Here is a 52457-nt window from a genome sequence, read left to right as displayed (position 1 = left end):
CGGGGCATGCCCCGCCCGGCCTCGCTGCGTCGGTGCTAGAGCTGCCAGCGCGGCGCGTCGGCGCTCGGGCGGTAGGCGCAGCTGGAGCCGGTGGCGACGGTCTCGCGCAGGTGCCCGGCGAGCGCCGGGTGGCTCGATTCGAGCTTCTTGAGGGTGTTCCGGATCCGGTTGGTGACGCTCTTGCGGGCGCGTTCGGCGTTGTCGCCGAGGCGCCTGGACCGGCCGCCGAGCCCTGTGGCGGCCTTGAGCTGCTCGATGAGGGCCTGGCGTTCGGCGTCGAGCTTCGCCGCCCGGAGGTCGTCGCCGAGGGCGGCGGCGGTGTCGATCTGCTCGTCGAGCGACTCGAGGTGGTCGCGGTAGCGGGCGCGGGCCTCGGCGTCGAGGAGGTCGTCGCCGCCCATGCGCGCGTCGCTCGCGACCTCGGCGCCGGCCTCGGGGTCGAGCAGTTCGACGGCGGTGACCTCGGTGTGGGGCCGTTCGAGGAGCCGGTGAAGGTCGGCGAGGCCCTTGGTGTGGGGCAGGTGGACGGTCAGGCCGTCGTATCGCAGGGTCCACGTGGAGCCGTCGCGGCGGAACACCTCGCCGGTCTCGCGGGCCGTCGCCGGTGCGGCGGGCACGACGAGCTCGGCGGCGGCGCGGCGCGCCAGTTCGGCCCATGGTTTCGCGTCGAGCCGGTAGGCCTGTTCGACGGCCGCCGCGAAGTGCTCGGCGGCCCGCGCGGGTTCGCCCGCTGCGGCGGCGAGGGTGCCGAGCCAGTGGCTGATGGGACCGTTGACGCTGATCCCCCACAGTGCCACGAGCCATTCGCCCTCGTGCGGTTCGAGCCGCCGGCGCAGCCGCGCGATCATCTCGGTGTCGCCGTCGGCGGTGGCGAGTTCGACCTCGAAGCGCAGCCACAGCGACGCCCATGCGTCGTACTGGTCGGCGTCCTCGCCGATGCGGGAGTGGACCCCGCGGGCCTCGGCGACGTCGCCGCGCCGCAGTGCCGAGATGCCGCTGAGGAGGTCGGCGTGCCAGCCGCCGAAGGCGGGCCGCCACACCTCCGGCATCGTCTGGGGGACCTCTCCGCGTGCGAGCTCCAGCTCCCATTGCAGGTGGCGCAGCATATGGCGCAGCATAGGATCGTCGCCGGTCAGCTCCATCGCGTCGGCGAGGAGCTGCTCGGCGGCGGCGAAGCGCCCCTGGAACATCTCGATGACGGCGCGGTCGACGTAGACGGCGCTGCGCCACCGCTCGGCTTCGCTGTGCTCTGCCAGCGCGCGGAACTGTGCCAGCTGTTCGCGAAAGGCCGGCTCGCCCTGTTCGAGCAGCGCGACCCAGCGCAGGGAGGCGGCGAGCAGGCGCATCTCGGTCTCGCCGGTGCGCCGGGTGACCTCGTCGAGCTCTTCGACGATGAGCTGGCGTCCGGCGGCGGTGCCGGGGCCCCAGTTGACCGAGTGCGTGGCCCACAGCCCGAAGGCGAGGTCCTCGTCGGAGCCGCTCTCCCGGGCGGCGAGCATGTAGCGGTAGGCCAGCCGCCGTGTCAGCTCGTCGTGCCCGAGCGCCGGGTCGGGGGCCTCGCCGGCGAGTCCTTCGTACGCGGCGGCCTTGAGGCGCATCAGCTTCTCGATCCGCTGAGTTTGCGGCAGTTCCATGGCGGCTCGGGCGAGCAGCATCGCGTCGCCGGATTCCTCGGCTTCGAGGACGGCTTGGTCCCAGATGCGGGCGGCCTCGTCCTCTCGGCCGCTCCAGTTGATCGCGCCGGCCAGGTCGAGTCGCGCCAGGACGCGCCTGCGCACCATCTGGGGGGCGCACCGTTCGACGGCGCGTCGGAAGTACTTCTCGGCGCCGCCCATGCTGGTGCAGCCGTTGGCCTCGGCGCCGGCCCGGGTGAGGAAGTCGACGGCGATCTCGGGGTCGAGGGTGTCGCCGGCGAGCCACGCGTGGTGGGCGATCTCGGTGGTGAGCATGAGCTTCTGGAGCGATTCGTCCGCGACGAGCGCGCGGACGATGCAGCCGTGGTGCTTCGCGATCTCGGCCTCACTCATGCTGTTGTAGAGCGATTCGCGCACGAGGTCGTGGACGAAGACGTACCGGTCCGGTTCGCGCCGGACGAGCCGGGTCTGGCAGGCGAGGTCGAGTGCGTCCTCGATCCGGTGGACGTCGATGCCGGAGGCCTGGGCCATGACGGCGGGGTGGAATTCCCGGCCGCCGACGGAGGCGAGGGTGAGCATCCTGGTGAGGCGTTCGTCGAGCTGTTCGAGGCGCCGGTGGAGGGCGTCGCGCATCCCCGCGGTGGTGGCGTCGACGCGCTGCCCGGTGGCCCACAGCTGGGCGGTCTGCTCGACGAAGAACGGGTTGCCGCCGGTGCGGCGGGTGATCTCGGCGATGACGTCGTCGCCGGGGACGGCGCCGACGGTGGTGCGGACGAGTTCGGCCACGCCGGCCTCGTCGAGCCCGTCGAGGGCGACCATGGTGGCCTTGGCGACCAGGGGCAGCATGCGGGCGCGCAGCCGGTGCCCCGGGTCGATCTCCGAGTCGCGGTAGGTGGCGACGAACAGGACCCGCTCGAACCAGGTGTGCTGGGAGGCGAACTTGAGCAGTTCGACGCTGCCGGCGTCGGCGAAGTGCAGGTCGTCGAGGACGACTACGAGCGGCTTGCGGTGGGAGACGGCGATGAGCAGCCGCGTGACGGCGTCGAACCGTTCGAATTCGGCGGCCGGGGTGCCTTCGCCCTCGCCGAGGAGCCCGCTCAAGGCCGGCGACGCGGTCGGCAGCTCGGCCCAGGCGTCGCCGAGCTGGCCGCGCAGGGATCGCAGCACCTGGGTCCACAGCCAGTACTCGGGCACGGCCTCGGACTCCCACGAGGTGGCGAAGGCGACGAGGAGCTCGTCGCGAAAGCCGGAGGCGACACCGGTGACGAGCGTGGTCTTGCCGATGCCGGCCTCGCCGGTGACCAGCGCGAGCCCGCCGTGGCTGGCGACGGTCCGCTCGACCGCCGCGCACAGGGTCGAGGCCGGATGGTCCCGGCCGATGAGGAGCGAATCTGTCACTTGACCAGTGTGACCCCGTCCTCCGACAGCCGCCAGTGGCTTGCGCTCGTTCGGTGCGATCGCGGTGTCGGCGGTGTAACCCTTACGAGCGATACAGGAGGGCGTTCGTGAGGTCTATTTCCCTGAATCTCCACATCGGGTTCCGACCCTGCATATAGTCCAGTCGGAGTAGACACCTTGGCGTTCGTCGAGCGGCCGTGCCGCTTCCTGGTGGCGCACACACACGCGTCCGACCTGCGCCAAGACGCCGAACACACGGGGAGACATCCGAATGGCTGAGTCCACACCGAACACATCACGCAAGCTATGGCGCACCGTTCTCGCGGGCGCGGCCGTCGTTCCGATGGCGGTTCTCGCAGCGGCTCCGGCCGTGGGGGCGGCCGAGACCGCTCCGAGCGAGACCGTGGCCGCGGAGCAGCTTCCGCCGGCGCCGGACCCGGCCCCGCTGCTCGAGCTCCAAGCGTGCCTGACGGAGCTCGAGCAGCTCCTCGTCGGAACGCCGCCGCCCGCGCCCGCACCGCCGGCGGGGGAGGCGGAGGCCGATGAGCAGCAGCCTCCCGTGACGCCGCCTGCCCCGGCGCCGCCCGATCCCGCCGCGCTCACCGAGACCTGCAAGAAGGTGCTGCAGATGGTGCAGGGCAGCCCGCCCGCTCCCGCACCGGCGCCCGCTCCCGCGGCCGAGGAGCCGGCGATCGTCGACTGACGTCGGCGCGATAAGCGTGAGGGGCCCGCGGCATCCGGCCGCGGGCCCCTCATTTCGTCGTGGTCGGTTCTCAGCCGAGCCGCTTGGCCGCCGAGGCGACCGCGTCGTCGGTGGCGGTCAGCGCCACCCGCACGTGCTCGGCGCCCTTCGCGCCATAGAACTCGCCGGGGGCGGCGAGGATGCCGCGCCCGGCCAGCCAGTCGAGACTCGCCCAGCAGTCTTCACCGCGCGTCGCCCACAGGTACAGGCCCGCGTGGGAGGCGTCGATGCGGAATCCGGCGGTCTCCAGACCCGTGCGCAGGACCGCGCGCCGGGATTCGTACCGGACGCGCTGCTCGATGGCGTGTTCCTCGTCGTGGAGCGCCGCGATGGTGGCCCGCTGGACCGCCCAGGGCACCATGAACCCGCCGTGGCGGCGGATCTCCAGCAGATCGGCGATGATCGCCGGGTCGCCGGCGAGGAACGCCGAGCGGTATCCGGCGAGGTTCGACCGCTTCGACAGCGAGTGCGCGGCGAGCAGTCCGGTGAGGTCACCGTCGTTCACGGCCGGGTCGAGGATCGACACGGGCGGTCGGTCCGGTTCCCAGCCGAGGGTCAGGTAGCACTCGTCGGAGGCGAGCACGACGCCGTTCTCGCGGGTCCAGCGCACCAGGCCCCGCAGGTACTCGACCGTGGCGACCTCACCGGTGGGATTGGTCGGGTAGTTGATCCACGCCAGGCGCAGCCGAGCACCGGCGGCATCGCGCGGGTCGGCGACGGGCACCGCGTCGGCCTTCGCCAGCCGCGCCCCGATCTCGTAGGTGGGGTAGGCGATCTCGGGGTAGGCGACCGTGTCGCCGGTCCCGATGCCGAGCTGGGCGGGCAGGTTCGCGACCAGCTCCTTGGAGCCGACGGTGGGCAGCACCGCCACCTCCCGGTCCACGCCGGTGTGGCGGTGCAGCCACGACCGGATCGCGGCGCCGAGGTCGCTCGGGCCCGCAACGGTCGGATAACCCGGGCGGGCGGCCGCCTCGCACAGCGCGTCCCGGATCACCGGGGCGACCTCGTCGACGGGCGCGCCGACCGACAGGTCGACGATGCCCTCGGCATGGGCGGACGCGCGCTCCTTGTACGGGGCCAAGCGGTCCCACGGGAACTCGGGCAGCCGCCGGGCCGGCGAGGCGCTGTGGAGACGGCGGTACGCCACTGCGGCTAGGCTTCTTCCCGCTTCGGCTGTGCGGCGACGAACGGGTCGTCGCGTTCGATCTTGCCGACCTTGGAGGCGCCGCCGGGGCTGCCGAGCTCGTCGAAGAAGTCGTAGTTGGCCTTGGTGTAGCCGCTCCACTCGTCGGGGACGTCGTCCTCGTAGAAGATCGCCTCGACCGGGCACACCGGCTCGCACGCCCCGCAGTCGACGCACTCGTCGGGGTGGATGTAGAGCATCCGGTTGCCTTCGTAGATGCAGTCGACGGGGCATTCCTCGATGCAAGCCTTGTCGAGCAGATCCACGCACGGCTCAGCGATGATGTAAGTCACTCGTCGTCCTTCCTACGGCGCGCAATCGGGCGGACTGCGCTGCGATGAGCGTAAAGCGTATTCGTTGTAATAGACCCGAAGGTAAGGGGTGCGCCAGATGCTGAGACCGGAACACGTGGGTCGACGGGTGGTGGTCAGGATGCGTCTGGCCGACGCTTCCCCGGGCCACCGGTTCCGCGACGTCACAGGCGAGCTTATCGAGCTCGGAGCGGACCACTTGCGGGTACTGGCGCCTTCGGGGACAGCCGTCACCGTTGACGCCGCCGACGTGGTGGCCGCCAAGACCATCCCGCCCAAGCCCACACGGTTCTCGGAGATCCTCCGACTGGAGCGCCTGCTCGCCGCGAGTTGGCCCGCCCTCGAATCGTTCGAATCGGGCGGTTGGCTTCTACGGTACTCCGACGGCTTCACCAGGCGCGCGAACTCGGTGCTGGCGCTGGTCGTGCCCGACGCGGGCCTCGAATCGGCCCTCGCCGAGGTCGAGCGCTGGTACGCCGAACGCGGCGCCAGGCCGCTGATCTCGGTGGCGATGCCGCTGTCGAAGCGGCTCGACGAGGCGCTCGCCGCCCGCGGTTGGCATGCCGAAGGCGAGACCGCGGTCCTCACCAAGGCGGCCGGAGCGCTCGGCTACTCCGGCGACGCGGTCATCGCGCACGAGCCGAGCCCGGACCTGCTGGAGCAGACGGCCCCGGGCCGGGAGGACCTCGCCGCGAGGGTGCTCGGCTCGGGCCCGAGCCGGGCGTTCGCCGAAATCCGGCGCGACGGCGTCCTGGCCGCGCGGGGCCGGGCCGCCATCGAAGGCGACACGGCGGCGATCACGGGCATCGGCACGCTACCGGAGTGCCGGCGCCAGGGATTGGGCAGCCAGATCCTCGACGTGCTCACCGACTGGGCCGCCGCGGCGGGCGCCGGCCGGATCGCCCTCCAAGTGGAGACCGACAACGAGGCCGCGCTCGCGATGTACCGGCGGCTGGGCTTCACCGAGCATCACCGGTATCACTACCGGGAGCTTGCGACTGGTAGCTGAAGCGAGGTCGGGAGCTTGCGACTGGTAGCCGAAGCGGAGCCGGGAGCTTGCGACTGGTAGCCGAAGCGGAGCCGGGAGCTCCCGAGCGGTAGCCGAGGCCCGCTCGGGAGCCCGCGACCGGTGATGGGAGCAGAGCGCCAGCGCGCAGGCGTCAGGAGCGCGCCGGGTTCGCCTTCTTCTCGAAGGCGATCTTGGTGGCCTTGAGCTCGCGGCCGTAGTGGTCGACGCCGATCGCCATGACGATCAGGTAGCCGACCCAGCCCGACAGGGCCAGCAGCGCGAAGTAGATGACCGTCTGGGAGAACACGCCGTCGAGGCTCGGGTAGTCGACCCGGGCGATGACGGGATTGACCAGCACCGAGAACAGGACCGTGACGACGAAGATCGGCAGCAGCTCGGGCACGATCTCCTGGCGCCTGCGGCGGACCCCCCACCAGATGCCCGCCACGATGGCCACGACCGCCATCGCGCCGAAGGTGTAGACGCCGATGAGCTCGCCGACCACCGTGTTCTCGTCCACGGACTTCGCCAGGATCCGGCCGCCGAGGTTCGCGGCGATGAGCGCCAGCGCGAAACCGTAGATCGAGGGCCAGTGGGGAATGAGGAGGCGCTTGAAGAGGTTCACGATCAGGTCTCCTTCGGTCGACCATCAGGGGTTGTCACGCGGGTCCGTCCCGGTCGAAAATACTGCCACAGCGAGACAGCGACTCCGGCGGTCCCCGCCAGGAGGAGCGCGTAGCCGTTCGGGCTGCCGCTGATCACGAGCGAACCGCCGTCGGTGGGCGCCGAGAACGTCAGGACGACGGCGAACCACACGAACGCGGTGAGCACCACCGCCCACCGCTGCCGCATCCACCACACCGCGAGCGCGGCCAGCGCCCAGTTCCCGGCGAAGGCGAGCGCCCCGGCCAGCGGGACGGCCGTCGCGCCGATGTGGAACGGCACCAGGAACGACTCGATGACGGCGGCGAGCACCGCGGCGGCCACGACGACGATCGCACCGCCGACCCGGATCGCCGCCTCGACTGCTCGCACGCAAGCGATCCTACGGCAGCGCCTTTCGCCTCCGGTTCGCCGTCAGCGGCAGGCATGCGCCGCATCGCCATCGGGCCGCATTGCACGTCGCCGACGGCGCGGCAGAGCGGCGTTTTCGCCGCCCGGCTTGGAACAATACGCCCATGACTGCGGTGCGAGAAACATCCACGACGAAACCACGACGTTTCAGACAGCTGTTCCCGGGCCGGGCCGATTTCGCCCCCATGCGCCGCCACTGGCACACCGACCTGCTCGCCGGAGCGACCGTCGCGGTCGTCGCACTGCCGCTCGCGCTCGGTTTCGGGATGGCCTCGGGCCTGGGCGCCACCGCCGGGCTCGTCTCGGCCATCGTCGCCGGTGCGGTGGCGGCGATGCTGGGCGGCTCGAACCTCCAGGTGACCGGCCCGACCGGGCCGATGGCGGTGGTGCTGGTGCCGCTGTTCGCCGCCCACAGCCACGAGGGCGTCCTCATCGTCGGATTCCTCGCCGGCATCGGCCTGCTGGCACTGGCGGTGACCGGCGCGGGCCGGTACGTGCGCTACGTGCCGGTGCCGGTGGTGGAGGGCTTCACCGCCGGGGTCGCGGTGGTGATGATCCTCCAGCAGATGCCCGCCGCGCTCGGCCATCAGCAGCCGGGGTCGCGGGTCATCGACGGCGCCTGGGCGGCGGCACGCGACTTCGCCGCCGATCCCGACTGGGTGTCGATCAGCGTCGCGCTCGGCGTGGCGGCGGCGATCCTGCTGGGCTGGCGGCTGCGGCCGGTCGTCCCGCTGCCGCTCATCAGTGTGGCGGTGGCGACGATTCCGACCTGGTACCTGCACACCGACGTCGACGTCATCGGCGCGCTCCCGTCGACGCTGCCCGCGCCGAGCGTGGGCTTCCTCGACCCGGCCGAGGTCCCGAGCCTCGTCGCCGCCGCGGTGGCGATCTGCGCGCTGTGCGCCCTGGAGTCGCTGCTGTCGGCGACCGTCTCGGACAACATGACCGTCGACCAGCACCACCACCCCGACCGGGAGCTCCTCGGTCAAGGGGTGGCGAACATGGTGACGCCGCTGTTCGGCGGCATGCCCGCCTCGGGCGCGCTGGCGCGCACGGCGGTGAACATCCGGGCCGGTGCGGCGAGCCGGCTGGCGGCGCTGTCACACGCGGTGTTCCTGGCGCTCATCATGCTCACGCTCGCGCCGGTGGTCGCGCACGTGCCGCTCGCGGCTCTGGCGGGGGTGCTCATCGCGACGTCGGTGCGGATGATCGAGGTGAGCTCGATGCTGGCGCTGGCGCGGTCGACGCGCGCCGACGCGGCCGTCATGACGCTCACGCTGGCGGCGACGGTGCTGTTCAACCTGGTGTGGGCCGTGGCGATCGGCATCGCATTGGCGGGGGCGCTCGCGCTGCGGCGCATCTCCCGGGCCACCAGCGTCGAACGCGAGCCGATCGAGTCGGAGGACCACCACGACGAGGAGACGGCGCTGCTGCACGAGCACATCGTGGCCTATCGCCTGGAGGGGCCGCTGTTCTTCGCGGCGGCGCACCGGTTCCTGCTCCAACTGCTGGAGGTCGCCGACGTGCGGGTGGTGGTGCTGCGCATGAGCCGGGTCTCCACGCTGGACGCCTCGGGGGCGCTGGTGCTCGCCGACGCGATCAAACGCCTGGAGCACCGCGGCATCGCCGTCTACCTCTCCGGCCTGGAGCCCGTCCACGCCAAGCCTCTGGCGGCCCTCGGGGTGCTCGAGCCGCTGTGGCGGCAGGGTCGGCTGTTCGAGCACACCAGCGAGGCGATCGCGGCCGCGCGGCGCAAGCTCAAGGCCGACGGCGTGCTAGAGCAGCTCGAAGCGGAGGCCGCCGACCAGCGGGAAGCGCAGTGCCCATAGGCGGTCGTGCCTACCGTTGTGGCTGACGGTGTCGACGTGCTCGACGGTCGCGGCCTCGGCGTCGATCCCGTGGAGGACGACGGTGCCGCGTTCACCGGTCCAGGCGGCCCGGTCGCCGTCGAGTTCGGGCTTGATGCGGCTGACGAAGGTCTCGACGATCTCGGGGCCGGCGTCGACGAGGTCGATGCCGTCGTCGGTCCAGGTGAACTTGCGGTAGAGCGCGCCGTCGCCGTAGGCGTCGATGTAGGCCTCGATGCCGTCGCCGGTGTCGACGAGCTCGGCGCGGGAGTCCTCGCCCGGCTGTTGATCGGCGCCCTCGACGGTCGGGACGGAGTGCCAGTGCGAGGAGGTGTGCGTCTGCTCGTAACGCTCGGGCCCGAAGTAGGCGGCGGTGTACTCGCCCGCGCCCGGGTCGCACAGCAGCTGCTCCCCGTCGACGGCGATGATGAACGAGCCGAGGTCGAGGTGGTTGTGCGGCTCCTCGTTGAACCCGCCTTTGACGGCGAGGGCCCACATGCGCGAGCCGATGAGGCGGCGCTCGGCGAACCAGCCGACGTCGGGCAGGAGGGTGCGGCCCGGCTCGATCTTCCCGGCGAGTTCCCGCCCCCATTCGAGGGAGCGGGTCAGGTGCGCCCAGCGGGCGGTGTGGTCGTCGGCGAAGGTCGGGGTGTACTCGATCGCGGGCAGGGGCGCGGCGAGCCGGTCGGCCAGTCGGGCCATGAGGCCGGGCGGGAGCATCGGGTCGTGGTGGGAGTCGCCGAAGGTCGCGAAGGAGCCCGGGTAGAGCTGGACGGCGGCCGGGAAGGCCGCGATCGCCTCGGTCCCCGCGAGGAGGTCCTCGCCGGTGGCGTCGCGCCAGGCCTCGGCGAAGTAGGTGAAGTAGCCGAAGCCGTAGACCCAGTAGTCGACGCCTTCGACGCAGCCGCCGTCGGGCCCGAAGGAGAACAGGTAGCTCTGGAGGGCCGGCAGGATGCGGGCGCGGACGAGATCGATGTCGACGCCGAGGGCCAGCGCGGCCATCCCGGCGGCGCCGGCGCAGACGGCGGTCCAGTTGGAGATGCGCTCCTCCCACCAGAACGGCGCCTCGGTCTCGAAGACCGGATCGAGGACGCGGTTCGCGATCTCGGATCGGACGCGTTCGGGCGCTTCGACGTCGCGGCGCAGCACGAGGATCTCGGCGAGGGTCTGGGCGGTCTCGCAGGCGAACAGGTCGACGCAGTGGCGGGGATCGTCCTCGCCCCAGTGGGCGGGGAGCGCCCATGACCGCTCATCGCAGACGGCCTGGAGGACCTCGTCGAGCGCGAGGGCGTCGCCGGCGATGGCGACGGCGGCGAGGTGGCGGCGGCGCGCGAAGTACTGGGCCTCGTACGGCAGTCGCCGGCCGGTGGCCGCGAAGTCGTCGATCAGTGCCGGGTCGAACGCCGGCATCGGCTGGACCGCTAGTTCGCGCAGTTCCGCGAGGAGTGTCATTCGGGGGTCTCCCATGGTCCTAACCGTAACGCCCGAGCACATTCCAGCCTAGACTCCGTCTTATGCGAATCGGGGAGCTGGCGGACCGGACCGGCGTTCCGGCCGCCACGATCAAGTTCTACCTGCGCGAGCGCCTGCTTCCGCCGGGTGTGCACGGCGAGCACAACACCGTCGACTACGGACAGATCCACGTCCACCGGCTGCTGCTCATCCGCGCGCTGTCCGAGACCGCGGGACTGTCGGTCGCGCAGATCGGCGAGGTCCTCACCGTGCTGTCGCGCCACCCGGAGTCGGCGTTCCAGGCGCTCGGCGCGGCCCTGGCCGCAACGCACCGCGAACCGAAGTTCTCCATGGCGAACGCTGAGGCCACCGCCGAGGCCGAACGCGCCGTGGACCGGCTGCTCGACGAGTACGGCTGGGCCGAGGTCGCCCCGCCGAACTACCGCGACGCGCTCGTGACCGCGATGACGGCCTATTTCCGGCTCGGCAATCCCGGGCCCGACGAGGTCCTGCGGCACTTCGCGGACGCGGCCGCGCAGCTGGCTTCGGCCGACATGGAGGCGATCGCCGAGGCCGCCCGCGACGGCGGCGTCGACGTCGAGCAGGCCGTGGTGACCACGATCTTCGGCGAGACGATCTTCTCGTCGCTGCGGCGCATCGCGCATGTGGCCGCCTCGGCACGACTGCAGGCGGAGCGGGGTCCCTAGTCCCCGTCCGGTGAATCCGGCCTGGGCCGAGAGGCGCGGCCCGGGCACAATTGGCGGGTGAATGAGCTCCGGTTCGACGCCGACCCCGCCCGCCCGAACCTGCTGCACCTGGTCGCCGACGAGGTCGTGCAGGCGACCGTCGACCTCGACGACCCGTCCTACCTCGACGCGGAGTACATGCAGCGGATCTCCTACCTCGTCGACGCGATCGCCCCGGCCAGGCGGCCGCTGCGGGTCCTGCACCTGGGCGCGGGCGCGCTCGCGATGGCCCGCTACGTCGCCGCCACGCGCCCCGAGTCGTACCAGCAGGCCGTCGAGACCAACGCCGAACTCGTGGCGCTGGTGCGCGCCGAGGCGCCGCTGCCGCGCCGCGTGAAGGTGAAGATCCGGCACACCGACGCGCGCGAAGCCCTGGAGGCGGCGCCCGAGGACTGCTACGACCTCATCATCACCGACGTGTACGACCGGGCCCGCGTGCCGGCGCACGTCACGACGGTCGAGTTCCTGGCGGAGGCGAAGCGGGTGCTGCGCGCCGGCGGGCACTACGCGGTGAACCTGTGCGACAGCGGCCAGATGCGGTTCCTCAAGTCGGCACTCGCGGCGATGGACGAGGTGTGGTCGCACGTCGCGGTCATGGCCGAACCGGCGATCCTGCGCGGACGGCGCTTCGGCAACGTCGTCGTCGCGGCTGCCGACACCGCGCTCCCGGTCGAGCAGCTGCGGCGACGCTGCGCCGGGGCGCCGTTCCCGTGCCGGATGGTCGCCGGGACCGAGCTCACCGAGTACATCGGCGGCGCCGCCCCGGCGACCGACGCGCGCGCGGTCGCCTCCCCGCCGCCGCCCGCATCGCTGCGGAGCTTCTGAGCTCCCGGGCATCTGGACGTCCGCGCTTCCAGGCTCCGGACTCCTGGACTGCCGGACTGCCGGACTGCCGGACTGCCGGACTGCCGGACTGCCGGACTGCCGGACTGCCAGTATCAGCGAAACCGCTGGATACCGGCTGTATCGCTCCGCCTGTCCTCACTGTCCGTTACCGATTTGTGGAACATTTCACAGACATCTTGGCGCGGGCGGCGCGGACGGATAGCGTCGGCTCCTGTTCCGGCTGGGACGTCAGGGTCTCCCCCAGAGGCCCGCCCGACCGGACCGCCGAACCGCGCCGACAGCGGAGCCGGGCCCAATCCCTCCGGGCCTGACACCGTCGACGCGCGGGCCGGGAACCCAACGCGTCGACCCCTGAGCACTCCTCGACGCACGGGGTGAATCCCGCCGAAGGCGCTCCTTGGCCGAGGCGGGTAGGGCGTTCTTCCCAGCCCGAACCCGACAGCTAACCCGGTAGGCGGCCGAGGAAGAAAGGCCACTTCGTGGTTCGAGCCTGCAACGAAACTGAACATCCGATGCGCGCAAGCGCTGTCATCCGTCGCACCGCCGCTTATGCGGGCGCCAGCATCGTCGCGGTCGGAGCCGCGACAGTCTTCGCGGCCTCCCCGGCCGAAGCGGCCGACATCGACCTCGAAGAGGCGACGTCGGCCGAGATCGAAGAGCACCTCGCCGAGCTCGAGACCGAACGGGACGAGGCCGCCGACCGGCTCGGGAGCCTGGAAGCGGGGCTCGCCGAGGCCCAGGCGCTCATCGACGAGGCCGCCTCCGTCTACGGGACGACGGACGCGCAACTCGACCGGGCGACCGTCGCCGTCGACGCCGCCGAAGAGGACCTCGGCTCGAAGATGTCGACGCTCGTGGGCTTCGCTCGGGAGCAGTCGGACAAGTACGACGAGGCCCAGGCCGCGGCGAAGGAGACCGAGACGCTCGCTGCCGACATCGAGGCGGCCGAGGCGAAGATCGAGGACCTCGACGGGCAGATCGACGAGGCCGAGACCGCCGCGAAGGAAGCCGCCGAAGCCGAGGCGGAAGCGGAGGCCGCCGCTGAGGCCGAGGCCGCCGAGGCCGCCGAAGCGGAAGCGTCGGGCTCGTCCGGCTCCGGTTCCGACTCGGGCTCCGACGGCGGCTCCTCGACCCCGTCCTACAGCTCGGACGCCGCGACCGCGGCGGTCGAGTTCGCGCGCGACCAGCTCGGCGAGCCGTACGTCTACGGCTCGGCCGGACCGGACAGCTGGGACTGCTCGGGCCTGGTCAAGGGCGCCTACGCCGTCTCCGGCGTCTCGGTCACGCACCAGACCAACGCCATCTGGTCCGAGACCTCGGCGATCGGCCGGGGCGATCTGCGGCCCGGCGACCTGGTGTTCTACAACGGCCTCGGGCACGTGGCCATCTACATCGGCGGCGGCCAGGTTCTCCACGCCCCGTCGAGCGGGGACGTCGTCAAGATCTCCGACATCGACATGATGGGCATCGACGGCTACCGCCGCGTCTGACCGACAACCACAACACATATTGGAATGAACACAACACATAAAGGAGGGCCGGGGCTTTCGCCCCGGCCCTCGTTGCTCGTGTTATCGCTTACGCAGTCAAGCCGCCTCGGCCATGACCTGGTCGTTCGCCAGTTCCTTCAGGCGTGCCAGCGCCTGGATCTCCAGCTGCCTGATGCGTTCGCGCGACAGGTGGAAGCGATGCGCGACCTCCGTGAGGGAGTGCTCGCGGCCGTCCTCGAGCCCGTAGCGGGCCTTGACGATCCCGGCCGAGCGCTCGTCCAGGTGGTTGAGCATCATCTCGATGCGCTGCCGCTCCATGCCGGCGAGCACGACGTCCTCGGGACTCGGCTCGTCGGAGTCGGCGACCAGGTCGCCGAGATTGGTGTCGCCGTCGTCGCCGATCGGCGTGTCGAGAGAGACCGTGTCCTGGCTCCAGCGGATGAGCTCGTTGACCCGCTCGACGGTGACTCCCAGGGCCTTCGCGACTTGATCGGGCTCGGGGTCGCCGCCCAGCTCACGGGTGAGCTGGCGGGTGACATTGCGCATCCGGTTGACGTCCTCGACCAGATGGACCGGAAGGCGTACCGTCCGCTCCTGCTGCGCGATGGCGCGGCTGATGGCCTGGCGAATCCACCAGGTGGCATAGGTCGAGAATTTGAAGCCGCGCTGGTAGTCGAATTTCTCCACCGCGCGGACCAGGCCGGTGTTGCCCTCCTGGATGAGGTCCAGCATGGGCATGCCTGAGCGGACGTAGCGGCGGGCGATCGACACGACCAGGCGCAGGTTCGCTTTGATGAACTGCTCCTTGGCCCGTGCGCCGTCCTCCACGAGACGCTTCAGCTCTTTCTCACTCGCTCCCGACAGAGATTCACCTTCGCTGAGCAGGTGCTTGGCGAACAGACCGGCTTCGACAGCCTTGGCCAGATCGACCTCCGCAGCTGCGTCGAGCAGCGGCGTCTTCGAGATCTCGTGCAGGTACACACCAACCAGATCTCGCTCCTCAGCGACCTCTTCGGTGGTGAGGGTGGGTGTAGTCGTAGTCTCCACGCTCAAGGTCTCCTCCAGCTTCCTCGTCCCCCGACACCGCGTGAGCGGTGTACCAGTTACAACGACCGCTTCGTTGCGTGGAATTCCGTGCCCCAGTGTTCGATGCACCACGGTTACCGAATTGATGCTCATCGGAGGCCCTTTGCGGACTCCGGCACCGACCCGGTAGCCTTGGCCCTCCTCAGAAGGCCTCGTTCACGGCTCCTGTTCCCTAGACGGGGGTTCGGACCGTTCATGATGCCTTTGAGACGCGGATCACTCTGCCTCAGGTGAGGACGAATTGGCCCTCGGCCTGGTCACGGTATTGCCCGGCGTGCTTCATCGCAAACCTTCAATCTATAGGGGTACACGCGTGATACCTGGAAATAGTTGAGAGATAATCTCAATGCGGCGCTTATCACTGCGATGCCCACCGCACAGGCGGCAACTCTCTGATGCCTGCACCATAGCGGACCGTAGCTGTGACGAGCAACACTATTTTTGGCAGGCGACAGTCGGATGCCCGGCACTCACCGTTCCCGATTCGTCGCCGCACGTGAGCGCCTCCGAGCCGGACACGCCGCCCACCCAGGGCTTCGCCGCCCGTCACGGCGAAGATCACGTTTAGTGTCGGTTGCGCGTAGAGTTGGCCGGGTGACTGGAGAACGCCTAGTGTGGGTCGACTGCGAAATGACCGGCCTCGACCCGGAGACCGAAGCCCTCATCGAGATCGCGGCACTCGTCACCGAGCCCGATCTGACCCCGCTCGACGACGGGCTCGACATCGTCATCGCCTGCGAGCCCGCCCTGCTCGACGCCATGGGCCCGGTGGTGACCGACATGCACGCCAAGTCCGGACTCACCGACGAGGTGCGCGCGGCGGAGACGAGCCTCGAACAGGCCGAGAACGCGGTGCTGGAATACGTCAAGCAGTACGTGCCCGAGGCGCGCACCGCGCCGCTGTGCGGGAACTCGATCGCGACCGACCGGACGTTCATCACCAAGTACATGCCGCGGCTCGACGATCACCTGCACTACCGGATGATCGACGTGTCCTCCATCAAGGAGCTCGCCAGGCGCTGGTACCCGCGCGTGTACTACAACCAGCCGGCGAAGGGCCTCGCGCACCGCGCGCTGGCCGACATCAAGGAGAGCATCAAAGAGCTCCAGTACTACCGCAAGACGGTGTTCGTGGAGATGCCCGGACCGACGTCGGAAGAGGCGAAGCAGGCGGCGGTCGGTCTCGGCTCTGAGACACCGAACACCTAACCCGGTTGACGGATTCGTCCGGCACCTGGCTATGATTGTCGGCGGTTGCAGGGATCCCCTGATGAACCGACAATGGTGGTCGTAGCTCAGCTGGTAGAGCGCTTGGTTGTGGTCCAGGAGGTCGCGGGTTCAAGCCCCGTCGATCACCCCATTGCGAAAGGCCCCGCGGTCGACGCGGGGCCTTTGCTCTTGCCCGCCGCCTTTTCCGGCGCCCATCGCCGAGCGGACGGGTCTGTCAGAGGCGCGCGGCCACTCCGGAAGCACGGCGCCCATCACCGACGGGCCCGGACTGTCGGAGGCGGGCGATAGCGTCAGAAGCACGAGACGCGCCATCTGAAGGAGAGCCATGCTGCGGGGATTCACCACCACCACGCTCACCGCCGCCGACGTGCCCGCCGCGAAGGCGTGGTACACCGAAGTCCTCGGCATCGAGCCGTACTTCGACCGCGACGGCGTCTACATCGAGTTCCGCTTCGGCGACTACCAGCACGAGCTCGGCATCCTCGACGCCCGTTTCGCGCCCCAGCTCGGGCTCGACCCGTCCCCGGACAACCCGCCGGCCGGCCCGGTCGTCTACTGCCACGTCGACGACGTCGAGGCCGCCTTCGAGCGGCTCCTCTCGCTCGGCGCGAAGGAACTGCACGCCCCGCGTGACTTCGGTGAGGGCTTCGTGGGCGCGGCCGTCCGCGATCCGTTCGGGAACGTGTTCGGCGTCATGCGCAATCCCCACTACGCGGAGATCCTGGCCCAGATGCGGCCCTCATGAGCTCAACTGCCCGTTGAGATCGGCGGTGGCCCGGTGCGGGATCGGGCTACCGCCGATACCTTTTGCGCTGCATGCGCTCGCGCCGCTTCTGCTCCTCGGCGGGGCGGATGATGGTGCGCTCGCCGATGGTCAGCGCGCCGGCGACCACCAGCAGCGGCACCAGGACCCAGACCGGCCAGAAGTAGATCCCGCCGACGGTGGCCTCCAGGATCAACCAGATGCCGAGGTTGATGCCGATCGGAATCGAGACCCCGAACCACACCCACTTGACCCACATCGGCGTGCTCAAGGGCTCCGGCTCGGGCTGCTGCGCCTCCAAGATCGCCTGATACGCGGGCAGGTCGCCGAGCACCAACTCGGCCTCGCCGACGGTCTTCGCCTCCATGAGAGTGCCGACGCGCTTCTCGTACTCCTCCAGGGTGAGATAACCGCGATCGACCGAGGAACGGAGCAGCTCGGACAGCGTGGTGCGTTCGGCGTCTCCGATCCGCATCTCGCGGTCACCGTAACGCTCTAGAGAGGACATTTGACTCCTTATGCGGGGCTTCTGGCGGGCAGATCAGTCGTCGCCGCCGACGCGGCCGGACAGCCATGAGGCGATGGTGATGGCGAGCAGGATGCCGATCGGGAACGCGGGCCAGAAGTTGCCCCAATCCGGGTCGCCGGAGGTCAGGTTCGAGACGAGGTAGATGGTGGTCGTGATCGTCCCGACCCAGATCAGCCAGTGAATCGTCTCGGGCGCGCCGCGCTTCGTGCCGCTCTTGCCACCGGCCGCCTCGTCGTGCGGCGAGCGACCCCGGCCGCTCTCGTCGGCGGTCCCGCCGGGACGCTCCAGTGCCCGGTCGTTCACCAGGCCGAACGGCAGATCGTCGAAAATGAGGTCGAGCTCGGCATTGGTCTTGGCTTCGTACACCGCCTGCGACCTGGTATCGAATTCGGACAGGTCGAGTCGCCCCTCGTCGAGGGCCTGTTTGAGGAGGGCAACCGCTTCGTCCCGATCGGCATTCGAGATCCGAAGCTTTCCTCGGTCTTCGCTCACCCGCTCAGTATGTCATCACTGCACACTGGAGTGCGAATAGCGCTCCCGTCCCGAGGCCCGTCAGCGGCCCCGGCCGCGTCCCATCCATTGCACGCCCACGACGATCGCGAGGCCGAATATGGGCCAGATCGGCCAGAAGTACCGCAGCTCCCCCGTCGCGATGCAGAAGACGAGCCAGATCGCGGTCGTCATGCCGCCGACCAGGAGCAGGGCCCGCAACGCCGGCATCTGGTGGAGCACTCCCTCGCCGTCGTCGCCGCCGCCCCGGACGCGCCGCTGGATCTCGGCCTCGCGCTCGGCGCGCTCCTCGGGGGTCAGATCGATGGTGTGGACGCTCTTGTCGTCGGCTCGGCTCAGCGGGAGGTCGTCGAAGATCAGCGAGAGCTCGCCGTTGGTCTTCGCCGCATAGGCGGCCTTGGTGCGCTCGTCGAATTCGCTCAGCTCGATGCGGCCCTCGTCGAGCGCCTGCTGCAGCCGCTCCACCGCTTCATCGCGTTCGGCGTTGGAAATCCGCAGCTTGCCTTGGTCGTCTGTCACCAGGACATTATGGCATCGGGGTCACTCGTCGCGAGCTGCGCTCGCGACCAGCTCGCCGAGCTCCTGGACGCCGCCGTCGGGCGCCGTCAGGACCCACACGCCGTCGTCGCACAGTGCGATGGTGTGCTCGGTGTGGGCGGCGACGGAGCCGTCGTCGGTGACGATGGTCCAGCCGTCTTCAAGCTCGGCCGTGTCCGGCGCGCCGAGCGTGATCATCGGCTCGATGGCCAGGGCCATGCCGGCGCGCAGCTTGGGGCCCTCGTTCGGCGGCCCGTAGTTGAGGATGTGGGGATCCTGGTGCATCTCGGTGCCGATGCCGTGCCCACCGAAGCCGGTGACGATCCCGTAGTCGCCCGCGGCCTCGACGGCGCGTTCGACGGCGTTGGAGATCCCGCCGAGGCGCTTGGCGGTGGCGGCGGCCCGGATGCCGGCCCACATGGCGGCCTCACAGGCCTCCCGCAGCTTCGTCAGCTCGGCGTCGACCTGGCCGATCTCGATGGTGACGGCCGCGTCGCCGTGCCAGCCGTCCACGATCGCGCCGACGTCGATCGAGATGAGGTCGCCCTCGGCCAGGACGGCCCGCTCGCTCGGGATCGCGTGAACGACCTGCTCGTTGACCGAGGAGCAGATCGACGCCGGGTAGGGGCCGAAGCCGATGTCGTAGCCCTTGAACGACGGGACCGCGCCCGAGGAGCGGATGACGTCCTCGGCGATCCGGTCGAGTTCCGCCGTCGACACGCCCGGCTTGGCGTTGTCGCGCATGGCCTGGTGCACCTCGGCGACGACCCGCCCCGCGACGCGCATCTTCGCGATCTGCTCGGGAGTCTTGTACTGGATGCTCTGGCGGCGACGGCGGAACACGGCGGCTACTTCGTGATCCGGTCGCGGATGGCGGCCATGGCGCGGCCGGTGACGTCCTCGACCTCGCCGACCGCGTCGATGCGCACCAGCTTCTCCTGCGCCTCGTAGTAGCCGATGATCGGGGCGGTCTGCTCGGCGTAGACCTTGAGGCGGTTCTTGATCGTCTCGGGCTGGTCATCCGAACGCTGGTACAGGTCCGGAGAATCGGGGTCTTCGGGCGGGTCGAACTCGAGGTGGTAGACCTTGCCGGTCGATTTGGAGACGCGCCGGCCCGACAGGCGCCGGATGACCTCGTCGTCCTCGACGGTGAGCTCCAGCGCGAGGTCGAGCGTACGGCCCTGCTCGTCCAGGAGGCGGTCGAGGACCTCGGCCTGCTCGGTGTTGCGGGGGTAGCCGTCGAGCAGGAAACCGCTCTGGGCGTCCTCCTGGGCGAGCCTGTCGGCGACCATCCTGTTGGTGACGTCGTCGGGCACGAGGTCGCCGGCATCCATGTAGCGCTTGGCCTCCAGGCCGAGCTCGGTGCCGCCCGAGACGTTCGCGCGGAAGATGTCGCCGGTGGAGATCTTGGGGACGCCGAGCTCGTCGGCGATGATCTCCGCTTGGGTGCCCTTACCGGCCCCGGGCGGGCCTACCAATACCAGTCGCAAGTGTGTTCCTCCCCTTCCCGCGTACTGCTAGCGCAGGAAGCCCTCGTAGTGGCGCTGCATCAACTGGGACTCGATCTGCTTGACCGACTCCAGGCCGACGCCGACCAGAATCAGCACGGTCGTGCCGCCCAGCGGGAACTGAGCGAACAACTGCTGGTTACCGAACGCGATGATGGCCAGGTTGGGAAGAATAGCGATCGTGGCGAGGTAGATCGAGCCCGGGAAGGTCAGGCGTGACAGGACTCGCGCCAGATAGGTCGCCGTGGGCTTGCCGGGCCGCACGCCGGGGATGAAGCCGCCGGCCTTCTTCATGTTCTCGGCGACGTCGTCGACCTTGAAGGTGATCGAGACGTAGAAGTAGGTGAAGAAGATGATCATCAGGGCGTAGACGCTGATGTAGACCCACGAGCCCTGGTCGATCAGGTACCGGTCCACGAACTGGGCCCAGCCCGAATCGGTGTTCTGGTTGAGCTGGAGGAACAGCGTCGGGATGTACAGCAGCGAAGAACCGAAGATGACCGGGATGATGCCGGCCTGGTTGACCTTGAGGGGGATGTACGTGGAGGTGCCGCCGTACATGCGCCGGCCCACCATCTTCTTCGCGTACTGGACCGGGATGCGCCGCTGCGACTGCTCGATGAAGATGACCGCGACCATGATGGCGATCGCCACCGCGAGGATGATCGCGAACATGAACCAGCCCTCGGACTCCTGCAGGCCCCAGAACTGGCCGGGCATCTGCGCGGCGATGGAGGCGAAGATCAGCAGGCTCATGCCGTTGCCGACGCCGTGCTCGGTGATCTGCTCGCCGAACCACATGATCAGGGCGGTGCCGGCGACCATGACGGCCACGACGGTGACGACCGACAGCCAGTACGGCACCCCGGCCTCGGTGGCCGACAGGTCGGGCAGGATCGGCGTCGGGCACTCCTGACCGAACAGGATGCCCGAGCGTGCCAGCGCGATGTAACCGGAGGCTTGGAGCAGGCCCAGGCCCAGTGTCAGATACCGGGTGTACTGGGTGATCTTGGTCTGGCCCGGCTGGCCCTCCTTGCGCAACTGCTCCAGGCGCGGGATCACGACCGTCAACAGCTGCATGATGATGGAGGCCGTGATGTAGGGCATCACGCCGAGAGCGAAGACCGATAGCTGTAGGAGCGCTCCACCGGAGAAGAGGTTCAACAAACCGAACGCGCCGGACTGGTCGTCCGGGGCGGCATCCAGGCAGCTCTGCACCGCGGCGAAGTCGATACCGGGGCTCGGCATCTGCGCACCAAGACGATACAGCGCGATGATCATCAAGGTGAACAGGATCTTCTTGCGCAGATCGGGAGTCCGAAACGCGCTGATGAAGGCGGAGAGCAAAGCAGTTCCTCCTGAACAAGCCCCTTGGAGGGGCCTCCCGGCAGGGCCGCTGGATACGGGACCTGACGTGGTAACCAGTGGGCGTGTTTAAGTTCCAAGCGAGGCATTCACACGCCGAGGTAGACGGTGGTCCTCGCTACGGGAGCCTAGCAGGCGACTCCAGACGCAGAGTATTCGGCATTCACCATGACGAAACGGGCCGGAGTTCCCTCCGGCCCGTTTCACCGAGCGCATGTTCGATCGACCTGCGTCGATCTACGCCTTGCGTGCTTCGGCGAGGTGGCTATTCGCCGATGGCCTCGCCGGTCTTCTTGTCCACGACCGTGGTCGAGCCGCCGGCGGCGGTGACCTTGGTGGTGGCCGAGGCGGAGAACGCGTGGGCCTTCAGGTCGAACTTGACGCCTTCGACCTCACCGGAACCGAGGACCTTGATGAGCTCCCTCTTGTTGAGCACACCCGCGTCGATCAGCTGCTCCGGCCCGATCTCGCCGCCGTCGGGGAAGAGCTCGACGAGACGGTCGAGGTTCACCACCTGGTAGACGGTCTTGTTGTGCGGCTTGAAGCCCTTGAGCTTCGGCAGACGCACCTGGAGCGGCATCTGGCCGCCCTCGAAGCCGGCCTTGACGTTCTTGCGGGCCTTGGTGCCCTTGGTGCCGCGACCGGCGGTCTTGCCCTTCGAGCCCTCACCGCGACCGACGCGGGTCCTGGCCTTCTTGGCGCCGGGAGCGGGCTGCAGGTCATGAATGCGAATCGCCATGACTATTCGACCTCCTCGACTTCGACCAGATGGCGGACACGGTGAACCATGCCGCGAAACTCCGCACGGTCGTCCTTGACGACCGACTGGCGGATCTTGCGCAGGCCCAGGGTCTGCATGGTCGCGCGGGCCTTCGGCTTCTCGCCGATGGTCGACTTGACCTGGGTGATCTTCAAACGTGTCATGAGTTCTCGATCCCCCTTACGCCTGCGCGGCCTGAGCGGCCTCGGCGCGGGCGCGCAGCAGGCCGTGAGGAGCGATGTCCTCCAGCGGCATGCCACGGCGGGCCGCGACGGCCTCCGGGCTCTCGAGCTGCTTGAGCGCGTGCACCGTCGCGTGGACGATGTTGATCGCGTTCGAGGAGCCGAGCGACTTGGACAGGACGTCGTGGACGCCGGCGCATTCGAGGACGGCGCGGACCGGGCCGCCCGCGATGACGCCGGTACCGGCGGAGGCGGGCTTGAGCAGCACCTGGCCGGCAGCGTCGGAGCCGAGGACCTCGTGCGGGATGGTCCCGCCGATGCGCGGAACCTCGAAGAAGGCCTTCTTGGCCTCTTCGACGCCCTTGGCGATCGCCGCGGGGACTTCCTTGGCCTTGCCGTAGCCGACGCCGACCTTGCCTTCACCGTCGCCGACGACGACGAGAGCGGTGAACGCGAACCGGCGGCCGCCCTTGACGACCTTGGCTACACGGTTGATGGTGACGACGCGCTCGATGTGCGGGGACTTCTCCGCGCGGTCACGGCCGCGTCCGTCACGGCCACCGCGACCGCCGCGACCGCCACGTCCGCCGCGGTCACCGCCGTCCCGGGCGCCTTGTTGCTGTTGATCAGCCACGAGACTGATTCCTTTCACTGCTAAACGCCAGCCCTTGGGGCCGACTCGCTTCAAAATATGCGGACTCGAGGTCCGGCAGAACGTCGCGCCTGAGCGCAACCTCTCGATTATGCCTGCTCAAGACAGGTGCGCCCAACACCGGGGTCGGGTTGAGGTACCCGACACATCGCGAGACACCGAGTCGCCGCCGGCCGATGCCGCGATCAAGGCTCACGCTCACTCGGTTCAGCGGAGACGAACCTCCGCCGCGACAACCGGACTCAGCGCCGTGCCTCTGAATGGGGAGCTCGTGGTCCCCCGGAGCTGCTGGCCGGGCCGAATGATACCGGTTCGGAGAGGCGTCAGGGAGGCCGGCAATGGCCACGGGGGCATTGGCGGGAACGGGCAGGTGTGATGGTCATTCTGCGCCGAGGCAGCGATGGTGAGGTGGCGGGACGGTCGGGGTCGCTGGCTGGGGTGGGCGCCGGTGTGGTCGGGCGGGGGTCCTGTTGAGGCCTGCAATGGAAGCGGGGGCGTTGGCGGGAACGGGCGGGTGTGATGGTCGTTCTGCGCTATGGCGGCGACAAAAGCTGTGGCAGGTGGACGGTGGAGGCGGTCTGCCGTCGCGGAGGTGGTCGGTGGGCTCGTGCCGGGTGGGGCTGGGGCTGGCTGGGCGGCGGATTCGAGGTGATCTGTGGTCCGGTTCGGGGTGCGGGCATGGGAATGGGCTCGAACCGGGTGTCCGGTTTCGAGCTGGCGACCTATGAGGTGCCTTCCCCGCCACGGCATCCCGCAGCGGGCAGGTTAAGAACGGCGGCGGTCCGTAGTCCGGTGCCGGTGCGGCGCTGGCGAGGTCGTGAGTCCGCATCGCCTCGGTCAGTGGTGTCGAAGTCCCGTATTCCCGCCGCTGGCCCTGCCCCGGTTCCGGTGCTGAAGCCGGTTCGGGTTCAGGACGAGGTGTCGGTGTGGTGAAGCGTGCTCGCGCTTTCGCGCGGGCGGCTTTCGCGGCGGCCATGACCTGCTCGGTCTCGGCCCGCTCGGCGGCGGCCTCCAAGTCCGGCTTCAGGGTCTCCGACCATTCCTCGGGGTACAGGCCGGTGGGGAAGGCGTTCGCGATGTCCTCGGCGAAGTCGAGGTCCAAGTCGGTGTCGGTCCGCCAGTCGGCGCACCCGCACTTGAGGTCGGGATCGGTGTCCTCGTGCCCCTCATGATGCACGATCAACGCCTTGCCCGGTCCGGTCTTGGTGATCGACCAGCCGGGGGTGTGAATGCGGCCGTGGTGGAACCGGCACAGCAGGATCAGGTTCTCCGCCACTGTCGGCCCACCATTCGCCCAGTGGCGGATGTGGTGGGCTTCGGTCCACTGCACCGGAGCGAGACAACCGCTCCAAGCGCACCCGCCCGGCTGCTCGAGTTCCAGCTTCCTGCGCAGTGCGCTGCTGGGGAGCCGGAGTGCGCGGCCGAGTTCGATCGCTTCCCCTGTCCGGTAGTTGAACACGTTGGGGATGACCAGGCCCTCACACGCAAGCAGGCGGGCCTTACCGAGGGAAATGGGGTCGCCTTCGAGGGTCGGCACCCGGCCGGTGTCGTCCCCAGCCAGGGTCTCGATGTCGACCGACAGGTGCAGGATGGCGGTGTGCCCGTGCCGCTTGGCCGCGTTCGGGTCGGCCCCGTGGGCCGCGAGCACCTGGTGGAACGCCTCGGCCCGCCGGTTCGCCGCAGGCGGCAGGCACCCGTCGGCGTCGACCTCGTCCTGCCGCGGAGGCGGCACGGCCGTTGTCAACAGCTTGGCGAACAGCTTCCCGGTGTCGGCCGACAAGAGCCCGGAGAGGACGAACATGCCGTTCTCGGTCTCCACCAAGTCGAGCCGCTGCAACGACTGCTGCCCGAGCCCGTCCAACAGCTCCTCACCGGAGTCAAGGGCGGCTTGGAGCTCGTCGAGCTGGGCGTGCACGTCCTTGACGGTGGCGTGGATGCAGTACTGCGCGATCAAGTGCTCCGGCGTCGGGCAGAACGTCTCGGCGTCGAACGGGGAGGGCACCGGCTCGCGGTAGGGAGTCCGGGCGTACACGCGCAGGGCCTTGGTCGCATCGAGCCGCCGCACGGCTGCCGCGACCCGGTCGATCCGCGCCCGAGCCGAAGTCGCCGTCTCAGTCAACACCTGGAATTTCCCGGCGGTGCGGGCGATGGCGGCGAGGTCGGCGGCAACGCGGAGGTGGAAGTCGAACGTGGCGACCAGCCACTCCCGGAGGGCCGAGAAGCCATCGCAGTCACGGTGGATATTCCACGCCTTCGCCTCGATCACATCAGCGAGCACCTTGGCGTGGACCTGGTTGATCATGGCGGCGGCACTGTCGAGGTTGGTGTGGATGGCCTGAGCCCGCTCGCTCCGCTCGGTCCTGCTGGTCTTCATGCTCGCCTTGGCCATCTGACACCTCCTTGAGGTCTCGTACGAACCTGCTGTTTCCGCCGGTTCGTGCTATACCTCTATTCTCCCAGGTCACAGCCGCTCTGTCATCACCCATTAGGGTGGGAAAACACTCACGTTTCCGGCCCCCGGGACCACGAGAAGCCCTGTCCCGCAATGCAAACCGGACACCACCCGGCCCGCCCGCGAAACGGCCAGCGCCCACACCCCATCGACACGCCCGCCGACCCGACCTCCACAAAGCACACACCTCTTCGTCGCTGACGCCTTTGGCGCAGCGCAACCATCAACCCCACACCGTTCCCGCCAGCGCCCGACCTTCCATTGCCGGGCTCCCCAGGCGCACCCGATCGCCGACCCGCTAGCCACCGTCACGCAGGAACCGCAGCCTCCCAAGCGGCGTTCGAAAGGATCGTGCTCAGTTCGAAGCCGACGTCGGTGAACTCCGTTCCTATGGCACTGAACAGGGGCGCGGGGTCGAAGTAGCTGATCACTGAGCCTTCCTCGCCGCTGAACACGTGGAGCTGGACCGGGTTCGCCACGCCGACGGCGGGCGAGGTCTCGTACAGACCCTCGTACAACGCCGAGTCCGGACCTTCGACCGCGAAGATCAAGGTCTTTCCCGCGGCTTCGAAGCCGATCTCGTCGATGAGTCGCATGCCGTTGGCCTCAGCGGTCGCCTTCAACGCCTCCGCTAGATCAATGGCTTGGAGTTGGGAGGGGATCTCGGTGTAGGTCGCGTCGTAGGGGTCGCCGAACTCCGGCGTCCCTCCGGTCGCCTCGGCGACCGCCGCGAGCAGCCCTTCCGACAGCGCCACTCCGCGCTCCTGCAACGCCGTGTCCTCGCTGTCGACCGCCACCATCAGCGGCGCGGGGTCGAAGTAGGCCACGCGCGTACCCGAATCCTCCATCCACGCGTGTACGCGCACGGGCACCGCCGCACCCTGGCCGGAGCTCGATCGATCCGACGCCTCGCTCGGTTTGGCGTCGTCGGCGAGGAAGGCGCACCATCCATTGTCGCCGCCGCCTTCGTGGATCCAGAAGCGGTCGGCCAGCGCGAGCTCCAAGTCCTCGCAGAGGCTCGGGAGGTCTTTGTCGCTCGCGGTGCTGACCAGTTGGGTCTGGTGCGTTTCGTAGTCCGGCGAGGAGCCGAACATGCCGTCGTCGGTGGCCTCGGCGACCGGCTCGTCCTCCGGTTGCGGGGAGTCGGACGTGCAGGCCGCCGCCAGCGCCGCGGTCGCCAGCAGGCCCACCAGGGCCCTCCAGGCTCTGGTCATCGGATCAGTCTCCTTGTGTCACTTGATCGCTCCGGCCGTGAGGCCGGCTTGGATCTGGCGTTGGAAGATGACGTACGCGATGAAGATCGGCACCATCGCCATCACCGTCCCGGCGAACAGGGCGCCCGGGTCGCCCTCGTAGCCCTGCCTCAGCGCCAGGTTAGCGAGGCCTTGCGAGATGACGGCGTCATCGGGGTCGCGGCTCAGCAGGACGAGCGGCAGCAGGAACTGGTTCCACTGGCCGATGATGTTGAAGATGGTGATGGCGATGAGGCCGGGTTTGGCCATGGGAAGCATGACCTGGAAGAAGAGTCGATAGTGTCCGGCGCCGTCGATCATGGCGGCTTCGGCGACGCCCGTGGGCAGGGTCCTGAAGAACGCGGTCAGGAAGAAGACCGTGAACGGCAGCGAGTAGGCGATGTAGACGAGGACCAGGCCGGGGTAGGTGTTGAGGAGTCCGACGTTCTGGAGGGTCTTGAACAGCGGGAACAGGGCCAGGAACACCGGGAACATCATGCCGCCGGCGAACATGAAGTAGACGATGCGGCTGCCGGGGAAGGCGTAGCGAGCGATGACGTACGCGGCCATCGCGCCGAGCAGCATCGTGCCGGTCACGGAGAACAGCATGACGCCGACGGTGTTGATGAAGTAGCCGCCGATGTTCCCGTTGGTCCAGGCGTTGAGGTAGTTCTCCCACTGCGGCGCGGCGGGCAGTCCGAGGGGGTCGGTGGCGATCTCGCGGGCGGTCTTGAACGAGGTCAGGACGATCCACACGACGGGCACGATGACCATGAGCGCCCACAGCCACAGGAAGGCGTGGGAGAAGGCGTTCATGACCGTGCCCTCGGCCTTGGGCGGGTCCGGCTGGCTCGCCTTGGGGGCGGCGGTGTCGGTTTCGGGTTCGACGGGGGTCTGGGTTGCCATGCTCGCTCCTCAGAACTCGATCCGCTCGCGGCGCCCGAACCGCAGCGAGACGACGGCCAATGTCAGGGCGGCGAAGAACAGCACGACGCCGAGCGCCGACGCGAAGGCCTGCTCGCCGTGGTTGAACGCGTATTTCCAGATGACGCCGCCGACGACTTCGCTCGCGCCGTCGGGTCCGCCGCGTCCGGGGGTCATCATGTAGATCAGGACGAACACGTCGAGAGCCACGATGGAGAGGTAGATCCAGGCGGTCTGGACGGAGTCCCACAGCAGCGGCAGCGTGATCTTGAAGAAGGTCTGCAGGCGGCCGGCGCCGTCGATGATCCCGGCCTCGTAGAGGTCTCGCGGGATCGATGCCATCGCCGAGGAGAAGAACACCAGGTAGAATCCGACGGCGCTCCATACCAGGACGGCGATAACGGCCAGCAGGACGAAGCGTTTGTCGGCGAGGAAGCCGTTGACCGGCGCGGGCAGGCCGATCGCGTTGAGGCCGCCGGTGATGAGCCCGCCGAAGTTCTCGGGGGCGTAGACCTGCTTCCAGAGGATGCCGACGATCGCGACCGACAGGACCTGCGGGAAGAAGTACACCAGCTTGTGGAACTTCGCGCCCCGCACGCCCTCGATGCGTCCCTGCCGGGACCTGCCGCCGATGTTCAGCATGAACGCGAAGAACAGGCCCAGGCTGATGGTGACGACCGGGAGCACCACCAGGATGATCCCGGTGTGCCTGATCGCGGGCATGACGAGGCGATCGTCCTTGAACAGGTTGATGTAGTTCTCGAAGCCGATGTACTCGAAGGTGTTGCTCGATCCGCTCCAGTCGGTGAGCGAGATCTGGAAGGCCTGAGCGAACGGCAGTATGACCAGCCAGGCATACAGCCCCACCGGCAATGCCAGGAAGCTCAGGATGAACGGGTACTTGCCGTGTCTCATGGGTGGTCCGCTCTCCTCAGGCCTTCCGTCTACGCCTCGTGGGTGAACTTCTCGATGGAGTCGTCGGCGGCGGTCTCGTCGGCGACGGTCTGCATCCGTTCGATGAACTCGTCCGGCGTGGACTCGCCGGACATGAGGGAGCCGAGCCCTGAGCGGACCTCCTCGTCCATGTTCGTGTACCAGAATCGGAAGCGCGGCTGGAACAGGTCGTCCGGGTTGGACACGAGCTCGTCGGTGAGCTGGGCGGCGAGGTTGTCGAGCTCGACGCCCTTGACGATGGTCGCGGCCTGGACGGTGTCGCCGAAGATCTGCGAGCCCTCCTTGGAGAGCATGATGCGCAGGTACTCGTAGGCGCCGGGCTTGTTGGCGGCCTTCTGGGGGACCACGAACGGCTCTTCGCCGCCGGCGCTGATGAGGCCGGGCTGCGCCGAGCCTTCGAGGTAGGGGACGCCCATCGGCGCGTACTCGAAGCCTTCCGGCGCGATGCTCTTCTGCTCGTTGGGAAGCCAGGAGCCGACGGGGATGAACGCGGCCTCGTGCTGGTTGAACGCCGTCTGCGACTGGATGTGGTCGATGCCGGGCGTGCCTTCGAGGATGTAGCCGGCCTCCCAGAGGCCGTACATGGCCTCGGCGGCGGCCACGACTGAGTCGTGGTGCCAGGCGTCGGCCTCGAGGTGGTCGATGGCCTTGAGCACGTCGACGCCGCCGTGGCGTCCGGCGAGCATGAGGAACATGTCGTAGAGGTAGACCGGGTGCTGGCCGGCGTAGGTCCACGGCGCGATGCCCTCGGCCTGGATGTCCGGGCACAGGGCGAGCATCTCGTCCCAGGTGGTCGGCGGCGTCCAGCCCTTCTCGCGGAACAGGGCCGCGTCGTACCAGATCGTCCACGCGGAGAACACGTAGTTCAGCGCGTACACCTTGCCGTTGAAGGTGCCGGCGTCGAGGACGCCGTCGCGGAGGGTGTCGCGGACGGTCACGTTCGGGTCGTCGTAGGAGGGCGCGTCGAGCAGCGGCGTGAGTTCGGCGAGCTCGCCGTCGGTGACGAGGGCGTCCATCGGGATCTGCTGGGCGCCGGAGTTGTCGAGCACGTCGCACGGGGCGCCTTCGGCGAAGCGCGGCTGCTGGGTCTCGGCGATCGCCTGCGTGGCCAGGTGGTTGATCTCGGCGTCGGGGAAGGCCCGGTTGTAGATCTCCTGGTGCCGGAGCGCGTATTCGTTGCCGAAGCCGCCGTCGAAGATGACGACGTCGAGCGGCGCGGTCGGGTCGACGTCGAACGGGTTCTCGGCGTTGTCGCCGACGCTGACGTCCTCGGTGTCGTCCTCGCCACCGCTGGTGGCGCAGGCTCCCAGGGAGGTCGCGGCCAGGCCGGCCGCGGTGGTCCCCAGGAGTCGGCGACGCGAGAAGTTAGGGGTTGAAATCGGCTTCCTCATGGGCTTGTGCTCCTTGGCTTCAGATATCGGTGCGCTTGAGGGGGCGGTGTCCCACCACCGCGCGAGCGCGGGATTCGAGGGCTTCCATCGTTTCGGGGAATCGCCGCTGCGCCACCGCGATGTAGACGAGGTCGGCGACGAGCAGCTGGGAGTGCCGGGCGGCCAGCAGGTCGGCGCGGAACCCGGTCTGGCGGGTCGCCGAGAGCAGTTCGACGTCGGCGACCTCGGCGATCGGCGCGTCGGGGGAGGCGGTGATCGCGACCGTCAGTGCCCCGCGGCTGGAGGCCTCGGTGAGCATTTCGATCGTCTCGGCCGTCGTCCCGGAGTGGGAGGCGGCGATCGCGACGTCGCCCTTGCCGAGCAGGGCGGCGCTGGCGAGCGCGTCGTGGACTTCGGTCCAAGCCCAGGCGGCGACGCCGGTGCGGTAGAAGCCCATCTGCAGTTCGCGGGCGACGATGGCGCTGGTGCCGACGCCGTAGACGTCGACGCGGCGGGCGTCGGAGACGGCCGCGGCGACGCGTTCGACCGCGACGAGGTCGAGGGTGTCGACGGTGTCGCGCAGCATGGCGGCGTCGACGGTGATGAGCTGCTTGAGGACCCTGTCGAGGGAGTCGTCGGGGGCGATCTCCTGGCCGATGTTGACGTCCCAGCCGGTCTCGCTCCTAGCGGAGGCCCGGCCGGTCTCGGTGGCGATGGCGACGCGCAGGGAGGCGTAGCCGTCGTAACCGATGTGGCGGCAGAAGCGGGTGATCGTGCCCGGGGAGGTGCCGGAGAGTTCGGCGAGGTCCATGATGGTGGCGTGGGCGGCGCCCTCGGGGTCGGCGAGCACTTGATCGGCGACCTTGGACAGCGCTTCGGAGAGCTCGCCGGACTGGCGGCGGATCGTGTCGAGCACGCCCGCGTTCACCGCGACGTCAACTTCGGTCTGATCCACGTGACCCCCTTCACAAGGTGCGGTCAAGAAAAACTATTATCTGAGACACCTGAATGTCAAGTTGACGAGAATTATTTTTACTGACGTGTGATCTTGGCGGTATCCGCCGGCAACGTCCAGAGCGGGAGGCGCCATGGAACCGAAACTCGCCCTCGGCATCGACGCCGGCGGCACGAGCGCCCGCGCGATCCTCATCGACGAGACCGGGGCCGTCCTGGGCACCGGCGCGGCCGGACCCGCGAACCCGGTCGGCGGCGACCGCGAGACGGCCCTGTCGAACATGGCCCTGGCGGCGCACCGCGCGCTCGGCGGCATCGATCCGGGCGCGATCGCGGCCGTGTGCGTCGGGGCGGCCGGGGCGCTGTCGGTGTCCGAGAAAAGGCGCCACATGGCCGTCGAGCTCCAGGCCCGCTTCAGCACCGGGTGCGAGGTCGAGCTGGTCAGCGACGCGGTGATCGCGTTCGCGGCCGGGTCGCCCTCCCCGGACGGGACCGTGGTGATCTCGGGGACGGGCGCGGTGGCGTTCGGCGTCAGGGACCACCTGACGCTGACGCGGCGCGCCGACGGCTACGGCTGGCTGCTCGGGGACGCCGGTTCGGGGTTCTGGATCGGGCGCGAGGCCGTGGGCGCGGCGCTGTGGCACCTCGACGGCAACGGGCCGGGCGGGCCTTTGGTGGAGTCGGTCGTCGCGGCGGTCTCCCCGGGCGAGCGGCGCGCCGGCGCGCTGGTGGCCCAGTGCATGGCCGAGCCGCCGGTGCGGCTGGCGCGGCTGGCCTCGCTGGTGTGCGAGGCGGCCGACGACGGCGACCCGGTGGCGGAGGCGATCGTGTCCCGCGCCGTGGACCACCTGGCCGAGACGGTGGCGTCGCTGGTGGATCCGGCGCTGCCGATCGTGATGGCCGGGAGCCTGCTGACGCGGGCGACGCCGGTGGCCGCGATGCTGCGCGAACGGCTTCACGCCGTCCACCCGGATGCCGCGGTCAGGCAGGCGACGGACCCGGCGGTGGGGGCCGCATGGCTGGCGGCCCGCGCGTTCGGGCCCGACGAGGAGGAGCGCCGGCGCCTCCACCGGCGACTGGCGCGGGCCTAGAACCTGGCGGCGAGCGCGGCGGCGAGCCGGCCTCCGGCCGCCTCGAGCGTCGCGTCGGCCGTGGCGGCGTTCACGCCGTGTTCGATCATGACCACCGCGGTCTTGATGCGGTTGCCGGCCTCGTCGAGCGCGATCTGGGCCGCGTCGCGCTCGGCACCGGTGATATCGCGGATCATGCGCACGGCCCGGTCGGCGAGCTTCGAGTTGAGCACCCGCATGTCGACCATGTAGTTGCGGTAGACCTTGCCGAGTTTGACCATGGTGATCGTCGAGATCATGTTGAGCACGAACTTCTGGGCGGTCCCGGACTTGAGCCTGGTGGAGCCGGCGATGACCTCGGGTCCGACGTTGACCTCGATGGCGTGCTCGGCCTCGGCCGACAGGGCGGTCCCGGTGTTGCACGAGAGGCCGACGGTGAGCGCGCCCCGGCGCCGAGCCTCGCGGACGGCGGCGACGACGAACGGGGTGCGCCCCGATGCGGCGATGCCGACGACCACGTCGTTCGGGCCGATCGCGTCCTCGGCGATGGCGGTCTCGGCGGAGGTGGCGTCGTCCTCGGTGCCTTCGATGGCGCCGCCTTCGGCGGCCCTGCCGCCGGCGAGGATGGCCTTGACCAGCTCGGGCGGGGTGGAGAAGGTGGGCGGGCACTCGGCCGCGTCCATGACGGCGACGCGTCCGGCGGTGCCGGCGCCGACGTAGCGCAGGCGACCGCCCGACTCGAGGCGGGCCACGATCGCGTCGATCGCCCCGGCCAGTTCGGGCAGCACCCTGGCGACGGCGGCCGGGACGGTGGCGTCGGCCTCGTTCATGGTCCGCGCCAGCTCCAGCGTCGGAAGGCCGTCGATCCCGGCGTACCTGGGGTCGGCCTGTTCGGTTGACAGCGTTGCCAGTGCGGCGCGCGTCTGGTCGCGGTCCTCGGTCGTCTCACTCACAGTTGCGAGCCTAGCGCAATGAAGGGAAATTTCATCACCCTCATATTTGGTGAAAAAATGTACCGTTACGGCGGGTGTAGCGTGAGCCCATGTCTGCCAGCCGCTCCGACACACCGAATCTCCTGGTGCTCATCAAGTCGCTCCTGCCGTCCCTGTCGAAGGCCGAGGCGAAGGTCGCACAGGAGATCATCCGCGAGCCCGAGGCCGCCTCGACGCGCACCATCACCGAGCTCGCCCGCGCCGCGGGGACCTCTGAGGCCACCGTGGTGCGGTTCTGCCGCTCACTCGGCCTGGCCGGCCACAGGGAGCTTCGCATGCGCGCCGCGCAGGCCGTCATCGGGACCGACGAGGGCCCGGACCGTGAGATCGCCGGCGGCGACATCCCCACGGGCGCGGACATGTCGCGCATCATCGCCACGGTCAGCTACGCCGACGTCGGCGCGATCACCGACACCGCCGACGCGCTCGACACCGATGCCTGCGAGGCGGCCGTGGCGGCGCTCGCCGCGGCGGGCCGCATCGACGCGTTCGGCGTCGAGGCCTCGGGGATCGTGGCCGCGGACATGACCAAGAAGCTGCACCGCATCGGATGCACCGCCTTCTGCTGGCCCGACATCCACTCCGCCCTCGTGGCGACGGCTCTGCACGGCGACCGGGACGCGGCCGTGGCGATCTCGCATTCGGGGGCGACGACCGAGACGGTCGACTTCCTCGAGGCCGCCCGCGACCGGGGCGCGACGACGATCGCGATCACCAACCACGCCCGCTCGCCGCTGGCGTCGGTGGCCGATCACGTGCTGACCACCGCCGCCAGGGAGACGACGTTCCGCTCGGGCGCGACGGTGAGCCGGATCGCGCAACTCATGGTCGTCGACTGCCTGTTCGTGGGCGTCGCGGCGAAGCTGCGGCGGCGCAGCGCCAAGGCGCTCGCCGCCACCGCCGCGGCCGTCTCCGACCGCCTGCGTCCGGCGAACTAGGGTCCCGCCCCTAGGCGCGCCGGGCCTCGCCGACCTCCCGCCGCAGCCGCGGCAGGCGGTCGTGGAAGATCCCCGGGCACAGCGTCGAACCGAAGTCCATGTGCCCGTAGATCTCCTGCGATGGGATGGAGTACTGCTCGCAGACGAAGGCGCACAGCACCACCAGCGTCTCCCACTGGGCCGCGGGCGGCACGGCGCCGTCGTGGTAGGCGCCCTCGTTGGAGATCCCGATCGCCTGCGTGTTCTGGCCGGAGGTGTGGATGCCCTGGACGAAGCGGCTGCCGGCCATGAGCGCCGGCAGCGAACCGGTGGTGCCCTCGGTGATCCAGCCGCCACGGCTGACGATGAAGTTGTAGCCCGAGTCGCGCCAGCCGTTCCCGTCCATGTGCAGGTCCTGCACCCAATGGGCGTGGAAGTGCGCCTGTTCGCGCGAGAAGTCCCGCGTGTTCTCCGAGACGGTGTGGTGGACGATGATCTTGTTCGGGCGGCCGTTGATGACGGGGTTCCTGCCGGCCGGCGGCCGCGCGCCCCATTCGGCGGTCGAGTCGATGTCGGGTTCGACGGCGGCGGCGTGCGCGCTCGGCATCGCCGCGAACGAGGCGAATCCGGTGACGCCGAGGAGTCCGGCGGCTCCGGCGCCGAGCAGGAGCCGGCGGCGCATGAGTTGATGGTGGTCCATGCCTGCCTCCAGAGAGGCCGGGGGCCGGGTCTGGTGGACCCGGCCCCCGGGTTGGGAGTTACGGAGTGTTGTTCGCCAGGGCCAGCAGTCGCGCCTGCGAGCCGTTGAAGTTGTTCCGGTCGACGTTGCCGGAGATGCCCGAGACCCGACCGGAGTCGGTGTACTGCCAGAACGTCCAGGTCGTGTTCCGCCAGCCGGCGGGGAGGGTCGGGCTGGAGACGCCCCAGTGGGCCACCCACAGCGGGCTCTTGGAGGCCATGCCGGTCCACGATCCGGTGCAGGTGTTCCACCATGACGCGGTGGTGTAGATGATGACGTCGCGCCCCGTCCGGGACTTGTACGTGTTGTAGAAGCTGTTGACCCAGGACCGCATCTGCGTGGTCGACAGGCCGTAGCAGTACGCGCCCGAGGGCGGGCCCTCGATGTCGAGCACGCCCGGGAGGGTCAGGTTGTCCCTCGACCAGGCACCGCCGTTCGAGGCGAAGTAATTCGCCTGGGCCGAGCCGGAGGAGGCGTTGGGACGGGCGAAGTGGTAGGCGCCGCGGATGACGCCGGCGCCGTGCGCCGCCGGGTAGTTGGCGTTGAACCGGGGGTCCCGGTAGGAGGTGCCTTCGGTGGCCTTGATGAACGCGAAGTCGATCCCCGCGCTCTTGACCGAGTTCCAGTTGATGGAGCCCTGGTAGTGGGATACGTCGATGCCCGAGGGCTGTGTCTGCGCCTGCGCGGGGTTCGCCGAGGTCAGCGTCACCGCGGTGAGCACCACCGACGCGAAGAGGATGACGGCGGCCCTGATGCGGCCGCGCCGGGGTTTGGTTTCGTCGCTTTCGAAGTCGTTCACACGAGACTCCTCGTTTGTCAGGAGATCTACCGATGGGTGGAGAGTGCGAGGTATCACACTCGGACCTCAGTATGGAGAAAAGCTCCACGCGGAGTCAAGCAGGTGAAAATAATTTTCTATGACGAGAGGGGAAAACTTGGGCGACTCGGGCCTTTCAGCCCCTAGTAGGCCAAGCCGGAGCCGAAGCCGAACAGGACCTCATCGGGGTCCTGAGCTGCGAGAACGTCCACAGGAAGCTGCCCTTGCGGCTCGATCTCGCCGCGGATCGCCCGGGCGAGGGACACGAGCGAACCAGTGGTATAGGAGTAGCTCGCCAGGTACGCGTTGACGCCGGAGAGACGCGCGATGTCATAGGGAGTGCCGACAGCGCAGGCGACCACCGGGACTCCGGTGTCTAGGAGGGACTCGACCAGGTCGATCTGCGGCGAGCCGTCGCCGACGCCGAACGTCGCGACCACCACGAGGTCTCGGCCCGCGGCCTCAGCCAGCGCGCCCTCGATCGCCCGCGCGTCCGGCGCCTCGCCGGTCGGGTGTGCGTCGGCGCGCAGCCCGAGGCGGGTGAGCTCCTCGGCGATGGCGGCCGTGGTCTGCTCTCCCCAGCCGGTGACCAGCACCGACGCGCCTTCGACGCCGACAGGGAGCACGCCGTCGTTCTGCAGCAGCGTCACCGCGCGGTCGGCGATGTCATCGGCCGCGGCCCGGTGCTCCTCGGCGCCGACGACCGCGGACACCGCGCCGGTGTCGGTGTACGGGTCCTCGACGATGCCGCGTGCGACCTTGAGCGAGAGCAGCCGCTCCACCGAGGCGTCGATGCGCTCCTCGGTCAACTCCCCCGCCTCGACCGCCGCCAGGACGGCGTCGCGGGCGAGATGGAAGTCCGGCGGCATGAGCAGCAGGTCCGCGCCGGCCCCGAGCGCCATGACCGGGACGCGTTCGTCGCCGTACTCGCTGCGCACGCCCTCCATCTCGAGCGAGTCGGTGACGACGACGCCGGTGAAGCCGAGCCGCTCGCGCAGCAGGCCGGTGAGGATCGGCTCGGACAGCGTCGCGGGCTTGAGCGAGTCGTCGAGCGCCGGGAACTGAATGTGCGCCGACATGACCATGTCCGCGCCGGCCTTGATCGCGGCCTCGAACGGCGGCGCGTCGATCTGGGCCCACTCCTGCTCGGTGTGCGTGATCGCCGGCAGGCCCACATGGCTGTCGACATCGGTGTCGCCGTGACCCGGGAAGTGCTTCGCCGAGGTGGCGACCCCGCCGGACTGGTAGCCGGTCACCTGCGCGGCGGTCAACTCGGCCGTGAGGGCCGGATCCGAGGAGAACGAGCGCACCCCGATGACCGGGTTCGCCGGGTTGACGTTGACGTCGGCGTCGGGCGCGAAGTTCTGGTTCAGGCCCATCGCGCGCAACTCGGTGCCTGCCATCTCGGCGGCCCGCCGAGCGGCCTCGGCGTCGCGCGTCGCGCCCAGCGGCATCGCCCCCGGGAACTGGGTGGCCGGCTCCCCGATGCGGTTGACGACCCCGTACTCCTGGTCGGCGGCGATGAACAGCGGCACGCCGCCGTCGGCGGTCGCGGCCTCTTGGAGGCCGTTGGACAGCGCCGCGATCTGCTCGGGGTCCTGGACGTTGTCCGACCACGTGAAGTAGATGATCCCGCCCGGACGGTACTCGGCGATGAAGTCGGCGGCGTTGTCGGCGCCGAGGTGGTCACGATTGGCGGCCACGGCGTCGGGGTCGTCGGTGTCGGCCGTCGAACCGTGGGCGTAGACCATGAACAGCTGGCCGACCTTCTCTTCCAAGGTCATGGACGCCAGCCGCTCGGTCACGTAGGAGTCGCGCTCGTCGATGGGCTCATCTTGCCCCGCGTCGTCCGCGGGCGCCTCATCGCCCCCTGAACATCCCGCCGCGGCAGTGAGGGCTCCGGCGAGGCCGGAGGCGAGCACGGTCTTACGGCGCAGCTTCGGGGATCGCATCCCGACCAGTGTTCCCGATCGGCGCGGGACATTCAAGCCGGGTGAGAGTGATTCACGATGTGTTCTGCCCGAACGGCTTTCGACCGCCGTGTTCCAGGCGGACGAAAGGCCGTGAAGGAGCTTCATGCCACGGCCGGATCAACCGGGCCCAGGACGTCGAGCTTCGGGAAATAGGTCTTGAATCTCGCAGTGTCGCGGGTGAGCAGGCGGTATCCGCGCACCGCCGCGTGGGCACCGATATAGAAGTCCGGGAGCGGCGCTCGCTTCGCTCCGCCGCGCTGCTTGTATACGGCGAACGCCTTGCCGGCGAGGAAGGCGGCAGCGTACGGAAGTGGCTCCCGCACCACCTCGTCGGGAGGTAGGAGGGTTTCGAGATCTTCGAGCGTCTCAAAGCGCACCGAGATCTCAGCGTAAACAATCGGGTTGGTGCAGATCGGCCCTTCGTCGAACGCTCGCGCCACAGCATCCTCCGACCATTTCCTCCAGTCGGAGCGGGTCCCGAACACGTCGAGCCAGATATTGCTGTCGACAAGAGTCCAGACCGGCTCACTCACCGCGGAGCATCTCCATGAGCTCGTCGGTGGTCTTGTCCATATTCGCGGTGCCCTTGCCTGCGATACGTCGCACCAGGCGCTGCCCGCGGCTCTCCGTAACAGGGACCCGCTTGAGGTAGATTCGGCCGCCTTCGTTCACGAAGTCGAACTCGTCTCCCGGGTGCCAGCCGTGTTCCGCTCGGATCTCCGCTGGAACGGTGACCTGGCCCTTGGAGTTCATCAACATACCCATGTGCGGCACCCTTCCAAGATACGTAATACGCGGTGTCTGATACACAATGCTACCGCCGTCGGCGTGTCGCGCAAAACCCCCGGAGAAACGGCGAAGCCGGGACGGAGCCTCGCTCCGTCCCGGCTTGCAAACCGGTCTAGCCGCCTAGAACTTCAGGCCGTTGTCGCGGGCGGCGTCGGCCAGGGCCGCGATGCGGCCGTGGTACTTCAGTCCGCCGCGGTCGAACACGACCGCTTCGACGCCGGCTTCCTTCGCACGCTCGGCGACGAGCCTGCCGACCTCTTTGGCCTTCGCGGTCTTGTCGCCCTCGGCGCCGCGCAGGCCGGGCTCCACCGTCGACGCGGCGGCCAGCGTGTGGCCCTTCACGTCGTCGATGACCTGGGCCACGATGTGCTTCGAGGAACGGAACACCGCCAGGCGCGGCTGCTCGGCCGTGCCGGTGATCTTCTTGCGGCCACGGAAGTGGCGTCGGTTCTTGCCGATTCGACGGCGCTGGGAGACTGACCCAGACGGGCGACGGCGCTCGAGTTTGCTCGCCATTACTTACCTGCCTTCCCGGCCTTGCGGCGGATGCGCTCGTCGACGTACTTGACGCCCTTGCCCTTGTAGGGCTCCGGCGGACGCAGTCGGCGGATGTTCGACGCGACCTGACCGACCAGCTGCTTGTCGATGCCCTCGACGTGCAGCAGGGTCGGCCTCTCGACCCTGAACGAGATGCCTTCCGGGGCGTCGACCTGGATGGTGTGGGAGAAGCCGAGGCTCATCTCCACGCCCTTGCCCTTGGCCTGCGCCCGGTAACCGGTGCCGTTGATCTCCAGGGACTTGGTGTATCCCTCCGAGACGCCGACGACCATGTTGTTGACGAGGCTGCGCGCCAGGCCGTGGAGGGCCCGGGACTTGCGCTCGTCGTTCGGCCGGGTCACGTTGAGGAACCCGTCCTCGCTCTTCTCGATACCGATGGGCTCGGGCAGCTCGCGGACGAGCTGGCCCTTAGGCCCCTTCACGGTGACCGTCGCGCCGTCGATCGTGACGTCGACGCCGGAGGGCACCGGAATCGGATGCTTCCCAATGCGGGACATGCTTCATACCCTCCCTGACTACCAGACGTAGGCGATGACTTCGCCGCCCACGCCGCGCTTGCGAGCCTGGCGGTCGGTCAGCAGGCCCTGGGACGTGGACACGATGGCCACACCCAGGCCGCCGAGGACTCGCGGCAGCTCAGTGGACTTGGCGTAGACCCGCAGGCCCGGCTTGGAGACGCGGCGGACCCCGGCAAGGGAACGCTCACGATGCTCGCCGAACTTCAGGTCGACGACAAGCTTCTTGCCGACTTTGCCTTCCTCGGGCTCCTCGACACGCCAGTCGGCGATGTAGCCCTCCTGCTTGAGGACCTCCGCGATGGAGGCCTTCATCTTGGAGTGGGGCATGGCCGTGGTGTCGTGGTAAGCCTGGTTGGCGTTCCGCAGACGCGTCAGCATGTCCGCGATCGGGTCGGTCATTGTCATGCTTGTGTTTTACCTTTCTCGCTCCGGTTCCCCCGAGGTGACACGGGGGCCTGTAGCGATCGATATCCAGCTACCAGCTGGCCTTGTGGACGCCTGGCAGCTCGCCGGCGTGGGCCATTTCGCGGACGCACACACGGCAGAGGCCGAACTTGCGGTAGACCGCCTTGGGGCGACCGCACTTCTGGCAGCGGCTGTACGCGCGCACGGCGAACTTCGGCTTGCGCTTCGCCTTCGCGATGAGGGCTTTCTTCGCCATTACTCGTTCTCCTTGAACGGGAAGCCGAGGAGCTTGAGCAGCGCCCGGCCTTCGTCGTCGGTCTTCGCGGTGGTGACCACCGTGATGTCCATGCCGCGCACCCGGTCGATCTTGTCCTGGTCGATCTCGGGGAACACCGCCTGCTCGGTCAGACCGAACGTGTAGTTCCCGTTGCCGTCGAACTGCTGGTCCGACAGGCCGCGGAAGTCACGGATGCGGGGCAGCGCGATCGACAGCAGCCGGTCGAGGAACTCCCACATGCGGTCGCCGCGGAGGGTGACCTTCGCGCCGATCGCCTGGCCCTCGCGCAGCTTGAACTGCGCGATGGACTTCTTGGCGCGGCGCACGATCGGCTTCTGCCCGGTGATCGTCGCCAGGTCCTCAAGCGCACCGTTGATGAGCTTGGAGTCCCGGGCGGCCTCGCCGACACCCATGTTGACCACGATCTTCGTCAGACCGGGGATCTGGTGGATGTTGCCGTACTTGAACTGCTCGGTCAGCTGCGGCCTGATGTCGGACTTGTAGGTCTCCTTCAGGCGCGGAGCGATCTTCTCTGCAACGTCAGTCATTACAGGTCCTTACCCGTCCGCTTCGAGACGCGGACCTTGCGGCCGTCGTCGCCGCGGCGGTATCCCACGCGAGTGGGCTGGTTGTCCGCGTCGAGCACCATCACGTTGGACACGTGGATCGACGCCTCCTGGGTGACGATCCCGCCGGTGCGCGAACCGCGCGCCGTCTGTCCGGCCTTGGTGTGCTTGGTGATCCGGTTGGCACCCTCGACGAGCACGCGCTCGCGGTCGGGGTACGCCTCCAGCACCAGGCCCTCGGCTCCCTTGTCCTTGCCCGCGATGACGCGGACCCGGTCGCCCTTCTTAACCTTCATCTCTTACAACACCTCCGGCGCGAGAGAGATGATCTTCATGTACTGCTTGTCGCGCAGTTCCCGGGCTACGGGTCCGAAGATGCGAGTCCCTCGCGGTTCGCCGTCCTTGACGAGGACGGCGGCGTTCTCGTCGAACTTGATGTACGAGCCGTCCGGGCGGCGGCGCTCCTTGACGGTGCGCACGATGACAGCCTGGACGACATCGCCCTTCTTGACACCGGCACCCGGGATGGCGTCCTTGACGGAGGCCACGATCGTGTCGCCGATACCGGCATAGCGTCGGCCGGAGCCGCCCAACACCCGGATGCACAGGATCTCCCGCGCACCGGTGTTGTCGGCGACCTTCAGCCGCGACTCTTGCTGAATCACGTCCCGATCTCCCTACTTGGCCTTCTCAAGGATCTCGACGACCCGCCAGCGCTTCGTCTTCGACAGCGGCCGGGTCTCCATGATGGAGACGCGGTCGCCGACGCCGCACTGGTTGTTCTCGTCGTGGGCCTTGTACTTCTTGGTGGACCGGAGCACCTTGCCGTACAGCGGGTGCTTCTTGCGGTCCTCGACTTCGACCACAGCGGTCTTGTCCATCTTGTCGCCGACGATGACGCCCTCGAGCACCTTGCGCCGGCCGCGAGTGATTGCTTCCTCGCTCATTCTTCAACCTCCTCCGGCGTGGCGCTGAGGCCCAACCGGCGCTCGTTCATGACGGTGTAGATCCGCGCGATCTCCTTGCGGACCAGGCCGAGCATGTGGTTGTTCTCCAGCTGCCCGGTGGCTCCCCGGACGCGCAGGTTGAACAGCTCTTCCTTCTTGTCCAGGAGTTTCGCCTGGAGCTCCTTGTCGCTGAGCTCGCGGAGCTCACCGGCGTCGATACCAGTAGCCATCACTACTCACCTGCACCTTCACGCGTCACGATGCGGCACTTCATGGGCAGCTTGTGAATAGCGCGCATGAGGGCCTCGTGGGCGATGGTCTCGGTCGGGTACGAGATCTCGAACATCACGCGGCCCGGCTTCACGTTGGCGACCCAGAACTCGGGCGAGCCCTTACCGGAACCCTGACGGGTCTCGGCCGGCTTCTTCGTGATGGCGCGGTCCGGGAAGATGTTGATCCAGACCTTGCCGCCACGCTTGATGTGGCGGGTCATCGCGATACGAGCCGCCTCGATCTGGCGGTTGGTCACGTAGCTGTGCTCCAGCGCCTGGATGCCGTACTCGCCGAACGTCACTCGGGTGCCGCGAGTCGCCTTGCCCTTGCGCTTGGGCGCGTGGGGCTTGCGGTAACCGCGCGGCGGTTTCCGTGGCATGAGCATGTCGCTTAGCCCTCCTGCTTCTTCGTCTCGGCGGTCCCGGCGGGGCCGACCTCGGGGGCCGGCGCGGCCGACTCGCCCGAAGGCTGAGCGCCCTGCGGCGTGCCGGTGTTCGCGGTGCGTCCGCGGTTGCCGCGGCCTCCGCGGGCACGGCCGCCGGGACGTCCGCCCCGGTCACCGCGGTCGCCGCCGGTGTCGCGGCGGCGCTGGACCTGCTCGGCCTGCTCCTTGAGCGTGGCCTCGCCCTTGTAGATCCACACCTTCACGCCGATGCGGCCGAAGGTGGTGTGGGCCTCGAACAGGCCGTAGTCGATGTTCGCGCGGAGCGTGTGCAGCGGGACCTGGCCCTCGCGGTACTGCTCCGAACGGCTCATCTCGGCACCGCCCAGACGGCCGGCGCACTGGACCTTGATGCCCTTGACCGTCGGGTTGCGCATGGCCGACTGAATGGCCTTGCGCATGGCGCGACGGAAGTTGACACGGCTGGCCAGCTGCTCGGCGACGCCCTGGGCGACGAGCTGAGCATCGACGTCGGGGTTCTTGACCTCGATGATGTTCAGCTGGACCTGCTTGCCGGTCAGCTTCTCCAGACGACCGCGCAGCCGGTCCGCCTCGGCGCCTTTACGGCCGATGACGATGCCCGGGCGGGCCGTGTGGATGTCGACGCGGACCCGCTCGCGGGTGCGCTCGATGTCGACCTTGCTGATCCCGGCGCGCTCAAGGCCCTTGGTCATGAGCTGGCGGATCTTCACGTCCTCGCCGACGTAGTCGGCGTATTCCTTGTCGGCGTACCAGCGCGACGTCCAGTCACTGCTGATGCCGAGGCGGTACCCGTGCGGGTGAACCTTTTGACCCATTAGTCGGTCTCCTCCTTCTCAGCGGACTCGTTGGACTTCTCGCTGGTCTCGGCCGGCTTCTCGGCCTTCGGCTCCGCCTTGGCGGCGGCCTTGGGCCGACGGATCGAGCCCGTGTCGACCGGGGCGGCCTGGACGGACTCCACCACCACGGTGATGTGGCTGGTGCGCTTGTTGATCCGGTAGGCGCGGCCGTGGGCGCGGGGGCGGTAGCGACGCATCGTCGGGCCCTCGTCGACCTTGATCTCGGAGATCAAGAGCGACTCCGGGTCGAGGCCAAGGTTGTTCTCCGCGTTGGCCGAAGCCGACGCGATCACCTTGTAGACGATCTCGGCCGCGCCGTAGGGCGCGAACTCGAGGGTCGTCAGTGCCTCGTCCACGGGCAGGCCACGCACGAGGTCGACGACGCGGCGCGCCTTGCGCGGAGCGACGCGGACATACCGCGCCGACGCGCGCGCCTTCGGAGCCTCCTGCTCCAATGTTGCCATCGTTCTAATCCTTCGTTCGTTATCTCGGTGCCCGTGGCCTAACGGCGACGGCTCTTGCGGTCGTCCTTGTCGTGCCCGCGGAACGTGCGGGTCGGCGCGAACTCGCCGAGCTTGTGCCCGACCATGTTCTCGGTGACGTACACCGGAACGTGCTTGCGCCCGTCGTGGACTCCGAAGGTCAGCCCGATGAAATCGGGCGTGATCGTGGAGCGACGCGACCAGGTCTTGATGACGGTCTTCGACTTGGACTCGGTCGCCGCGTCCACCTTCTTCTGCAGGTGGTCGTCGACGAACGGCCCCTTCTTCAGGCTGCGACCCATGATTACCTACCCCGCTTCCGGCTGGCCTTGCGACGACGGACGATGAGCCTGTCGTTCGGGTGTTTCTTCTTCCGGGTGCGACCCTCCGGCTTACCCTGCGGGTTCACCGGGTGACGACCACCGGAGGTCCGGCCCTCGCCACCACCGTGGGGGTGGTCGACCGGGTTCATGACGACACCGCGGACGGTCGGGCGCCAGCCCTTCCACCGCATGCGGCCGGCCTTGCCCCAGTTGATGTTCCCCTGTTCGGCGTTGCCGACCTCGCCAACGGTGGCGCGGCAGGTCGCCTGGACCAGGCGGATCTCGCCGGAGGGCATGCGCAGGTGCGCGTACTTGCCTTCACGTGCGAGCAGCTGGATCGACGCGCCGGCGCTGCGGCCCAGAGCGGCACCGCCGCCGGGCTTGAGCTCCACCGCGTGGACCGTCGTACCGACGGGGATGTGGCGCAGCTCCAGCGAGTTGCCCGGCTTGATGTCGGCCTCGGGGCCGTTCTCGATCCGGTCACCCTGCTTGATGCCCCTGGGGGCCAGGATGTAGCGCTTCTCGCCGTCGGCGTAGTGCAGCAGCGCGATGTTGGCGGTGCGGTTGGGGTCGTACTCGATCTCCGCGACCTTCGCCGGCACGCCGTCCTTGTCGTGGCGACGGAAGTCGATCACGCGGTAACGGCGCTTGTGGCCGCCACCGCGGTGACGGGTCGAGATCTTGCCCGAGTTGTTGCGGCCGCCGGTCTTGGTGATCGGGCGGACGAGCGACTTCTCGGGCGTCGAGCGCGTGATCTCGGCGAAGTCGGAGACGCTGGAACCACGACGCCCGGGCGTCGTCGGCTTGTACTTGCGAATAGCCATATCGGTTTACTCCCTGCGTCCCTACGAGATCTGTCCGCCGAAGATCTCACCGAGACGACCGGGGTCGCCCTCGACGGTGACGATCGCGTGCTTGACGCTCTTGCGCTGTCCCCAGCCGTCACGGGTCCGCTTGCGCTTGCCGTCACGGTTCAGGGTGTTGACGCTCTTGACGTCCACACCGAAGATCTGCTTGATCGCGATCTTGATGTGGCTCTTGTTGGCGCGCGGGTCGACCTCGAAGGTGTACTTGCCCTCACCGAGGAGGGTGTAGGTCTTCTCCGAGATGACCGGCTTGATGATGATGTCGCGCGGGTCGGCGACGGTCACTTCGCTCATGCCGCGACCTCCTGCTCGGTCCGGTCAGCGATGAACGCCTCGAGGGCGGCCTCGCTGAACACGATGTCCTCGTTGTTGAGCACGTCGTAGGTGTTGACCTGGCCCCAGTCGAGGATGTGGACCTCGGGGAGGTTCCGCAGGCTCAGCTGAGCGACGGACTCGTCGCGCGAGAGCACCACGAGCACCTTCGCGGACTCGGTGTTCGCCGCGATGGCCGCCTTGGCGTCCTTGGTCTTCGGGGTGTCCCCGTCGACGAAGGAGCTGACGACGTGCACGTTGCCGCCGCGCACGCGGTCGGTGAGCGCGCCGGCCAGGGCTGCCGCCTTCATCTTCCGCGGGGTGCGCTCGGCGAACGACCGCGGCTTGGGGCCGTGGACGACGCCGCCGCCGGTGAACTGCGGGGCGCGGATCGAGCCCTGACGGGCGCGGCCGGTGCCCTTCTGGCGGTACGGCTTCTTGCCGCCGCCGCGGACCTCGGCGCGGGTCTTGGTGTTCGCCGAGCCGGAGCGCGCGGCAGCGAGCTGCGCGGTCACGACCTGGTGCATGAGCGGGATGTTCGGCTCGACGTCGAAGATCGACGCCGGGAGCTCGATGGTCTTCCCGGTCTCCTTGCCAGCGGCGTCTTTGACTTTGATTTCAAGGCTCATTGCTAGGCCACCTGCTTCACTGCGCTGCGAACGAGCACCAGGCCGTTTTTGGGGCCGGGAACGGCGCCGACGATGAGCAGCAGCCCGCGCTCGGCGTCGACCGCCTGGATGCGCAGGTTCTGCGTCGTGTGGCGCGCGCCGCCCATGCGGCCGGCCATGCGCATGCCCTTGAAGACGCGACCGGGCGTGGCGCAGCCGCCGATCGAACCGGGGGCGCGGTGGACCTTGTGCGTACCGTGGCTGGCGCCGAGGCCGCTGAAGCCGTGACGCTTCATGACGCCGGCGAAGCCCTTGCCCTTGGTGGTGCCGGTGACGTCGACCAGGTCGCCGGCCTCGAAGATCGAGGCGTCGATGGTCTGGCCGAGCTCGTAGTCGGCGGCGTCCGAGGTGCGCAGTTCGACCAGGTGGCGACGCGGAGCGACGCCGGCCTTCTCGAAGTGGCCCTGAATCGGCTTGGTGACGTTCTTGAGTTTGACGTCGCCGAAGCCCAGCTGCACAGCCGAGTAGCCGTCGACGTCCGGTTTACGAATCTGGGAGATGACGTTCGGCCCGGCCTGCACCACAGTGACGGGTACGGCGCGGCCGTTCTCGTCCCAAACCTGGGTCATGCCGAGCTTGGTGCCCAGGATTCCCTTGATCTGCCTGTCCATTGGTGCCCCTACAGCTTGATCTCGATGTCGACGCCGGCCGGCAGGTCGAGGCGCATCAACGAGTCGACCGTCTTCGGGGTCGGGTCGAGGATGTCGATGAGCCGCTTGTGCGTGCGCATCTCGAAGTGCTCGCGCGAGTCCTTGTACTTGTGCGGCGACCGGATAACGCAGAAACGGTTGATCTCAGTCGGCAGCGGCACCGGCCCCGAGATGGCAGCCCCGGTACGGGTGACCGTCTCCACGATCTTGCGGGCCGAGGAGTCCACGACCTCGTGGTCGTAGGCTTTCAGCCTGATGCGGATCTTCTGTCCCGCCATGGTTCCTTACCTAACGTAAATTGGCTGTTGAGACCGCTCCACGCGGTCGGGCGTGTCGCGAGCTTCAGACATACGTGGACACGACAGATCTCGTGTCTTGATGTCTTGGCTCGCCCGCCTGCCCGCCGTGAACGGTCCCTCTCGGCGCCGGTTGGTGCCTACTCGGGCCCGCGGGCCGGGCGTGAGCATCAGTGAGCGTATTGAAGACGCACTGATGCGAACGCAACCTCCCTATTATGCAGGTCCCCGCATTGCCTCGGCAAACCGGGGCGGAGACAGTGGGGCAGGTTACGCGTTCGGAGCAAAAACCGGGGAGACCCTCCTGGGTCTCCCCGGTCGGCGGTCTTACTTGACGACCTTGGTGACTCGGCCCGAGCCGACGGTGCGGCCACCCTCGCGGATCGCGAAGAGGAGACCCTCGTCCATCGCGACCGGCTGGATGAGCTCGACCTTCATGTCGGTGTTGTCACCGGGCATGACCATCTCGGTGCCCTCGGGGAGGGTCACCACACCGGTCACGTCCGTGGTGCGGAAGTAGAACTGCGGGCGGTAGTTGTTGAAGAACGGCGTGTGACGCCCGCCCTCGTCCTTGGACAGGATGTAGACCTGCGCCTCGAACTCGGTGTGCGGGGTGGTGGTGCCGGGCTTCACGACGACCATGCCGCGCTCGACCTCTTCGCGCTTGGTGCCGCGGAGCAGGAGCCCCACGTTCTCACCGGCGCGCGCGTCGTCGAGGGTCTTGCGGAACATCTCGATCGCGGTCACCTTGGTGTTGATCGAGCCTTCCTTGATGCCGGTGATCTCGACGTCCTCGTTCGGGAGCAGGACACCGCGCTCGACGCGGCCGGTCACGACGGTGCCGCGGCCGGTGATCGTGAAGACGTCCTCGACGGGCATGAGGAACGGCTTCTCGGTGTCGCGCTCGGGCTCGGGGATCGACTCGTCGACGGCGGCCATGAGCTCGGCGACCTTCTCGACCCACTTCTCTTCGCCCTCGAGGGCGCCCAGAGCGGAGACCTGAACGACCGGGGCGTCGTCGCCCGGGAAGTTCTGGTCGGACAGCAGCTCGCGGACCTCCATCTCGACGAGCTCGAGGATCTCCTCGTCGTCGACCATGTCGGCCTTGTTGAGCGCCACGACGATGTAAGGCACACCGACCTGGCGGGCGAGCAGCACGTGCTCGCGGGTCTGCGGCATCGGGCCGTCGGCGGCCGACACGACCAGGATCGCGCCGTCCATCTGGGCCGCGCCGGTGATCATGTTCTTGATGTAGTCGGCGTGGCCGGGGCAGTCGACGTGCGCGTAGTGCCGGGTCTCGGTCTGGTACTCGACGTGCGAGATCGAGATCGTGATACCGCGCTGCTTCTCTTCCGGCGCGTTGTCGATCTCGTCGAACGGCGTGTACGGGTTGAGGTCCGGGTGCTTGTCGTGCAGGACCTTGGTGATGGCGGCCGTGAGCGTGGTCTTGCCGTGGTCGACGTGACCGAGCGTGCCGATGTTGACGTGAGGCTTAGTCCGCTCGAACTTTTCCTTAGCCACTTCGTCCTCCTGTGGACTGAATAAATCTGGATTGACTTAACTGACCCATTGCGTCGCGGATGCCCCGCCGGCAACAGGTGGGTTCACGGGTGGGAGGGCAGGCTTGCCCTCCCGGCCCGATTACTCGCCTGTCGCCTTGGCGATGATCTCCTTGGCGACGTTCGCCGGGACTTCGGCGTAGGTGTCGAACTGCATTGAGTAGTTCGCGCGGCCGGCCGTCTTCGACCGGAGGTCTCCGACGTAGCCGAACATCTCCGACAGCGGCACCTGGGCCTTGACCGTCCGGTCGTTGCCCCGCTCGCCCATTTCCTGGACGAGGCCGCGCCGCGAGTTGATGTCGCCGATGACATCGCCCATGTTCTCTTCAGGGCAGATGACCTCGACGGCCATCATCGGCTCGAGCAGTACTGGCTTCGCCCGCTTCGCGGCCTCTTTCAGCACCATCTTGCCTGCGATCTTGAAGGCCATCTCCGAGGAGTCGACCTCGTGGTACTGACCGTCGGTCAGTTCCAGCTTGATGCCCACCAGCGGGTAGCCCGCCAGGACACCGTCCGGCATCGCGTCCTCCGCGCCGGACTTGACCGACGGGATGTACTCGCGCGGGATGCGACCACCGGTGATCTGGTCGTCGAAGGCGAAGGTCTCGCTCTCGTTGGAGTCCATCGGGAGCGGCTCGACGTTGACGATGACCCGCGCGAACTGACCGGAACCACCGGTCTGCTTCTTGTGCAGGTATTCGATCTTCTCGACCCGCTGGGTGATGGTCTCGCGGTAGGCCACCTGCGGCTTGCCGATGTTGGCCTCGACGTTGAACTCCCGCTTCATGCGGTCGACCAGGATGTCGAGGTGCAGTTCGCCCATGCCGGAGATGATCGTCTGGCCGGAGTCCTCGTCGGTCTTGACCCGGAACGTCGGGTCCTCCTCGGCGAGGCGCTGGATCGCGGTGGCCAGCTTGTCCTGGTCGGCCTTCGACTTCGGCTCGATGGCCACGTCGATGACCGGCTCGGGGAAGATCATCGATTCCAGGATGACCTGGCTGTTCGAGTCCGTCAGCGTGTCACCGGTCGTGGTCTGCTTGAGACCCTGGATCGCGATGATGTCGCCGGCCTGCGCCTCCTTGCGCTCCTCGCGCTTGTTGGCGTGCATCTGGTAGATCTTGCCGATGCGCTCCTTGCGGCTCTTGGTCGAGTTCATGACCTGCGTGCCGGTCTCGATCGTGCCCGAGTAGATCCGGGCGTAGGTGAGACGACCAAGGTGCTTGTCGGTCTGGATCTTGAACGCCAGGGCGCTGAAGGGCTCCTCGACGTCCGCGTGACGCTCGGCCGGGGTCTCGTTGTCGAGCAGGGTCCCCTGAATGGCCGGGATGTCCAACGGAGAAGGCAGGTAGTCGACCACCGCGTCCAGCAGCGGCTGCACGCCCTTGTTCTTGAAGGCCGTGCCGCACAGGACCGGGTTGATCTGGTTCGCGATGGTGCCCTTGCGGATCGCGGCCCTGACCTCGGCTGCGGTGATCTCTTCGCCAGAGAGGAACTTCTCGGCGAAGTCGTCGTCGCAGTCGGCGAGGGTCTCCAGGAGCTTCTCGCGGTACTCATCGGCCTGCTCGGCCAGCTCCGCGGGAATCTCCTCAGTCTCGTACTCCTCGCCGAGGCCGGTCTCGCCGCGCCACACCTTCGCGTTCATCTCGACCAGGTCGACGACGCCGATGAAGTCGGCTTCGTTCCCGATCGGCAGCTGAATCACCGCGACGTTGGAGTTCAGGCGCTCGGTCATCATCTCGACGCAGCGGAAGAAGTTGGCTCCGGTGCGGTCGAGCTTGTTGACGAAGCACATGCGCGGAACGCTGTACTTGTCGGCCTGCCGCCAGACGTTCTCGGTCTGGGGTTCCACGCCCGCGACACCGTCGTAGACGGCGATCGCGGAGTCGAGGACGCGCAGGGATCGCTCGACCTCGACGGTGAAGTCGACGTGGCCGGGCGTGTCGATGATCTGGATGATGTGGTCGGACCACTCGCATTTGGTAGCAGCGGAGGTGATGGTGATGCCCCGCTCCTGCTCCTGCTCCATCCAGTCCATGGTGGCGGCGCCGTCGTGGACCTCACCGATCTTGTGCGAGACACCCGTGTAGTACAGGATGCGCTCGGTGGTGGTGGTCTTGCCGGCGTCGATGTGGGCCATGATGCCGATGTTGCGGAGCTTGGCCAGGGCCTCGTTCGCTTTATTAGCCACGATTGCCTTCTCTTGAGGTCACTACCAGCGGTAGTGGGCGAATGCCTTGTTGGAATCGGCCATCTTGTGCGTGTCCTCGCGCTTCTTCACCGCGGCGCCTAGGCCGTTCGAGGCGTCGAGGATCTCGTTGGTCAGCCGCTCGACCATGGTCTTCTCGCGGCGGTCGCGCGAGAAACCGACCAGCCAGCGAAGACCGAGAGTGGTGGCGCGCTGCGGACGGACGTCGACCGGGACCTGGTAGGTCGCGCCGCCGACTCGGCGGGAGCGGACCTCGAGGGTCGGCTTGACGTTGTCCAGGGCGCGCTTGAGGACGACCACGGGATCCTGGTCGGCCTTCTGGCGGCAGTTCTCCAGGGCTTCGTAGACGATGCGCTCGGCGAGGCGGCGCTTGCCGTCCTTGAGGACCTTGTTGATCAGCTGGGTGACGAGCACCGAGTTGTACACCGGGTCAGCAGTCAGCGGCCGACGCGGCGCTGGGCCTTTACGTGGCATGTGTCTACTTCTCCTTCTTCGCGCCGTAGCGGCTGCGCGCCTGCTTGCGGTCGCGGACACCCTGGGTGTCGAGCGCGCCGCGGATGATCTTGTAACGGACACCGGGGAGGTCGCGGACACGACCGCCGCGCACGAGCACGATGGAGTGCTCCTGGAGGTTGTGGCCCACACCAGGGATGTAAGCGGTGACCTCGGTGCCGTTCATGAGCCGGACGCGGGCGACCTTGCGCATGGCCGAGTTCGGCTTCTTGGGCGTGGTGGTGTACACGCGCGTGCAGACCCCGCGGGCCTGCGGGCTGCCCTTCAGCGCGGGCGTCTTGTTCTTGCTGGCCTTGGCCTTGCGGCCTTTGCGGACCAGTTGCTGGATGGTTGGCACTGAGCCGAACCCCTCTCAACGCGTTGACTGGTTGCGTATTCCTGACTGAGCGGCGCCATCTGAAAAGCCTGCTCAGCTGAGCAGGTTCCCGGCCCCCGCGTTCGGGCGTGTCACGTCTCTCCGGACCCATACCGGCCGCTAGGCAAAGTGAACTTCGCCGTTCGGGCAGGTTCAGACGCGTTCGTGAGCGAATCTCTGGCGAGACTGACTATAGGAGTCGATATTCACGAAGCCCCCAGTGCGAGGGTGTGCGTGCCGATGACGCCAGGTGACGCGGCCTAATGAGGGCCTTGCCGCCTTGCAGGCACGCAACCTGGCCTGGCTCTCACGGGGACCGAGCTGCCGGAGTAGACAGGGCCACCATGCCGCTCAAAGCGGTGTCCAGGCGCAAGGGAGAAGCCTACCTAGCCTAACGAACGGCGTCAAAGCCGATTTCGGGCCACAAGACATCCGTGTTCAGAGTCACGGAGGACGGTGGAGCGAAGGGCACTGGCGCGTTGTTCATTCGGTGCGGTAGACACACCGTGGCCTATCTTAGCTCGTGGAACGCCGATGGAACGAGGGGGCCGCCTCGGAGCGGGAGTATCCCGCCTCACGCTCCGAGCAGTGCGGCCGCGATGTCGGGGTTGTAGCTCGTGTCCCCCGCCGAACGGGCGGCGGCGATGGCCCAGACCAGCAGCATCGCGATGACGGCCGCCGCGGCGATCCCGAGCGCGATCCACGCGAGGCGGCGGATGCGCGGCAGTCGGCCGGCGCCGAGGAGGAAGCCTTCCGAGGCGCGGATGTCGGCCTCGGCCTGGCGGGCGAGCATGAGCGCGAGCAGCGCCGGGATCGCGCCGCCGACGAACGGCGAGAAGACGACCGCCAGGACCGCGAGCGTGAACGCGGCAACGACCTTGGTCGACTCCACCGGGTCGGGATCGTCGGGATGCCGGTACCCGTCCCCCTGCTGCGTCTCGATCACGCACCCATCCTATTGCGGTCGCACGCTCCGCGAAGACTGGGGAACATGTCTCCGATGAACGCCGAGCCGACCGAGGAAGGGCTCATAGAGCAAGTACCGGGCCGCCTGAGCGACCTCCGAGGACGCGGAGCTTCGCGACTCGGTCGCCGGCGACGGCCTTGACGGCGAGCGCGCCCGAGACCGTCAGTCGAACACCGAGCATTGGCGGCTCGGACGCTCCGCCGGTTTCTTGTCGGTCGTCACGAGCGGGCAGCCGAGGCGTCCGCCCAAGGCGATGAACGCGGCGTCGTAGGGCCTCGCCCGGGGCCCGGCCGCGAATCGCGGAGGCCGCTTCGACCGAGACATGTTCAGGGGCGTGCCAGTCAGGGTCCTCGGTGAGCGGCATCCTCGCTCGGGAACGTGGCCGAGCGACACGGAGCGCGCAAGGCGAGGGGCCCGCC

The 52457-nt window shown here is 68.5% G+C and carries 60 protein-coding genes, 1 tRNA gene, 1 pseudogene and 1 riboswitch; of the genes and pseudogenes, 11 read left to right on the top strand and 51 right to left on the bottom strand.

The window, feature by feature from the left end:
• Positions 1 to 35: 35 nt before the first annotated feature.
• Complete coding sequence (locus ACYVK3_RS04275; protein ID WP_460496018.1) at positions 36 to 3032, bottom strand: ATP-binding protein; 2997 nt, start codon at positions 3030 to 3032, stop codon at positions 36 to 38.
• 343 nt (positions 3033 to 3375) lie between these two features.
• Between ACYVK3_RS04275 and ACYVK3_RS04270 the strand changes: the two genes are divergently transcribed.
• The gene (locus ACYVK3_RS04270; protein ID WP_460496017.1) at positions 3376 to 3735 is read left to right on the top strand and encodes a hypothetical protein; all 360 of its coding nucleotides are present in this window, start codon (positions 3376 to 3378) and stop codon (positions 3733 to 3735) included.
• Between the two features lie 70 nt (positions 3736 to 3805).
• Here the strand turns inward: ACYVK3_RS04270 and dapC are convergent, their stop codons facing one another.
• Both dapC and fdxA read right to left on the bottom strand, forming a co-directional pair.
• Positions 3806 to 4921 carry a succinyldiaminopimelate transaminase gene (gene dapC, locus ACYVK3_RS04265; protein WP_460496015.1) on the bottom strand — a complete coding sequence of 372 codons (1116 nt, stop codon included), beginning with the start codon at positions 4919 to 4921 and terminating at the stop codon, positions 3806 to 3808.
• A 5-nt stretch (positions 4922 to 4926) separates the two neighbouring features.
• Entirely contained in the window at positions 4927 to 5250 is a 324-nt protein-coding gene (gene fdxA / locus ACYVK3_RS04260; RefSeq protein WP_460496014.1) for a 4Fe-4S dicluster domain-containing protein, read from the bottom strand.
• A gap of 97 nt (positions 5251 to 5347) precedes the next feature.
• Here fdxA and ACYVK3_RS04255 point away from each other — a divergent pair, with 97 nt between their 5' ends.
• Positions 5348 to 6277: a GNAT family N-acetyltransferase gene (locus ACYVK3_RS04255; RefSeq protein ID WP_460496013.1), complete on the top strand. Its 930-nt coding sequence runs from the start codon at positions 5348 to 5350 to the stop codon at positions 6275 to 6277.
• A 151-nt stretch (positions 6278 to 6428) separates the two neighbouring features.
• On the opposite strand, the gene ACYVK3_RS04250 is transcribed toward ACYVK3_RS04255, so the two are convergent.
• A complete protein-coding gene (locus ACYVK3_RS04250; protein ID WP_460496012.1) occupies positions 6429 to 6902 on the bottom strand; it encodes a hypothetical protein in 474 nt (157 codons plus the stop codon).
• Between the two features lie 2 nt (positions 6903 to 6904).
• The gene (locus tag ACYVK3_RS04245; protein ID WP_460496011.1) at positions 6905 to 7312 is read right to left on the bottom strand and encodes a hypothetical protein; all 408 of its coding nucleotides are present in this window, start codon (positions 7310 to 7312) and stop codon (positions 6905 to 6907) included.
• 143 nt (positions 7313 to 7455) lie between these two features.
• On the opposite strand from ACYVK3_RS04245, the gene ACYVK3_RS04240 reads away from it, so the two are divergent.
• The gene (locus ACYVK3_RS04240; RefSeq protein ID WP_460496010.1) at positions 7456 to 9180 is read left to right on the top strand and encodes a SulP family inorganic anion transporter; all 1725 of its coding nucleotides are present in this window, start codon (positions 7456 to 7458) and stop codon (positions 9178 to 9180) included.
• On the opposite strand, the gene ACYVK3_RS04235 is transcribed toward ACYVK3_RS04240, so the two are convergent.
• Entirely contained in the window at positions 9127 to 10650 is a 1524-nt protein-coding gene (locus tag ACYVK3_RS04235; protein WP_460496009.1) for a heparinase II/III family protein, read from the bottom strand. The genes ACYVK3_RS04240 and ACYVK3_RS04235 overlap by 54 nt on opposite strands.
• 62 nt (positions 10651 to 10712) lie before the next feature.
• Here ACYVK3_RS04235 and ACYVK3_RS04230 point away from each other — a divergent pair, with 62 nt between their 5' ends.
• The 3 genes from ACYVK3_RS04230 (at position 10713) to ACYVK3_RS04220 (ending at position 13732) form a co-directional block, all read left to right on the top strand.
• Entirely contained in the window at positions 10713 to 11357 is a 645-nt protein-coding gene (locus tag ACYVK3_RS04230) for a MerR family transcriptional regulator (protein ID WP_460496008.1), read from the top strand.
• 57 nt (positions 11358 to 11414) lie between these two features.
• Positions 11415 to 12221 carry a spermidine synthase gene (locus ACYVK3_RS04225; RefSeq protein WP_460496007.1) on the top strand — a complete coding sequence of 269 codons (807 nt, stop codon included), beginning with the start codon at positions 11415 to 11417 and terminating at the stop codon, positions 12219 to 12221.
• A gap of 315 nt (positions 12222 to 12536) precedes the next feature.
• Positions 12537 to 12714: riboswitch (cyclic di-AMP (ydaO/yuaA leader) on the top strand.
• Positions 12715 to 12754: 40 nt separating this feature from the next.
• Complete coding sequence (locus ACYVK3_RS04220; protein WP_460496006.1) at positions 12755 to 13732, top strand: C40 family peptidase; 978 nt, start codon at positions 12755 to 12757, stop codon at positions 13730 to 13732.
• Positions 13733 to 13828: 96 nt separating this feature from the next.
• On the opposite strand, the gene ACYVK3_RS04215 is transcribed toward ACYVK3_RS04220, so the two are convergent.
• Positions 13829 to 14785 carry a sigma-70 family RNA polymerase sigma factor gene (locus ACYVK3_RS04215; protein WP_460496265.1) on the bottom strand — a complete coding sequence of 319 codons (957 nt, stop codon included), beginning with the start codon at positions 14783 to 14785 and terminating at the stop codon, positions 13829 to 13831.
• A 627-nt stretch (positions 14786 to 15412) separates the two neighbouring features.
• On the opposite strand from ACYVK3_RS04215, the gene orn reads away from it, so the two are divergent.
• The 3 genes from orn to ACYVK3_RS04200 all read left to right on the top strand — a co-directional run bounded on the left by orn (position 15413) and on the right by ACYVK3_RS04200 (position 16793).
• Positions 15413 to 16027: an oligoribonuclease gene (gene orn / locus ACYVK3_RS04210; RefSeq protein WP_460496005.1), complete on the top strand. Its 615-nt coding sequence runs from the start codon at positions 15413 to 15415 to the stop codon at positions 16025 to 16027.
• 75 nt (positions 16028 to 16102) lie between these two features.
• Positions 16103 to 16178: transfer RNA gene (locus ACYVK3_RS04205), tRNA-His, on the top strand.
• A gap of 195 nt (positions 16179 to 16373) precedes the next feature.
• On the top strand, positions 16374 to 16793 hold the full coding sequence (locus ACYVK3_RS04200; protein ID WP_460496003.1) for a VOC family protein: 420 nt from the start codon (positions 16374 to 16376) through the stop codon (positions 16791 to 16793).
• A 46-nt stretch (positions 16794 to 16839) separates the two neighbouring features.
• On the opposite strand, the gene ACYVK3_RS04195 is transcribed toward ACYVK3_RS04200, so the two are convergent.
• The 15 genes from ACYVK3_RS04195 to ACYVK3_RS04125 all read right to left on the bottom strand — a co-directional run bounded on the left by ACYVK3_RS04195 (position 16840) and on the right by ACYVK3_RS04125 (position 30741).
• The gene (locus tag ACYVK3_RS04195; RefSeq protein WP_460496002.1) at positions 16840 to 17319 is read right to left on the bottom strand and encodes a DUF1707 SHOCT-like domain-containing protein; all 480 of its coding nucleotides are present in this window, start codon (positions 17317 to 17319) and stop codon (positions 16840 to 16842) included.
• A 33-nt stretch (positions 17320 to 17352) separates the two neighbouring features.
• Positions 17353 to 17832 (bottom strand): DUF1707 SHOCT-like domain-containing protein, encoded by a 480-nt coding sequence (locus ACYVK3_RS04190; RefSeq protein WP_460496001.1) that lies wholly within the window; start codon positions 17830 to 17832, stop codon positions 17353 to 17355.
• Between the two features lie 60 nt (positions 17833 to 17892).
• A complete protein-coding gene (locus ACYVK3_RS04185; protein ID WP_460496000.1) occupies positions 17893 to 18369 on the bottom strand; it encodes a DUF1707 SHOCT-like domain-containing protein in 477 nt (158 codons plus the stop codon).
• Between the two features lie 21 nt (positions 18370 to 18390).
• Positions 18391 to 19230, bottom strand: a complete 840-nt coding sequence (map, locus tag ACYVK3_RS04180) for a type I methionyl aminopeptidase (protein ID WP_460495999.1) — start codon at positions 19228 to 19230, stop codon at positions 18391 to 18393.
• A gap of 5 nt (positions 19231 to 19235) precedes the next feature.
• Positions 19236 to 19877, bottom strand: coding sequence for a nucleoside monophosphate kinase (locus tag ACYVK3_RS04175; protein ID WP_460495998.1), 642 nt, complete (start codon positions 19875 to 19877; stop codon positions 19236 to 19238).
• Positions 19878 to 19904: 27 nt separating this feature from the next.
• Positions 19905 to 21242, bottom strand: coding sequence for a preprotein translocase subunit SecY (secY, locus tag ACYVK3_RS04170; protein WP_460495997.1), 1338 nt, complete (start codon positions 21240 to 21242; stop codon positions 19905 to 19907).
• A gap of 283 nt (positions 21243 to 21525) precedes the next feature.
• Entirely contained in the window at positions 21526 to 21999 is a 474-nt protein-coding gene (gene rplO / locus ACYVK3_RS04165; protein WP_460495996.1) for a large ribosomal subunit protein uL15, read from the bottom strand.
• A gap of 2 nt (positions 22000 to 22001) precedes the next feature.
• Positions 22002 to 22184 (bottom strand): uL30 family ribosomal protein, encoded by a 183-nt coding sequence (gene rpmD, locus ACYVK3_RS04160; RefSeq protein ID WP_460495995.1) that lies wholly within the window; start codon positions 22182 to 22184, stop codon positions 22002 to 22004.
• Positions 22185 to 22200: 16 nt separating this feature from the next.
• Positions 22201 to 22836: a 30S ribosomal protein S5 gene (gene rpsE / locus ACYVK3_RS04155; RefSeq protein ID WP_460495994.1), complete on the bottom strand. Its 636-nt coding sequence runs from the start codon at positions 22834 to 22836 to the stop codon at positions 22201 to 22203.
• A 397-nt stretch (positions 22837 to 23233) separates the two neighbouring features.
• Positions 23234 to 25243, bottom strand: a complete 2010-nt coding sequence (locus ACYVK3_RS04150; RefSeq protein ID WP_460495993.1) for an HNH endonuclease signature motif containing protein — start codon at positions 25241 to 25243, stop codon at positions 23234 to 23236.
• Between the two features lie 371 nt (positions 25244 to 25614).
• On the bottom strand, positions 25615 to 26520 hold the full coding sequence (locus ACYVK3_RS04145; RefSeq protein ID WP_460495992.1) for a hypothetical protein: 906 nt from the start codon (positions 26518 to 26520) through the stop codon (positions 25615 to 25617).
• Between the two features lie 18 nt (positions 26521 to 26538).
• Positions 26539 to 27444, bottom strand: coding sequence for a carbohydrate ABC transporter permease (locus ACYVK3_RS04140; RefSeq protein ID WP_460495991.1), 906 nt, complete (start codon positions 27442 to 27444; stop codon positions 26539 to 26541).
• A gap of 9 nt (positions 27445 to 27453) precedes the next feature.
• Positions 27454 to 28377: a carbohydrate ABC transporter permease gene (locus tag ACYVK3_RS04135; protein ID WP_460495990.1), complete on the bottom strand. Its 924-nt coding sequence runs from the start codon at positions 28375 to 28377 to the stop codon at positions 27454 to 27456.
• 29 nt (positions 28378 to 28406) lie between these two features.
• Positions 28407 to 29807 carry a type 2 periplasmic-binding domain-containing protein gene (gene ngcE / locus ACYVK3_RS04130; RefSeq protein WP_460495989.1) on the bottom strand — a complete coding sequence of 467 codons (1401 nt, stop codon included), beginning with the start codon at positions 29805 to 29807 and terminating at the stop codon, positions 28407 to 28409.
• Between the two features lie 19 nt (positions 29808 to 29826).
• Positions 29827 to 30741 carry a MurR/RpiR family transcriptional regulator gene (locus tag ACYVK3_RS04125; RefSeq protein WP_460495988.1) on the bottom strand — a complete coding sequence of 305 codons (915 nt, stop codon included), beginning with the start codon at positions 30739 to 30741 and terminating at the stop codon, positions 29827 to 29829.
• A gap of 133 nt (positions 30742 to 30874) precedes the next feature.
• Between ACYVK3_RS04125 and ACYVK3_RS04120 the strand changes: the two genes are divergently transcribed.
• Complete coding sequence (locus tag ACYVK3_RS04120; RefSeq protein WP_460495987.1) at positions 30875 to 31831, top strand: N-acetylglucosamine kinase; 957 nt, start codon at positions 30875 to 30877, stop codon at positions 31829 to 31831.
• Here ACYVK3_RS04120 and murQ read toward each other — a convergent pair.
• Positions 31828 to 32763, bottom strand: a complete 936-nt coding sequence (murQ, locus tag ACYVK3_RS04115; RefSeq protein WP_460495986.1) for an N-acetylmuramic acid 6-phosphate etherase — start codon at positions 32761 to 32763, stop codon at positions 31828 to 31830. The two genes, ACYVK3_RS04120 and murQ, sit on opposite strands and share 4 nt — an antisense overlap.
• 89 nt (positions 32764 to 32852) lie before the next feature.
• On the opposite strand from murQ, the gene ACYVK3_RS04110 reads away from it, so the two are divergent.
• Entirely contained in the window at positions 32853 to 33740 is an 888-nt protein-coding gene (locus ACYVK3_RS04110; RefSeq protein ID WP_460495985.1) for a MurR/RpiR family transcriptional regulator, read from the top strand.
• Positions 33741 to 33750: 10 nt separating this feature from the next.
• Here ACYVK3_RS04110 and ACYVK3_RS04105 read toward each other — a convergent pair whose 3' ends face one another.
• The 28 genes and pseudogenes from ACYVK3_RS04105 to ACYVK3_RS03970 form a co-directional block, all read right to left on the bottom strand.
• Positions 33751 to 34419, bottom strand: a complete 669-nt coding sequence (locus ACYVK3_RS04105) for a peptidoglycan recognition protein family protein (RefSeq protein ID WP_460495984.1) — start codon at positions 34417 to 34419, stop codon at positions 33751 to 33753.
• Positions 34420 to 34477: 58 nt separating this feature from the next.
• Positions 34478 to 35119, bottom strand: a pseudogene (locus ACYVK3_RS04100) (GH25 family lysozyme); the annotation flags it as partial.
• Between the two features lie 299 nt (positions 35120 to 35418).
• Positions 35419 to 37227, bottom strand: coding sequence for a glycoside hydrolase family 3 protein (locus ACYVK3_RS04095; protein ID WP_460495983.1), 1809 nt, complete (start codon positions 37225 to 37227; stop codon positions 35419 to 35421).
• A 122-nt stretch (positions 37228 to 37349) separates the two neighbouring features.
• Complete coding sequence (locus ACYVK3_RS04090; RefSeq protein WP_460495982.1) at positions 37350 to 37781, bottom strand: type II toxin-antitoxin system VapC family toxin; 432 nt, start codon at positions 37779 to 37781, stop codon at positions 37350 to 37352.
• Positions 37774 to 38013, bottom strand: coding sequence for an AbrB/MazE/SpoVT family DNA-binding domain-containing protein (locus ACYVK3_RS04085; RefSeq protein ID WP_460495981.1), 240 nt, complete (start codon positions 38011 to 38013; stop codon positions 37774 to 37776). The genes ACYVK3_RS04090 and ACYVK3_RS04085 overlap by 8 nt, the downstream gene beginning before the upstream one ends.
• Positions 38014 to 38157: 144 nt before the next feature.
• A complete protein-coding gene (rplR, locus tag ACYVK3_RS04080) occupies positions 38158 to 38553 on the bottom strand; it encodes a 50S ribosomal protein L18 (protein WP_460495979.1) in 396 nt (131 codons plus the stop codon).
• Positions 38553 to 39092 (bottom strand): 50S ribosomal protein L6, encoded by a 540-nt coding sequence (rplF, locus tag ACYVK3_RS04075; RefSeq protein ID WP_460495978.1) that lies wholly within the window; start codon positions 39090 to 39092, stop codon positions 38553 to 38555. Before rplF ends, rplR begins: the two co-directional genes overlap by 1 nt.
• Before the next feature lie 18 nt (positions 39093 to 39110).
• Positions 39111 to 39518, bottom strand: a complete 408-nt coding sequence (rpsH, locus tag ACYVK3_RS04070; RefSeq protein ID WP_460495977.1) for a 30S ribosomal protein S8 — start codon at positions 39516 to 39518, stop codon at positions 39111 to 39113.
• A gap of 70 nt (positions 39519 to 39588) precedes the next feature.
• A complete protein-coding gene (locus ACYVK3_RS04065; RefSeq protein ID WP_460495976.1) occupies positions 39589 to 39774 on the bottom strand; it encodes an uS14 family ribosomal protein in 186 nt (61 codons plus the stop codon).
• The gene (gene rplE / locus ACYVK3_RS04060; protein ID WP_460495975.1) at positions 39774 to 40343 is read right to left on the bottom strand and encodes a large ribosomal subunit protein uL5; all 570 of its coding nucleotides are present in this window, start codon (positions 40341 to 40343) and stop codon (positions 39774 to 39776) included. Before rplE ends, ACYVK3_RS04065 begins: the two co-directional genes overlap by 1 nt.
• Positions 40343 to 40657, bottom strand: a complete 315-nt coding sequence (rplX, locus tag ACYVK3_RS04055) for a 50S ribosomal protein L24 (RefSeq protein WP_460495974.1) — start codon at positions 40655 to 40657, stop codon at positions 40343 to 40345. Before rplX ends, rplE begins: the two co-directional genes overlap by 1 nt.
• 3 nt (positions 40658 to 40660) lie before the next feature.
• The gene (rplN, locus tag ACYVK3_RS04050; protein WP_026929006.1) at positions 40661 to 41026 is read right to left on the bottom strand and encodes a 50S ribosomal protein L14; all 366 of its coding nucleotides are present in this window, start codon (positions 41024 to 41026) and stop codon (positions 40661 to 40663) included.
• Positions 41027 to 41038: 12 nt separating this feature from the next.
• Complete coding sequence (gene rpsQ / locus ACYVK3_RS04045; protein WP_460495973.1) at positions 41039 to 41308, bottom strand: small ribosomal subunit protein uS17; 270 nt, start codon at positions 41306 to 41308, stop codon at positions 41039 to 41041.
• The gene (rpmC, locus tag ACYVK3_RS04040; protein ID WP_026929004.1) at positions 41305 to 41538 is read right to left on the bottom strand and encodes a 50S ribosomal protein L29; all 234 of its coding nucleotides are present in this window, start codon (positions 41536 to 41538) and stop codon (positions 41305 to 41307) included. The genes rpsQ and rpmC overlap by 4 nt, the downstream gene beginning before the upstream one ends.
• A 2-nt stretch (positions 41539 to 41540) precedes the next feature.
• The gene (rplP, locus tag ACYVK3_RS04035) at positions 41541 to 41966 is read right to left on the bottom strand and encodes a large ribosomal subunit protein uL16 (protein ID WP_460495972.1); all 426 of its coding nucleotides are present in this window, start codon (positions 41964 to 41966) and stop codon (positions 41541 to 41543) included.
• Positions 41967 to 41971: 5 nt separating this feature from the next.
• On the bottom strand, positions 41972 to 42820 hold the full coding sequence (rpsC, locus tag ACYVK3_RS04030; protein WP_460495971.1) for a small ribosomal subunit protein uS3: 849 nt from the start codon (positions 42818 to 42820) through the stop codon (positions 41972 to 41974).
• Positions 42820 to 43305, bottom strand: coding sequence for a large ribosomal subunit protein uL22 (gene rplV / locus ACYVK3_RS04025; protein ID WP_460495970.1), 486 nt, complete (start codon positions 43303 to 43305; stop codon positions 42820 to 42822). Before rplV ends, rpsC begins: the two co-directional genes overlap by 1 nt.
• A 38-nt stretch (positions 43306 to 43343) precedes the next feature.
• A complete protein-coding gene (gene rpsS, locus ACYVK3_RS04020) occupies positions 43344 to 43625 on the bottom strand; it encodes a 30S ribosomal protein S19 (RefSeq protein WP_460495969.1) in 282 nt (93 codons plus the stop codon).
• A gap of 2 nt (positions 43626 to 43627) precedes the next feature.
• Entirely contained in the window at positions 43628 to 44470 is an 843-nt protein-coding gene (gene rplB, locus ACYVK3_RS04015) for a large ribosomal subunit protein uL2 (protein ID WP_460495968.1), read from the bottom strand.
• 21 nt (positions 44471 to 44491) lie between these two features.
• Positions 44492 to 44806 (bottom strand): 50S ribosomal protein L23, encoded by a 315-nt coding sequence (rplW, locus tag ACYVK3_RS04010; RefSeq protein ID WP_026928998.1) that lies wholly within the window; start codon positions 44804 to 44806, stop codon positions 44492 to 44494.
• Positions 44803 to 45453: a 50S ribosomal protein L4 gene (rplD, locus tag ACYVK3_RS04005; RefSeq protein ID WP_460495967.1), complete on the bottom strand. Its 651-nt coding sequence runs from the start codon at positions 45451 to 45453 to the stop codon at positions 44803 to 44805. Before rplD ends, rplW begins: the two co-directional genes overlap by 4 nt.
• A gap of 2 nt (positions 45454 to 45455) precedes the next feature.
• Entirely contained in the window at positions 45456 to 46103 is a 648-nt protein-coding gene (gene rplC / locus ACYVK3_RS04000) for a large ribosomal subunit protein uL3 (RefSeq protein WP_460495966.1), read from the bottom strand.
• 8 nt (positions 46104 to 46111) lie between these two features.
• Positions 46112 to 46420: a 30S ribosomal protein S10 gene (gene rpsJ, locus ACYVK3_RS03995; protein WP_026922761.1), complete on the bottom strand. Its 309-nt coding sequence runs from the start codon at positions 46418 to 46420 to the stop codon at positions 46112 to 46114.
• A gap of 345 nt (positions 46421 to 46765) precedes the next feature.
• The gene (gene tuf / locus ACYVK3_RS03990) at positions 46766 to 47959 is read right to left on the bottom strand and encodes an elongation factor Tu (protein ID WP_460495965.1); all 1194 of its coding nucleotides are present in this window, start codon (positions 47957 to 47959) and stop codon (positions 46766 to 46768) included.
• A gap of 120 nt (positions 47960 to 48079) precedes the next feature.
• Entirely contained in the window at positions 48080 to 50134 is a 2055-nt protein-coding gene (gene fusA / locus ACYVK3_RS03985; RefSeq protein WP_460496264.1) for an elongation factor G, read from the bottom strand.
• Between the two features lie 72 nt (positions 50135 to 50206).
• Positions 50207 to 50677, bottom strand: a complete 471-nt coding sequence (gene rpsG / locus ACYVK3_RS03980; protein WP_241378624.1) for a 30S ribosomal protein S7 — start codon at positions 50675 to 50677, stop codon at positions 50207 to 50209.
• A gap of 4 nt (positions 50678 to 50681) precedes the next feature.
• The gene (rpsL, locus tag ACYVK3_RS03975; RefSeq protein ID WP_241378625.1) at positions 50682 to 51053 is read right to left on the bottom strand and encodes a 30S ribosomal protein S12; all 372 of its coding nucleotides are present in this window, start codon (positions 51051 to 51053) and stop codon (positions 50682 to 50684) included.
• A 592-nt stretch (positions 51054 to 51645) separates the two neighbouring features.
• Positions 51646 to 52017: a hypothetical protein gene (locus ACYVK3_RS03970; protein ID WP_460495964.1), complete on the bottom strand. Its 372-nt coding sequence runs from the start codon at positions 52015 to 52017 to the stop codon at positions 51646 to 51648.
• Positions 52018 to 52457: the final 440 nt, after the last annotated feature.

The organism is Glycomyces tarimensis, assembly GCF_054776215.1.
Note: the sequence above shows the minus strand (reverse complement) of the source record. Positions and strands in the feature narration are given on the sequence as shown.

Coding starts and splice junctions, on each gene's coding strand:
- ACYVK3_RS04270 (WP_460496017.1), top strand. CDS start 3,376: ATGGCGGTTCTCGCAGCGGCTCCGGCCGTGGGGGCGGCCGAGACCGCT.
- ACYVK3_RS04255 (WP_460496013.1), top strand. CDS start 5,348: ATGCTGAGACCGGAACACGTGGGTCGACGGGTGGTGGTCAGGATGCGT.
- ACYVK3_RS04240 (WP_460496010.1), top strand. CDS start 7,456: ATGACTGCGGTGCGAGAAACATCCACGACGAAACCACGACGTTTCAGA.
- ACYVK3_RS04235 (WP_460496009.1), bottom strand. CDS start 10,650: ATGACACTCCTCGCGGAACTGCGCGAACTAGCGGTCCAGCCGATGCCG.
- ACYVK3_RS04230 (WP_460496008.1), top strand. CDS start 10,713: ATGCGAATCGGGGAGCTGGCGGACCGGACCGGCGTTCCGGCCGCCACG.
- ACYVK3_RS04220 (WP_460496006.1), top strand. CDS start 12,755: ATGCGCGCAAGCGCTGTCATCCGTCGCACCGCCGCTTATGCGGGCGCC.
- ACYVK3_RS04200 (WP_460496003.1), top strand. CDS start 16,374: ATGCTGCGGGGATTCACCACCACCACGCTCACCGCCGCCGACGTGCCC.
- ACYVK3_RS04195 (WP_460496002.1), bottom strand. CDS start 17,319: ATGTCCTCTCTAGAGCGTTACGGTGACCGCGAGATGCGGATCGGAGAC.
- rplO (WP_460495996.1), bottom strand. CDS start 21,999: ATGGCGATTCGCATTCATGACCTGCAGCCCGCTCCCGGCGCCAAGAAG.
- rpmD (WP_460495995.1), bottom strand. CDS start 22,184: ATGACACGTTTGAAGATCACCCAGGTCAAGTCGACCATCGGCGAGAAG.
- ACYVK3_RS04150 (WP_460495993.1), bottom strand. CDS start 25,243: ATGGCCAAGGCGAGCATGAAGACCAGCAGGACCGAGCGGAGCGAGCGG.
- ACYVK3_RS04145 (WP_460495992.1), bottom strand. CDS start 26,520: ATGACCAGAGCCTGGAGGGCCCTGGTGGGCCTGCTGGCGACCGCGGCG.
- ACYVK3_RS04140 (WP_460495991.1), bottom strand. CDS start 27,444: ATGGCAACCCAGACCCCCGTCGAACCCGAAACCGACACCGCCGCCCCC.
- ACYVK3_RS04135 (WP_460495990.1), bottom strand. CDS start 28,377: ATGAGACACGGCAAGTACCCGTTCATCCTGAGCTTCCTGGCATTGCCG.
- ngcE (WP_460495989.1), bottom strand. CDS start 29,807: ATGAGGAAGCCGATTTCAACCCCTAACTTCTCGCGTCGCCGACTCCTG.
- ACYVK3_RS04120 (WP_460495987.1), top strand. CDS start 30,875: ATGGAACCGAAACTCGCCCTCGGCATCGACGCCGGCGGCACGAGCGCC.
- ACYVK3_RS04110 (WP_460495985.1), top strand. CDS start 32,853: ATGTCTGCCAGCCGCTCCGACACACCGAATCTCCTGGTGCTCATCAAG.
- ACYVK3_RS04105 (WP_460495984.1), bottom strand. CDS start 34,419: ATGGACCACCATCAACTCATGCGCCGCCGGCTCCTGCTCGGCGCCGGA.
- ACYVK3_RS04095 (WP_460495983.1), bottom strand. CDS start 37,227: ATGCGATCCCCGAAGCTGCGCCGTAAGACCGTGCTCGCCTCCGGCCTC.
- ACYVK3_RS04085 (WP_460495981.1), bottom strand. CDS start 38,013: ATGGGTATGTTGATGAACTCCAAGGGCCAGGTCACCGTTCCAGCGGAG.
- rplR (WP_460495979.1), bottom strand. CDS start 38,553: ATGGCGAGCAAACTCGAGCGCCGTCGCCCGTCTGGGTCAGTCTCCCAG.
- rplF (WP_460495978.1), bottom strand. CDS start 39,092: ATGTCCCGCATTGGGAAGCATCCGATTCCGGTGCCCTCCGGCGTCGAC.
- rpsH (WP_460495977.1), bottom strand. CDS start 39,518: ATGACAATGACCGACCCGATCGCGGACATGCTGACGCGTCTGCGGAAC.
- ACYVK3_RS04065 (WP_460495976.1), bottom strand. CDS start 39,774: ATGGCGAAGAAAGCCCTCATCGCGAAGGCGAAGCGCAAGCCGAAGTTC.
- rplE (WP_460495975.1), bottom strand. CDS start 40,343: ATGACTGACGTTGCAGAGAAGATCGCTCCGCGCCTGAAGGAGACCTAC.
- rplX (WP_460495974.1), bottom strand. CDS start 40,657: ATGAAGGTTAAGAAGGGCGACCGGGTCCGCGTCATCGCGGGCAAGGAC.
- rpsQ (WP_460495973.1), bottom strand. CDS start 41,308: ATGAGCGAGGAAGCAATCACTCGCGGCCGGCGCAAGGTGCTCGAGGGC.
- rpmC (WP_026929004.1), bottom strand. CDS start 41,538: ATGGCTACTGGTATCGACGCCGGTGAGCTCCGCGAGCTCAGCGACAAG.
- rplP (WP_460495972.1), bottom strand. CDS start 41,966: ATGCTCATGCCACGGAAACCGCCGCGCGGTTACCGCAAGCCCCACGCG.
- rpsC (WP_460495971.1), bottom strand. CDS start 42,820: ATGGGTCAAAAGGTTCACCCGCACGGGTACCGCCTCGGCATCAGCAGT.
- rplV (WP_460495970.1), bottom strand. CDS start 43,305: ATGGCAACATTGGAGCAGGAGGCTCCGAAGGCGCGCGCGTCGGCGCGG.
- rpsS (WP_460495969.1), bottom strand. CDS start 43,625: ATGGGTCGCAGCCTGAAGAAGGGGCCGTTCGTCGACGACCACCTGCAG.
- rplB (WP_460495968.1), bottom strand. CDS start 44,470: ATGGCTATTCGCAAGTACAAGCCGACGACGCCCGGGCGTCGTGGTTCC.
- rplW (WP_026928998.1), bottom strand. CDS start 44,806: ATGAGCGAAGTGACCGTCGCCGACCCGCGCGACATCATCATCAAGCCG.
- rplD (WP_460495967.1), bottom strand. CDS start 45,453: ATGAGCCTTGAAATCAAAGTCAAAGACGCCGCTGGCAAGGAGACCGGG.
- rplC (WP_460495966.1), bottom strand. CDS start 46,103: ATGGACAGGCAGATCAAGGGAATCCTGGGCACCAAGCTCGGCATGACC.
- rpsJ (WP_026922761.1), bottom strand. CDS start 46,420: ATGGCGGGACAGAAGATCCGCATCAGGCTGAAAGCCTACGACCACGAG.
- fusA (WP_460496264.1), bottom strand. CDS start 50,134: ATGGCCCACATCGACGCCGGCAAGACCACCACCACCGAGCGCATCCTG.
- rpsG (WP_241378624.1), bottom strand. CDS start 50,677: ATGCCACGTAAAGGCCCAGCGCCGCGTCGGCCGCTGACTGCTGACCCG.